This window comes from methanotrophic endosymbiont of Bathymodiolus puteoserpentis (Logatchev) (assembly GCF_900128525.1).
Lineage (GTDB): Bacteria > Pseudomonadota > Gammaproteobacteria > Methylococcales > Methylomonadaceae > Methyloprofundus.
Map to the genome: position 1 here is coordinate 1 of NZ_FQTQ01000021.1, position 46,199 is coordinate 46,199.

General features: G+C 39.1%; 38 protein-coding genes and 1 pseudogene. 25 read left to right on the plus strand and 14 right to left on the minus strand.

All coding sequences use genetic code 11. The features are described from left to right. Nucleotides 1–263: 263 nt before the first annotated feature. The 8 genes and pseudogenes from BQ7314_RS01325 to BQ7314_RS01360 all read left to right on the plus strand — a co-directional run. Nucleotides 264–1,199: pseudogene (locus tag BQ7314_RS01325) on the plus strand (BREX-1 system adenine-specific DNA-methyltransferase PglX); the annotation flags it as partial. A 47-nt stretch (nt 1,200–1,246) separates the two neighbouring features. Continuing rightward, nucleotides 1,247–2,401: an AAA family ATPase gene (locus BQ7314_RS01330; RefSeq protein ID WP_174481908.1), complete on the plus strand. Its 1,155-nt coding sequence runs from the start codon at nt 1,247–1,249 to the stop codon at nt 2,399–2,401. Beyond that, nucleotides 2,401–3,060, plus strand: a complete 660-nt coding sequence (locus BQ7314_RS01335) for a DUF3226 domain-containing protein (protein WP_174481909.1) — start codon at nt 2,401–2,403, stop codon at nt 3,058–3,060. Before BQ7314_RS01330 ends, BQ7314_RS01335 begins: the two co-directional genes overlap by 1 nt. 2 nt (nt 3,061–3,062) lie before the next feature. Further along, nucleotides 3,063–4,592 (plus strand): RNA-binding domain-containing protein, encoded by a 1,530-nt coding sequence (locus BQ7314_RS01340; protein WP_174481910.1) that lies wholly within the window; start codon nt 3,063–3,065, stop codon nt 4,590–4,592. Between the two features lie 9 nt (nt 4,593–4,601). Further along, nucleotides 4,602–7,196, plus strand: a complete 2,595-nt coding sequence (pglZ, locus tag BQ7314_RS01345) for a BREX-1 system phosphatase PglZ type A (RefSeq protein ID WP_174481911.1) — start codon at nt 4,602–4,604, stop codon at nt 7,194–7,196. Then, a complete protein-coding gene (gene brxL / locus BQ7314_RS01350) occupies nt 7,196–9,256 on the plus strand; it encodes a protease Lon-related BREX system protein BrxL (RefSeq protein ID WP_174481912.1) in 2,061 nt (686 codons plus the stop codon). The genes pglZ and brxL overlap by 1 nt, the downstream gene beginning before the upstream one ends. 114 nt (nt 9,257–9,370) lie before the next feature. Continuing rightward, nucleotides 9,371–10,519, plus strand: a complete 1,149-nt coding sequence (locus BQ7314_RS01355; RefSeq protein WP_174481913.1) for an exonuclease SbcCD subunit D — start codon at nt 9,371–9,373, stop codon at nt 10,517–10,519. After that, complete coding sequence (locus tag BQ7314_RS01360) at nt 10,516–13,578, plus strand: AAA family ATPase (protein WP_174481914.1); 3,063 nt, start codon at nt 10,516–10,518, stop codon at nt 13,576–13,578. Before BQ7314_RS01355 ends, BQ7314_RS01360 begins: the two co-directional genes overlap by 4 nt. 184 nt (nt 13,579–13,762) lie before the next feature. Here BQ7314_RS01360 and BQ7314_RS01365 read toward each other — a convergent pair whose 3' ends face one another. The 6 genes from BQ7314_RS01365 to BQ7314_RS01390 form a co-directional block, all read right to left on the minus strand. Further along, entirely contained in the window at nt 13,763–14,875 is a 1,113-nt protein-coding gene (locus BQ7314_RS01365; RefSeq protein ID WP_174481915.1) for an ABC transporter permease, read from the minus strand. A gap of 5 nt (nt 14,876–14,880) precedes the next feature. Beyond that, a complete protein-coding gene (locus tag BQ7314_RS01370) occupies nt 14,881–16,014 on the minus strand; it encodes an ABC transporter permease (RefSeq protein WP_174481916.1) in 1,134 nt (377 codons plus the stop codon). Then, nucleotides 16,011–17,765, minus strand: a complete 1,755-nt coding sequence (locus BQ7314_RS01375; RefSeq protein WP_245394871.1) for an ATP-binding cassette domain-containing protein — start codon at nt 17,763–17,765, stop codon at nt 16,011–16,013. Before BQ7314_RS01375 ends, BQ7314_RS01370 begins: the two co-directional genes overlap by 4 nt. Next, nucleotides 17,762–18,799: an HlyD family secretion protein gene (locus BQ7314_RS01380; protein ID WP_174481917.1), complete on the minus strand. Its 1,038-nt coding sequence runs from the start codon at nt 18,797–18,799 to the stop codon at nt 17,762–17,764. Before BQ7314_RS01380 ends, BQ7314_RS01375 begins: the two co-directional genes overlap by 4 nt. A 563-nt stretch (nt 18,800–19,362) precedes the next feature. Beyond that, the gene (locus BQ7314_RS01385; RefSeq protein WP_174481918.1) at nt 19,363–19,902 is read right to left on the minus strand and encodes a hypothetical protein; all 540 of its coding nucleotides are present in this window, start codon (nt 19,900–19,902) and stop codon (nt 19,363–19,365) included. Nucleotides 19,903–20,089: 187 nt separating this feature from the next. Then, complete coding sequence (locus BQ7314_RS01390; RefSeq protein ID WP_174481919.1) at nt 20,090–20,962, minus strand: ion transporter; 873 nt, start codon at nt 20,960–20,962, stop codon at nt 20,090–20,092. 158 nt (nt 20,963–21,120) lie between these two features. Between BQ7314_RS01390 and BQ7314_RS01395 the strand changes: the two genes are divergently transcribed. Together BQ7314_RS01395 and BQ7314_RS01400 are read left to right on the plus strand one after the other, a co-directional pair. Continuing rightward, a complete protein-coding gene (locus BQ7314_RS01395; protein WP_174481920.1) occupies nt 21,121–22,776 on the plus strand; it encodes a glutamine--tRNA ligase/YqeY domain fusion protein in 1,656 nt (551 codons plus the stop codon). A 33-nt stretch (nt 22,777–22,809) separates the two neighbouring features. Further along, nucleotides 22,810–23,334 (plus strand): globin family protein, encoded by a 525-nt coding sequence (locus BQ7314_RS01400; RefSeq protein WP_245394872.1) that lies wholly within the window; start codon nt 22,810–22,812, stop codon nt 23,332–23,334. A 109-nt stretch (nt 23,335–23,443) separates the two neighbouring features. Here BQ7314_RS01400 and BQ7314_RS01405 read toward each other — a convergent pair whose 3' ends face one another. Both BQ7314_RS01405 and BQ7314_RS01410 read right to left on the minus strand, forming a co-directional pair. Continuing rightward, the gene (locus BQ7314_RS01405) at nt 23,444–23,869 is read right to left on the minus strand and encodes a calcium-binding protein (RefSeq protein ID WP_174481921.1); all 426 of its coding nucleotides are present in this window, start codon (nt 23,867–23,869) and stop codon (nt 23,444–23,446) included. 119 nt (nt 23,870–23,988) lie between these two features. Continuing rightward, nucleotides 23,989–26,244, minus strand: coding sequence for a TonB-dependent receptor family protein (locus BQ7314_RS01410; RefSeq protein ID WP_174481922.1), 2,256 nt, complete (start codon nt 26,242–26,244; stop codon nt 23,989–23,991). Between the two features lie 606 nt (nt 26,245–26,850). Between BQ7314_RS01410 and BQ7314_RS01415 the strand changes: the two genes are divergently transcribed. Further along, the gene (locus BQ7314_RS01415; protein ID WP_174481923.1) at nt 26,851–28,929 is read left to right on the plus strand and encodes an intermembrane phospholipid transport YdbH family protein; all 2,079 of its coding nucleotides are present in this window, start codon (nt 26,851–26,853) and stop codon (nt 28,927–28,929) included. A 15-nt stretch (nt 28,930–28,944) separates the two neighbouring features. Then, nucleotides 28,945–29,538: a YdbL family probable chaperone protein gene (locus tag BQ7314_RS01420; RefSeq protein WP_342590384.1), complete on the plus strand. Its 594-nt coding sequence runs from the start codon at nt 28,945–28,947 to the stop codon at nt 29,536–29,538. Between the two features lie 230 nt (nt 29,539–29,768). On the opposite strand, the gene BQ7314_RS01425 is transcribed toward BQ7314_RS01420, so the two are convergent. Continuing rightward, entirely contained in the window at nt 29,769–30,428 is a 660-nt protein-coding gene (locus tag BQ7314_RS01425) for a histidinol-phosphatase (protein WP_174481924.1), read from the minus strand. A 189-nt stretch (nt 30,429–30,617) separates the two neighbouring features. Between BQ7314_RS01425 and BQ7314_RS01430 the strand changes: the two genes are divergently transcribed. The 10 genes from BQ7314_RS01430 to BQ7314_RS01475 all read left to right on the plus strand — a co-directional run bounded on the left by BQ7314_RS01430 (nt 30,618) and on the right by BQ7314_RS01475 (nt 38,349). After that, entirely contained in the window at nt 30,618–31,151 is a 534-nt protein-coding gene (locus BQ7314_RS01430; protein WP_174481925.1) for an RNA pyrophosphohydrolase, read from the plus strand. Then, complete coding sequence (gene tusC / locus BQ7314_RS01435) at nt 31,148–31,507, plus strand: sulfurtransferase complex subunit TusC (RefSeq protein ID WP_174481926.1); 360 nt, start codon at nt 31,148–31,150, stop codon at nt 31,505–31,507. The genes BQ7314_RS01430 and tusC overlap by 4 nt, the downstream gene beginning before the upstream one ends. A gap of 120 nt (nt 31,508–31,627) precedes the next feature. After that, nucleotides 31,628–33,430 carry a translation elongation factor 4 gene (lepA, locus tag BQ7314_RS01440; RefSeq protein WP_174481927.1) on the plus strand — a complete coding sequence of 601 codons (1,803 nt, stop codon included), beginning with the start codon at nt 31,628–31,630 and terminating at the stop codon, nt 33,428–33,430. A gap of 14 nt (nt 33,431–33,444) precedes the next feature. After that, nucleotides 33,445–34,221 (plus strand): signal peptidase I, encoded by a 777-nt coding sequence (lepB, locus tag BQ7314_RS01445; RefSeq protein ID WP_174481928.1) that lies wholly within the window; start codon nt 33,445–33,447, stop codon nt 34,219–34,221. 14 nt (nt 34,222–34,235) lie between these two features. Next, on the plus strand, nt 34,236–34,613 hold the full coding sequence (locus tag BQ7314_RS01450; protein ID WP_174481929.1) for a DUF4845 domain-containing protein: 378 nt from the start codon (nt 34,236–34,238) through the stop codon (nt 34,611–34,613). Further along, on the plus strand, nt 34,610–35,293 hold the full coding sequence (rnc, locus tag BQ7314_RS01455; protein WP_174481930.1) for a ribonuclease III: 684 nt from the start codon (nt 34,610–34,612) through the stop codon (nt 35,291–35,293). The genes BQ7314_RS01450 and rnc overlap by 4 nt, the downstream gene beginning before the upstream one ends. Continuing rightward, nucleotides 35,290–36,171 carry a GTPase Era gene (gene era, locus BQ7314_RS01460; protein ID WP_174481931.1) on the plus strand — a complete coding sequence of 294 codons (882 nt, stop codon included), beginning with the start codon at nt 35,290–35,292 and terminating at the stop codon, nt 36,169–36,171. Before rnc ends, era begins: the two co-directional genes overlap by 4 nt. Before the next feature lie 5 nt (nt 36,172–36,176). After that, the gene (gene recO, locus BQ7314_RS01465; protein WP_174481932.1) at nt 36,177–36,890 is read left to right on the plus strand and encodes a DNA repair protein RecO; all 714 of its coding nucleotides are present in this window, start codon (nt 36,177–36,179) and stop codon (nt 36,888–36,890) included. Further along, nucleotides 36,875–37,612, plus strand: a complete 738-nt coding sequence (pdxJ, locus tag BQ7314_RS01470; protein ID WP_174481933.1) for a pyridoxine 5'-phosphate synthase — start codon at nt 36,875–36,877, stop codon at nt 37,610–37,612. Before recO ends, pdxJ begins: the two co-directional genes overlap by 16 nt. Next, entirely contained in the window at nt 37,612–38,349 is a 738-nt protein-coding gene (locus BQ7314_RS01475) for a PP2C family protein-serine/threonine phosphatase (protein WP_174481934.1), read from the plus strand. The genes pdxJ and BQ7314_RS01475 overlap by 1 nt, the downstream gene beginning before the upstream one ends. Here the strand turns inward: BQ7314_RS01475 and BQ7314_RS01480 are convergent. From BQ7314_RS01480 to BQ7314_RS01490, 3 genes are all read right to left on the minus strand, one after another. Then, a complete protein-coding gene (locus BQ7314_RS01480; protein ID WP_174481935.1) occupies nt 38,321–38,983 on the minus strand; it encodes a TMEM165/GDT1 family protein in 663 nt (220 codons plus the stop codon). The genes BQ7314_RS01475 and BQ7314_RS01480 overlap by 29 nt on opposite strands. A 113-nt stretch (nt 38,984–39,096) precedes the next feature. Beyond that, nucleotides 39,097–39,474, minus strand: a complete 378-nt coding sequence (locus BQ7314_RS01485) for a VOC family protein (protein ID WP_174481936.1) — start codon at nt 39,472–39,474, stop codon at nt 39,097–39,099. A gap of 267 nt (nt 39,475–39,741) precedes the next feature. Continuing rightward, a complete protein-coding gene (locus BQ7314_RS01490; protein ID WP_174481937.1) occupies nt 39,742–40,470 on the minus strand; it encodes a metallophosphoesterase in 729 nt (242 codons plus the stop codon). An 88-nt stretch (nt 40,471–40,558) separates the two neighbouring features. Here BQ7314_RS01490 and ispG point away from each other — a divergent pair, with 88 nt between their 5' ends. From ispG to BQ7314_RS01505, 3 genes are all read left to right on the plus strand, one after another. Next, nucleotides 40,559–41,776, plus strand: coding sequence for a flavodoxin-dependent (E)-4-hydroxy-3-methylbut-2-enyl-diphosphate synthase (gene ispG, locus BQ7314_RS01495; protein ID WP_174481938.1), 1,218 nt, complete (start codon nt 40,559–40,561; stop codon nt 41,774–41,776). A gap of 193 nt (nt 41,777–41,969) precedes the next feature. After that, on the plus strand, nt 41,970–43,343 hold the full coding sequence (locus BQ7314_RS01500) for a dynamin family protein (RefSeq protein ID WP_174481939.1): 1,374 nt from the start codon (nt 41,970–41,972) through the stop codon (nt 43,341–43,343). 286 nt (nt 43,344–43,629) lie between these two features. Continuing rightward, the gene (locus BQ7314_RS01505) at nt 43,630–44,013 is read left to right on the plus strand and encodes a hypothetical protein (RefSeq protein WP_174481940.1); all 384 of its coding nucleotides are present in this window, start codon (nt 43,630–43,632) and stop codon (nt 44,011–44,013) included. Nucleotides 44,014–44,149: 136 nt separating this feature from the next. On the opposite strand, the gene BQ7314_RS01510 is transcribed toward BQ7314_RS01505, so the two are convergent. Continuing rightward, nucleotides 44,150–45,841 carry a flagellar hook-length control protein FliK gene (locus tag BQ7314_RS01510; RefSeq protein WP_174481941.1) on the minus strand — a complete coding sequence of 564 codons (1,692 nt, stop codon included), beginning with the start codon at nt 45,839–45,841 and terminating at the stop codon, nt 44,150–44,152. Between the two features lie 59 nt (nt 45,842–45,900). Beyond that, the gene (locus BQ7314_RS01515; protein WP_174481942.1) at nt 45,901–46,116 is read right to left on the minus strand and encodes a flagellar FliJ family protein; all 216 of its coding nucleotides are present in this window, start codon (nt 46,114–46,116) and stop codon (nt 45,901–45,903) included. Nucleotides 46,117–46,199 lie beyond the last annotated feature (83 nt).

Consider the following 46,199-nt stretch of genomic DNA (forward strand, 5'->3'; position numbering starts at 1 on the left):
TTAAGAATATAGTGCATGGGTTTTATCTACGTCACAGACTTTCATCTAAGGATGGGTACAAACTCTGATCATGCACTTTGATATAATGCTAGCTAAGCAATATATCATGGTTTGGAAAGATACAAGGTTGGGTTAGCGATAGCGTAACCCGACACATCGAAGCCGAAAATGTCGGGTTACGCGATAAAGCCGCTAACCCAACCTACCTGTTGTCAGAGATTTACGCGGCATGGCAAAGCCACAACCGCGAAACCATCGCCGAAATACTACGCCTAGAGCAAGAAAACAATCGCCTGTTTATTGATGCTTACGGTTTGCAAGACGAACTCAGCCCCGATGTACCGCTAGAACAAATCACTTTAACGGTGAATCCTAAATACCGTTATGGGGGTAATTTATCTGATGAAGCCCTAGAAAACCGCTTTCAATCCGATACCCTCGCCGAACTTATCAGCTATGCCATCGGTTGCATGATGGGACGATACTCCCTAGACCAACAAGGCTTAGTTTATGCCCATGCAGGCAATCAAGGCTTTAGCGAATTAGTGCAACAAGGCACATATAAAACCTTCCCAGCCGATAAAGATGGCATTATCCCACTTACCGATCAAGCATGGTTTGCAGACGATGCTACGCACCGCTTGCGTGAATTTGTGCGTGTGGTTTGGGGTGAAGAAAATCACCAACAGAATTTAGACTTTATCGCCGCAAGCCTATGCCTGTATGCCATTAAAGCTAAAAACAGTGAATCTAACCTAGACACCATTCGCCGTTATCTCGCCACTAAATTCTATAAAGACCATCTAAAAACCTACAAAAAACGCCCAATTTATTGGTTGTTTAGCTCAGGTAAAAACAAAGCTTTTGAATGTTTGGTGTATCTACACCGCTACAACGAAAGCACTTTAGCCCGAATGCGTACTGAGTATGTCACACCGTTATTAGGTAAATACGAGGCTTCCGCGATGGTATTACAAAAACAAATGCAAGATGCTGACAGCACCAGTGATGCCAACCGTTTTAAAAAATCCCTCACTGCCTTAGAGAAAAAACAAACCGAACTCAGCGAGTTTGACGATAAACTCAAACACTACGCCGATAGGCGCATCAGCTTAGATTTAGATGATGGTGTTAAAGTGAATTACGGCAAGTTTGGTGATTTATTAGCAGAGGTTAAAGCAGTGACGGGGAAGAAGTAAGTACTATAATGTATTAAAAATAGTTTATGTATTGTTTGGGAAGTGTGATGCTTAATTCATTAGAAATAAAGAACTTTCGTTCTCTGGAAGATTTTCAGGTTAAAAAGTTAGGTCGTATTAATTTAATTGTCGGTAAGAACAATTCGGGTAAAAGCTCTGTGCTTGAGGCATTAAGGATTTATGCGGGTAATGCTAATAAAGGCTTATTAGAAAAAATTGCACAAGGACATGATGAGAAATGCTTTGTAGAGAGCAGTGATCAAGAGAGTTTTAATGGCGTATTACCTTTTGAGGATTTATTTACGGGAAGAAAGTTTCCTGTAGGCGAAGTGCCTATCGTTATTGGCGAGCTTGGCAATGAGGAGGAGGCGTTAAAAATTTATCATGTTTATCGTGTTGAAAGAGAGGTTTCAGTTAATGATGAAGATGGCAAGTTTATTGAAAAATCGGTTCGACAAGTTTCTGTAACAGAGTTAGCTAAGGTTAATAAGAGTCAGATCGTAGGAGAAGGACTGCTGATATTAAAAAAAGGTAATACAGTATTGATTGATTTTAAACATAGTCATCCTTCTTTTACACGATTTGTATTAGATGGCATTACAGTGCCTAGCAGTTTTATTCCTACCCAGTTAATTGCTATGAATGATTTGGCAAAAGATTGGGATGCTATTGCGCTTACTGAGGCAGAAGAGATGGTTAAGGCGGCGATGCAAATTATTCTGCCTGAGTTTGAGAGTTTAATCTTTGTTAATGATTCTGTTTATGCTGATACAACAGGTAAAGAAACGCGGCGTGTTGCTAAAGTGAAAATTAAAGGTTTGTCGCGTCCCGTACCTTTGAATAGCTTAGGTGACGGCATGTTGCGCATATTGCAGATGGTGTTAAAGGTTTTTCCCGCGAAAGGCGAATTTTTGCTGATTGATGAGTTTGAAAATGGCTTACATTACAGTGTGCAGGAAAAAGTATGGACATTGTTATTTGAGTTGGCTGAAAAATTAGATATTCAGGTTTTTGCCACCACGCATAGCTGGGATTGTATCGAAAGTTTTTCTAAAGTGGCAATGGATAAAAAATCCATTGAGGGCGTTTTGTTTAGAGTTGGGCAAAGTGTGCGTAACAGTGATAAAGGTCGTGTTATTGCTACCGTATTTGATGAACAGCAGCTTTATAATATTACCCAAGCTGATGTTGAGGTGCGTTGATGGAAGCGACTAAGCAGATATTACTGGTTGAAGGGGGGGCTGATAAGTCTTTTTTTGAGAAAATTTGTAACAGGTTATCACTTGATACCGTTGTTCAAGTCGCATCGCCAAAGGATTTAGGTGGCAGGCGAAACTCGAAAGAAGGCGTATTTCAACGCTTACAGGTGCTATTGCCGCAATTGAATGATGGTCAAATCACTCATCTTGCACTGGTGGTTGATGCTGATTATCTTGAACGGCATGGCTTAGGATGCCAAAAAACAATAGCTCGTGTTTCTGAGATTGTCGAGCCGTTTGGGTTTGAGTTAAATCAAGATTCAGAAAATGGCTTATGTTTTAGGCATAATGATGGATTAGCTGATTTGGGGCTGTGGGTGATGCCTGATAACCAACAGGAAGGAATGTTGGAAGACTGGATTAAAGCTTGTGTTAAAGATGATGAACAAGCTCTGTTTAATCAGGCGATAGTTGCGGTGCAAGCAGTTGAAGGTCAAAAATTTAGTTCTCACTTAAAGTCTAAAGCGGATGTAGCCACTTGGTTGGCATGGCAAAAACAGCCTGGACATGGTTTATATGTGGCGATTAATGATGACCTTTTGGATGGCGATAGCCTGTTATTTAAAGCAATTGAACAGTGGTTGCTTGGGATATTTAAATAACAATGTCTTTACCAATCAACATTGAAGCTTTAATCACGCAAAATATCATCGAAAGCGAGCGTATCGAATTTAAGCAAGGCTGGAATCCGCAAGTGATTTTACATTCGGTCTGTGCTTTTGCGAATGACTTTAATAATTTGGGTGGTGGTTATTTGGTGGTCGGTATTGCTGAACAGGATGGGCAGGCGATCATACCGCCTATCGGGCTGGAAGTCAGCAAATTGGACGCGATACAAAAAGAGCTACTGCAAATCTGCCATTTTATTTCGCCGCATTATTTCCCTGTGGTTGAGGTGGCTGTTATACAGGGGCGGCATGTTTTGGTGATCTGGTGTCCACCTGGTGATACGCGACCGTATAAGTCGGCTAAAAGCATCAGCGGCAAAGAGGCGCAAACAAAGCTTTATTATATTCGCCGCTTGTCTTCGACCGTGATAGCGAGTGATGCTGACTTGCAGCGTTTGCTGGAATTAACCGCGAAAGTGCCATTTGATAACCGTATCAACCATCATGCAAGTATTGATGATTTTAATCTAACGCATATTGCCAGTTTTTTACAGCAGGTTAAAAGTGCTTTGTATGAGGAATTGCCAAAATTAAGTTTAGCGGAATTAACTCGCAATATGGGCGTTGCCAGAGGTGCAGACGAGGATATTAAGCCGCTGAATGTTGGCTTATTGATGTTTAGTGATGAGCCTTATCAGCATTTTCGCGGCGCACGCATTGAGCTAATTGAGTATCAGGATGAGATTGGCGATCAATTCAGGGAGACGTACTTTACTGGCCCGATTTGGAAGCAATTGATTGACGTTATGCAGTATATTAAGCATCAGGTCATCAAAGAGCAGGTTATCAAGGTACAAGGGCAGGCGGAAGCCTTACGTTTCTATAATTTCCCCTTTGAAGCCGTTGAAGAAGCGGTGGCGAATGCGGTGTTTCATAAAGGCTACGACAAACAAAACCCGGTTGAGATTAATGTGCGCCATGATTGTATCGAGGTGCTGTCATTTCCTGGCCCTTTGCCGCCCGTTGATCAGCAGATGTTACAACGAGAAAAGGTAATCGCGAGAGATTGCCGTAACAGTCGTTTAGGTGATTTCTTGAAAGAGTTACGCCTAACGGAAGGGCGAGGCACAGGTTTACCTAAGATTCGTCGCTTTATGGCAAGAAATGGTTCGCCAGCGCCTATTTTTGAAACCAATCCAGATAATGTGTATTTCCTGACGATATTGCCGATTCATGGGCGTTTTACGCGGGAAGATAATAAATTACAGCTAGAGTCACGGCCAGAGTCACGGCCAGAGTCAGAGCTAGCAAGAAAAGTACTTTCCTTCTTAGTGGATGCTGAATTGAGTAAATCAGAGTTATCAGAAAAGTTAGGGCATAAAGCCATTTCAGGTGAGCTTAATAAGCAAATTAAACGCTTACTGAAGCAGGGATTCATTGAAAGAACCATTCCAGATAAGCCGAGTAGTCGATTGCAGAAGTATCGATTGACAGCTTTAGCGACTGAATTAAACAAGACTATTTAAAAAACAGTTATGCAAATAGAGCAATTACAGCAAGGCATTAGCGCTAAATTTGAACAAAGCCGCTTGGTGTTTTGGTATGACCCTGAGCAGAGCTTTAAAGAAGCGATTGAGACCTTAACTATTGATGGCGTTACTGTGTTGGATATGTCGGAGCAATCTTTATTTGCAACCAAAAAACGCTTGGAATTAGATGAACCTGAGCAGCTGTTTTTATTGTATTTTCCTTATGCAGAGCCTGAAGCTGATCTGGATTGGCTGTTAGATATTCGCTTATACAGTGAGCAGTTCTTTGCTGATGTGAGTTCGATATTATTAAATGAACTGGGTATTCCTAAAATGGCGTTGCGCGGCCATATACGTCAACGGCAGGCATTTTTTACGAACAAGCAGCGAATGACAGGTCTAAAACGCTTTGTTACTGAGAATGAAGATGAGGCCTCTTTAGACCGTAAGATGATTGCGGTATTAACTAAAGCGGAATCAGCGTCGTTAACGGATATTTTATTCCAACTGGTCAAAGCTTATGCAGAGGGTTTAGCACCAGAGAATGATGCTATCAGCTTAATCGACCAGCTAGATAAATTTGAGCTAACAGGTTCATTATGGGCTGAGTTAGCCGCACACTTTAGTTATGCGAGTCGTCAGCCTTCTCTGGCGGATTTTATCTTAAAATTATTTTGTACGGAATTATGGAGCCAAATCGAAGCAACAGATCGGGATTGGTTGTTGAATAATGTGCTAAAAACAGGAGCAGGAAAGGCGACTGCATTAGCTTTTATGACCGGCTGGCGTGATAGCCGCAGTTTTGCAAAGGCACATGATATGATTGCCAAGCAAATCAGTGGTCAATTAGAGGTGGAATCACGCTGTCGGGATTACCACCCATTTCAATTAATGGAATGTGAAACTTTTGAAGTGATTGAACAAGCGATTATTCGCGGCCTGGTAAATAATTTATTAGATGTGAGTACGCGCTTAGATCGCGTGCAATTTGACCGTATCTTATCGCGGCGACTCGTGAGTCATTGGTGTGTGTCGCGCCAAGAATACGCGGCGATTTATGAGGCCTTACGCCAAGCTGAGCGCTTATTATATTTGCGTCAGCAATATGTGGATGGTTTTCATTATGATTCCGCTAAAGCGATGTATAGCGCTTATGTGAGTGAGCTTTATCTATTTGATCAAGCTTATCGTTTGTTTAATGAAAATGTGGCTACGGTTTTAAGCAAAGGTTCCGATGTATTACGTCAGCTGGATGAGGCAATAGAGAATCTTTATACCCATTGGTATTTATATGAAATAGGCTTGGCCTGGGATAGGCAACTGGAGAGTGAAAATTGTTTAGCACAGTGGAAAATAGCGGGGATTCCACAGCAACATCAGTTTTATAAGCATCAAGTGGCGATGCATCTTAAAGGTAAGCAGTTCAAGCGTGTATTCGTCATTATTTCTGATGCGTTACGCTATGAAGTCGCGCATGAATTAGTCTTTAGTATTAACCGTGAGAAGCGTTTCAAAGCCGAATTAAACACGCAGTTAGGTGTATTACCTAGTTATACGCAATTAGGCATGGCGGCATTATTACCCCATAAAACCTTGTCTTATGGTGAAGATCAAAGCGCCATCGTCTTTGCTGATGGCATGTCCACACAAGGCTTGGATAATCGAAACACGATTTTAGCCAAAGCTAAAGGGATGGCGGTGAGTGCAAAGGTCTTGACTGCTTGGAGTAATGAGGAAGGACGCGAGAAGATTCGTGATGCCGAAGTGGTGTATATCTATCACGATACCATTGATGCTATCGGTGATAAGCTGCCTACGGAAGAGAAAACCTTTGCGGCTTGCCGTGATGCCATTAATGAATTAAAAGACTTAGTGGGTCGAGTGATTAATCGTTTGAATGGTAATCGCGTCTTAGTAACAGCGGATCATGGTTTTCTATTTCAACAAAAAGCCTTGTCTGAAGCGGATAAAACAGTTTTAGACATCAAGCCTAGCGGTACCATTGAAGCTAAAAAACGTTATATTATTGGCGGTCATTTGAATGCTGACCCCGCTTGTTGGAAAGGGAGGATTGCTGATACCGCTAATGGGAGTGGTGACACAGAATTTTTAATTCCTAAAGGCGTACAACGCTTTCATTTTGTCGGTGGCTCGCGTTTTGTGCATGGCGGGGCTATGTTGCAAGAGATTTGTGTGCCGGTGATTTCGATTGTCGCTTTACGCGGTGAGAAAATGGTGCAGAATGAGAAACAGCCTGTGGGTATTGTGGTAAAAAACCAGCCGATTAAGATGGCCAATCATATTGATAAAATCAGTTTTATTCAGACTGATGCCGTTGACGAGTTGCATATTGCGCGGCAAGTGGAGGTTTTTATTGTTGATAGCGAAGGTAAAGAAGTTTCCAGCCGTGAAACCTTAAATTTCGACAGTCAAAGCGCGTCTATGAATGAGCGTACCCGAGATGCACGTTTAAAGCTGATCGGAGCGCAATTTGATCGTCATGCGGCGTATACATTGGTATTAGAAAATACCGCTACCCAAACTCGCTATAATCAGTATGCCGTCACCATTGATTTAGCCTTTCAGGATGATTTTTTCTAATGAGTGAATTAACAGTAAGTAAAAAAGCAGTGCAAGAAGATTTAGATACTTTATTAAATCGTCACTTTAAAGGGCGTGTGGTGAGAAAGGATCTGACCAAGCAGCTTAAAGAAGGGGTGAATGTTCCTGTTTATGTGCTGGAATATTTATTGGGGATGTACTGCGCTTCTGATGATGCTGAAGTGGTGGCTGAAGGCTTAGAGAATGTTAAAAAAATATTGGCCGAAAACTATGTGCGCCCTGATGAGGCGGAAAAAGTAAAATCACTGATCCGTGAGCATGGCAGCTATAAAGTGATAGATAAAGTCAGTGTGAAGCTCAACCAAAATAAAGATATTTATGAGGCGAGTCTTTCTAATTTAGGTCTTAAAGATGCTTTTGTACCAGTGGGAATCGTTAAGGAAAATGAAAAGCTATTTATGGGTGGCATTTGGTGCATTATCACCGTGCAGTATTTTTTTGAAGAAGGACAGAAAGCCTCGCCCTTTTCTATTGTGACGCTAAAGCCGATCCAGATGCCCAATATGGATATGGAGGAGCTATTTACTGCAAGAGCACAATTTACTAGCACTGAATGGGGCGATGTGTTGTTACGCTCAATTGGTATGGAGCCTGTTAATTTAGAGGAGCGCGCTAAATTACATTTACTTGCCCGTATGATCCCCTTTGTAGAAAATAATTATAATGTTTGTGAATTAGGGCCGCGAGGGACGGGGAAGAGTCATGTCTATAAAGAATGTTCACCCAATAGCTTATTAGTCTCTGGCGGGCAAACGACGGTGGCGAACCTGTTTTATAACATGGCGAGTCGCAGAGTGGGTTTAGTCGGACTATGGGATGTCGTTGCGTTTGATGAAGTGGCGGGGATTAACTTTCATGATAACGATGGCATTCAAATCATGAAAGATTATATGGCATCGGGTTCCTTTTCCAGAGGACGTGATTCCATTGAAGCCAGTGCTTCGATGGTCTTTATCGGTAATATCAATCAAAGCGTGGAAACTTTAGTGAAAACCAGCCATCTATTAGCGCCGTTTCCACAACAGATGATTGATACCGCTTTCTTTGATCGTTTTCATGCGTATATTCCAGGATGGGAAATCCCTAAAATGCGTCCTGAATTTTTCACTAATAATTTTGGTCTTATTACCGATTACATGGCCGAATATATGCGTGAAATGCGTAAGCGTAATTTTGCCAATGCGATTGATCAGTATTTTAAATTAGGCAATAACCTAAATCAGCGTGATGTGATTGCTGTTCGGCGTACCGTATCGGGATTACTTAAGCTCTTACACCCAAATAATCAATTTGATAAAGAGGATGTGCGTTATTGTTTGGTGTACGCTTTAGAAGTTCGTCGGCGCATTAAAGAACAACTCAAAAAGCTCGGAGGGATGGAATTCTTTGATGTCCATTTCAGCTATCTTGATAATGAATCCTTAGAAGAATTTTTCGTTAATGTACCGGAGCAGGGCGGTAGTAAGCTAATTCCAGAAGGCATGTCACATCCGGGGGTCGTGCATTTGGTTACTAAGGGGGATTCGACAGGCCAATTAGGGCTGTATCGCTTTGAAACGCAAATGATGGCAGGGCATGGAAAACATACGGTTTCAGGTTTCGGTTCTCATGTCGCGGCTAAAGAAGCGATACGGGTCGGTTTTGATTATTTTAAAGGTAATCTGAGTCGTATCAGCCAGATCGCTAAATTTTCTGAATACGAGTTCCATTTACATATCGTCGAACTTTATAACTCCGGTGCCAGTACGCAAACCAGCCTTGCTGCCTTTATTGCTTTCTGTTCCATATTAATGAAAAAGCCGGTACAAGAGCAGATGGTGGTATTAGGCAATATGACGCTAGGTGGGGTAGTGAACCCAGTAGAAGATCTTGCCGATACTCTGCAAATGGCCATGGATAGTGGCGGCACTAAAGTTTTACTACCGATGGCTTCCGCTTCCGATATACCGACTGTTCCAGCGGAGCTGTTCTCCAAATTCCAGATAAGCTTTTACTCCGATCCTGTGGATGCGGTATATAAAGCATTAGGGGTTCAGTAGAGTAATATAGAATTAGCTGTAACTAGCTATTGATGCGAGCTAGAGTAGAATAGAGCGTGCATTGTATAAAAAAATAAAACAAACGGGGAAATCCTTTAACAAGGGACGTTAGCAATGAAATTTATCCATACTTCAGATTGGCATATAGGCCGTTTATTCCAAAACATATCGTTACTGGAAGACCAGTTACATGTGCTACAGCAATTAAAAGCTTATGCTAGTGAATATAATGTTGATGCATTAATTATTTCAGGTGACGTATTTGATCGTTCTGTACCACCTGCTGAAGCAGTCGATGCATTAGATCAGTTTTTAGATGAAATTATTGGTGAACTTGAAATTCCTGTGATTATGATTTCTGGGAATCATGATTCAGCCAAGCGCTTACGCTTTGGTGCAAAGCATATGCAGCAATCGGGTCTGCATATTTTAAGCCAGCTTTCTGATGTAACTGTCCCCGTTATTATTGAAACTGCAACAGGCCCTGTGCATTTTTATGGACTTCCTTATCATGACCCGGTTGAAGTACGGGAAGCTTTTGCTTGTGAAGTAAAAACCTATGATGAGGCGCATACTTATTTAGTTGATTTGGTTAAAGACGCACGTATTGCAAATACTCCAGCCGTGTTATTAAGTCATTGCTTTATTGATGGTGCTGAGGAATCAGATTCTGAACGACCTTTATCGATTGGTGGTGCTGATCGAGTGTCTTATCAAGCTTTAGAAGATTTTGATTATGTGGCTTTAGGGCATTTGCATGGCCCACAATACAAAGGTAAAGAGCATATCCGTTATTCTGGTTCTTTATTAAAATATTCTTTTTCTGAGTATAAACAAAACAAAGGCATTACTTTAGTTGAATTGAATGAGCAAGGTTTGGTATCAACAGAACATCTCCAATTAACACCAGAAAAGGATTTAAGGGTGATTGAAGGCTTATTAGACGAGTTAATCGAACAGGGTAAAAAAGATCCACGTAACTATGATTATATATTGGCTAAATTAACGGATAAACAAGATATTCTTGATCCGATGGGGCAGTTAAGAAAGGTGTATCCAAATGTATTGCAATTAGAACGTACACAATTTTCTTTATCTAAAGGCAGCCGGTTGGTTGCAGATGTAAGCCTAAAAAGGACTGAACAACAGGTGTTTAAAGATTTTTTCGAGCAAGTTATTGGCAATGCTTTAACTGAAGAGCAAAATACTTTATTACGGGACATTATTGCTGAAGCGAAAGATGTTATCGAGGCAGCGGAATGAAATTACAGTCTTTAGAAATTCAAGCTTTTGGTCCCTTTGCTAAAAAAGAAGTGATTAACTTTTCAGCCTTAGGTGAAAACCCTTTGTTTTTAATTGATGGGCCTACGGGAGCAGGGAAGTCATCAATTCTTCATGCCATTTGTTATGCGCTTTATGGTGAAACCACTGATTCAGACCGCAAAGAGCTGGGTCTCAGGTGTGATCATGCCGAAGCGGATTTACTGACTGAATTATCCTTAGCGTTTAGTATTAGAGGCGATCATTATCGTATTACACGTGTGCCAACACAAATGCGACCCTCTAAACGAGGTGGGGGAGAAACTGAACAAAAATCTACAGCACATTTAAGACGTATGCTTGAAAGTGGCAAAGAAGAAACCTTAGTAGCCAAAAAAACCACAGAAGCAAAAGCTAAGATTGAAGAAATTATTGGCTTAAGCTCAGAGCAGTTTTTGCAAGTGATGGTATTGCCACAGGGTAAATTTCGCGCATTATTGCTGGCCAAATCAGATGACCGACAGGCTATCTTATCGACCTTATTTCAAACTGAAATATATAAGCGAATTGAGCAACTGCTTAAAGATAAAGCAGGGGCGATAGAAAAACAAAATCAGGCATTTGAAGATAGAAAGGCTGAGGCGCTTTCTGATGTGCATGTTGTGGATAGTGAAGCATTAGAAATGGCTATTGGAGAAGTCGTTGGATTGCTAGAGGCTAAGCAAAAAGAAAAAGACTTGGCTGCTGAAAAAAAACAACAAGCCGCAACAGCAATTGAAACCGCTGTTGCTTTAGGTAAAACGTTTGATAGCCGAGATACTAAACAAAAGGAACTGCAAAGCTTTAAATTAAAGGAGGATGAAATAAGCGCTGACAAAAGCCGTATTACACGGGCAGCAAAAGCAGCGTCTATAGCGCCGAAATGGTTGGCTTTGCAAGGTCTTCTACAGGACATTAAGGCAAAGAAAGCCGAGATTGTGACTGCAAACCAAGCTAAAGAAAAGGCTGATTTACGTGTAAAGACTGCCAAGGAGGGTGTGAATCAAGCAACCGAGAATTACCAGCAGCGAGACTCTCTTAAAGCAAAAGAGGGGATATTTAAAGGGTACCAGGAACAACTGACGAGTTATAAAGAATTAAACAATGCTTTATTAGCTGCTATTGCAAATCATAAATCTGCATTAGATCAAAAGTCTGAATTAGAAGAACAAGACAAAACGATTGGACAAGCCTTAATAACATTAGTTGCTGAGATTGAATCTTTAGAACAGGCGAGCGCTAATAAATCCGTTATTGTTGAGCAAAAGCTGTGGGCAAAAGGGGTTTTTGATAAACGTAAAGAGCTAGATGTTGCGCGTGTTGATTTACTTTCACTTAATCAAGTTTATCAAAAACAAAAAGATAAATTTGAGGCAGCTGAAAAAGTGTATAAAAAAATTGCAGAGGACGCTAATCGAACTGAAATGCGCTGGTTTTCTAATCAAGCCGCTGTGTTAGCTGAAAAGTTAGAACAAGATATGCCCTGTGCTGTGTGTGGCAGTCTTAAACACCCTAATCCCGCGGTATTCTCAGAGAATGAATTAGTCATTAATCAAGCTGTGGTTGATCAAGCGAGAGCATCGCAAGCAAAACAATTTAAGGTAATGAATGCTATTAAAGAAGCGATGCAAGCTTGTTTGCATTCGGTGACAGGTAAAGAACAGGATGTTAAGCAATTAGAATTAGAGTTAGCCGATCATGCGACTAAGTCTTTGTTAGAAGTAGAGCAGGTTTATAGAAGTTTGGAATCGGATTTAAAGCTAATAGAAAGCAACGAAAAGAAATTACTTAGAGCTAAGAAACAAAAATCTGATAAAGAACAAGAACGGGAACCTATTGCGAGTGATATTAAAGCCATTGACGATAATATCCCCGAATTAACGGCGCTTAAAGCAACGGCTAAAAGTGAGCTGGACGCTGCAAATAAATCACTGCCCGAAGCCTATAGGAACACTGTGGCAATTGAATCGGTATTGACCCAGGTACGTCAGGAAATTAAAAGCTTAGAAACTAGGTATGAAGTCGCCAATCAAGAACTGACTGATTCCTCAAACAATCAATCTTCACTCGTATCTACCTTGATAGCACTTAATAAAAGTCTGGATGATTTACAAGTCCGTAATAAAGAGCAATCTCACCTATGGCAACAAGCCTTGGCAGACAGTGAATTTGCCACTCAAGAGGCGTTTGCTAGTGCGCAAATGAAAAAAGGGGCGCTTAATGTTCTGGTTGAGCATGTAAGAGCGCATGATGACGCAGTCAAAACATTGCAGGCAGAATTAGGGTTACTAGAACGGCAGTTAAAAGACAAGCAACCGCCAGATTTAGAAAAACTACAACAGAACAGTAATAAATTAAATGATGAGTTTACCTTAGCAGAAAGTATATGGGCAACAGCCAACCAGAAACATAAAGAGTTGATTAATACACGAGGCAAAATCCAAAAAATTGAAAAGCAACAAGTGGATATTAAAAAACAGTATGAGGTGGTTGGTACTTTATCAAAAGCAGCATCAGGTCGAGGTAATGTGAGAGTTACTTTGGAACGTTTTGTTTTAGGCAATATATTAGATTCTGTTTTGAGTATTGCTAGCCAGCGGTTACATTTGATGAGTAAAGGCCAGTATCGATTAATCCGTCAAAATGAAGAAGAGCAGCTGAAAAATACGACCGCTGGATTAGATTTAGCTATTGATGATGCCTATACGGGAAAAACTAGACCTGTAGCGACTTTATCGGGTGGCGAATCCTTTATGGCATCACTTGCATTAGCGTTGGGGCTATCAGATGTAGTACAAGAACGTTCAGGTGGAATACAGCTTGATACTTTATTTATTGATGAGGGATTTGGAAGTTTAGATCAAGATTCATTGCAACTGGCGATTAATACTTTAATTGATCTGCAATCGGCAGGCCGTGCTATAGGGATTATTTCTCATGTTTCAGAGCTAAAAGAACAAATGGCCCAACGGATTGAAGTGACAGGATCGAGAAGTGGTAGCACAATTAAAATGCTTGCTTAGAAACGTGCATGAAATAACATCCTAAAATGATAGAGCAGGATTTTGCTTCAGATGGAATGATCTCATGAGGGCACACGCAAGTTCGACCTAAAAGCCGTCCGCTGAAATAAAATCAAGTTGCTCTCAATGTTTCAGTGATTATTTATTACCCTGGAACTTGACATACTTTCAGAGTAAACAAGAATTAATACATTCTGCGTCGAAATAACCAACCTGCCATGCCTAAGTTAAGTATACCGATTAATAACATCGGCCAGTATTGGTCAAGTAATTGACTGACACTTAACCCTTCCAGAAAGACACCGCGTAAAATAATCAAAAAATAACGCAAAGGATTAATCAAGGTTAAATCCTGCACCAAAGGCGGCATATTCGCTATTGGCGTTGCATAACCTGACAGTATTACGGCAGGCACAATAAATAGGAAAGCCCCTAAAAGCCCTTGTTGTTGAGTTACTGCTAATGATGAAATCATCAGGCCAATGCCAATAACGGCAAAGACAAATAATATAATGCCGATATATAAAGGCACAAGACTACCGACTAAGGGCACTTTAAACCAGAGAACAGCCATTAAAATAATAAACGAGGATTCAATAACACCAATCACTAAGCCTGGAATCGCTTTACCAATCAATATTTCTAATGGGCTTAAAGGCGTGACTAATAGCTGATCAAAAGTTCCTTGCTCACGCTCTCTGGCCACAGAAAGCGCAGTGACGATCACGGTAACGACCAGCGTTAACAAGCCAACAATACCAGGGACAATAAACCAGCGGCTTTCTAAATTTGGATTAAACCAAGCCCGCACTTCCAGTTTTGCAGGCGGTAAAGATAGCTTATGTTGTTTTGCCCACTGTATATTAAAGTCGCTTAATACTGTCTGAGCATAGCCTAAGGCAATCTGGGCAGTATTAGAGTTGCGTCCATCCAGAAGAATTTGCACTTTAGCAGGATGCTGAGCTAATAATAAATCACGGCTAAAATGTTGCCCAATATGTACAACCATTAAGACATCTTTATTATCCAGTGCGGGTGCAATCTGCTCATGATAGCTAATACGTAAGACTTCTTTAAAGGTAGGCGTACCATTAAATTTAGCAATCAGGTCACGTGAGGCAATACTGGTGTCTTCATTATAAATAGCGATAGGCACTTGATTTAGATCATAGGTTGCTGCATAGCCAAATACAAATAACTGAAATATAGGGGGGCCAATCAGTACAAAACGACTTTTTTTATCTTTGAGTAGATTTAAAAATTCTTTAATCAGCAATGCATAAATACGGCTCCACATAATAGTTACTCCAACCGTCTCGGCATGCGACGCAAAGCTAAGGCAAAAAAGAATAGTGCCATGAAGAGTAGGGCTAGTGCATTAGGAATAATAATCCCCCAGACATTGCCTGCCAAAAACACAGTTTGCAGAATTGCAACAAAATAACGTGCGGCAATTAAATAGGTAATACTTTGTATGGCGGGTGGCATACTGTCGATATCAAAAATAAATCCTGACATAATAAAGGCGGGAAGAAAGGTGATGATAATGGCGATTTGCCCTGCGACAAACTGATTTTTTGCGGCAATTGAAATAACTAGCCCCATACCTAAAGCAACTAACATAAAGAGCGTTCCCGTTATCAGTAAAACCCATAATGACCCGAGTAAAGGCACTTGAAATAAAAAAACCGCCATTGCAATAGAGAGCAGCATCCCTCCCATGCCCAACAAATAATAAGGAATCAACTTACCGAGCAAAATCTCGGTGACACTGACGGGTGTTGCAATTAAGGCTTCTAGAGTTCCGCGTTCCCACTCTCTAGCCATCACTAAAGCGGTTAATAAGGCACCAATTAAAGTCATAATGACCGCAATTAAACCGGGTACTAGAAAATTTCGACTACGCACGGCGCTGTTATACCAGATGCGTTGTTCTAGCATAATCGGTTGCGTTAGGCTTATTCCGCGTTGTGCGGCAAACTGAATTAACCACTGATTCCATGTGCCTTGAATATAACCAGAAATTAAACGGGCAGTATTTGCATCTACGCCATCAACGATTACCTGAATGGGGGCAGATTCATGGCTGTATAATTGCCGATTAAAATTGCTACGTAGGCGGATAATGGCACTAATTTTTCGTGCTTCTAGTGCTTGTTGTGCCAATTTCATATTGGCAAAATGAATACTAACAAAATATTCTGAATGCTCAAAGGCAGCACTGAAACTACGGGCCTCTGGAGATATTTTTTCTAGCACGATGCCGACGGGAACATGTTTGGCATCGAGAGATACGCCATAGCCGAACAATAATAATAAAAAGACGGGCATGGCAAAAGCAATACCTAAACTACTAGGGTCGCGCCGTATTTGTAGAAATTCTTTAATAATTAGCCCTTGCAGGCGCATGTATTTTTCTTTGTTTGGGTGATTCATGATATTTTAGCCTCGACTAATTGAATAAAAGCGTCTTCCATTGTCGGTTCAGGCAAGTCCACCGAACGTACTTGTTGTTTGATTTCAGCAGGTGTACCTGAAGTTAAAATATCACCTTCACGCATAATCAGTAGGCGGTCACAATATTCTGCTTCCTCCATAAAATGTGTGGTAACCAAAACAGTGACCCCGCTTGCTGCTAGTTGGTTAGTTCGATTCCAGAATTCTCGCCTGGCAAGTGGGTCTACGCCTGAGGTTGGCTCGTCGAGAAACAAAATTTCTGGCTCGTGCATTAATGCGCAAGCCATCGCTAGACGTTGCTTATAGCCCAGCGGTAAATCACCACTATTGGTATTTTTCTCTGCTTCTAATTCAAATTGCTGTAAAGCCCACTGTATTCGATTTTTTCGCTGAGCATTACGTAAGCCGTAGGCGCTACTGAAAAAATTAAGATTCTGTAAAACGCTTAGGTGTTCATACAAAGAGAACTTTTGCGACATATAGCCAATGCGCGCGCGGGCTTTAGCGGCAGCCTTACTTAAATCGACCCCAGCCACACTGAGCTGGCCATTGCTCACGGGTAATAAGCCACAAAGCATCCGAAAGGTCGTGGTTTTACCCGCACCATTTGCGCCTAATAAACCAAATATTTCACCGCGGTTAACAGAAAAATTTAACTTTTTAACGGCTTGAAAATTACCAAACCAACGATCAACCCCTTCGACTTTAATAACTGTTGCATCATTAATAACGGTTGTTGTTTTAACGTTAGGGGATATCGCTTGAGTGGCGGTAAGGGGGTGTTGCGCTCTTAACAGGGCAATAAAGGCATCTTCTAGCCGAGGCGCAGTCGCTTCTATACGAATGCCTTCAAACTCGGCATTAAAGAGTGGTAACGTAGCTAAGTCTTTGTTAGCGCTAATAACACGAACTTTATCGCCTTGAATAACCGCATCAATGACGTCTGACTGACCGCTAAGCTTATTTTGTAAGTTTCGATTAGACAGAGAGGGGCTGCTTAATCGGTAACTTTGCCCTTGCATTGACTGCTTAAAAGCAGCAGGGCTGTTATGCGCAAGAATGTGGCCTTCATCTAGTAAAATAACATCGCTGCAACGCTCAGCCTCATCCAGATATGCGGTACTTAATAAGACCGTCATATCGTTAGCTTTAACTTGATGTTCGATAATACTCCATAATTCTCTGCGTGATACAGGGTCAACGCCAACACTGGGTTCATCTAATAATAACAGCGCGGGTTGACTGAGTAACGTGCATGCTAACCCCAGTTTCTGTTTCATTCCGCCTGATAATTGTCCTGCCAAACGCTCGGTAAAGGCGGCGAGTCCAGTCATGCTCATGAGCGCCTGAAAGCGCTGTTCGCGTACTGAGTGACTGACACCATGCAAATCGGCATAAAGCTTAAGATTCTCCGCCACACTCAAATCTTCGTATAAACCAAAACGCTGTGGCATATAGCCAATGAGGCGATGAACATCTGCTAGTTGATCAGTACAATTATGCCCAAAGACGGTGATAGTGCCGGTATCAGGCAGTAATAACCCTGCCGTTAAACGCAGCAAGGTCGTTTTACCCGCACCATCTGGCCCAACTAAACCGACAACGGCACCTTTATCTATTGTTAATGAAACAGATCGCAATGCATTAACACTGCGTGAGCCACTACTGAACTGCTTATTTACCGCTTGCAATTCAAGCGCGAAAATAGCCTCAGCAGATGAATGGCTCACAATGAACCTGTACAGCTAGTCGCTTTAGTTTTAATATCTTCAGTTGCAGTAAGGTCAATACTGACCGTAATTGGCATACCTAGGCGCAATTCATTTTGTGCATTACAAGCAAATACTCGTACTTGATAAACTAGGCTGGTTCTCAGTTCTACGGTTTCTACTGCTTTAGGGGTGAATTCAGCGGTGGGTGAAATATAACCGACCCAGCCAGAATAGCTTTTATCTGGATAGCTATCAGAATAAATTTGCGCACGCATCCCTTGATGGATTTTACCCAGATCCTGTTCTGACACATAAACTCTGGCCCAAACAGGATTCACCAGTGCTAGCGTATAAATGGGTGACTGACTATTTGCCATATCACCAGGCTCTAAAATTCTATCCTGAATAATTCCATCAGAAGGAGCATAAAGATGACCGTCTTGCCAAACTTTTTTTGCCAATTTTAGTGAGCTTTCATTCGCTTTTAGTATTGCTTGTGCTGCGGCAATATCTTCTTTACGTGGGCCTATCACGGCTAAATCTAATTGTTCTTGTAAGGCGTGCATTTTTTCACGAGCTGCGATATATTCAGAGCGAGCACGATCCACCGACTCTTTAGAGGTTAGCTTTTTTTTCACCAGACTTTGCAAGCGTTGTAGTTCTTTTTTAGTGTACGCCACCTCCGCTTGCGCTGATTTAACATCTGCTTTTGCCCTACGAATATCTTCTGGGCGTGTACCATTCAGCAAGCGATTAACGACCTGTTGTTGCGCATCCATTTTAGCTTGTGCACTGTCCAGCGTATACTGAAAACGAGCTAAATCCTGTATAGCGAGTAATTGACCTTTGGTCACTTGGTCACCTTCTTTCACATACATTTGTGCGATGTGTTCGGGGTCATGAAAAGTAAGCTGTACTTGGCGAATATCAATATTACCAAATAAGGTTAAGCGTGATTGATCCGTTTCCGAATAGGATTTGATATACCAAATAACTGAAATAGCAGCGATCAGTACGCATAGAGTCAGTATGACTTTAAAGGGTTTTCTCATGATTTTCTGTCCTTAAGTCTTTTTCAATTAACAAATAAGTCCAAATAGACCGTTTAGTTTATCCCTAATATTAGATTTTCTATATAGATTATACATAAATAAAATTTTGGCTCTTATTCATGTTTTTCATCATTATTTTTTTTAAAATCAGAGACCCTTTGTCGTATCCTGAATTCGTATAATAAGGTGCAATAACAAAATAACGCTTACTGAAAAGCAGGGCAATGAAGTGGTAGCGAAGTTATGATTTTAGTCCACAGTAGGTGCTAGGAAGGCTAGTGGTTATCTCGACAGCTGCAAGCCATTTGAGGTACTTTACTGTGGCAGTTTTGTGTTGTGAAGCGGGAGCAGGGCGTACTGGAGCTTGTCCAGTTCGCCCTGTATGTGAATGAATCTTTGACGACAGGAGTCCCAAGCATTTCATAAGGTAGGATAATGCGCCCGAGCTCTGAAAAGAAATATGGCACTACATTTTAATTGCAAATAGAAATTCTTGTAATCCTTACGTTTTCATTTTTTGATGCTACTAAAATTGGCAATTTAGTGACTTGGGGACTAAAAATTTAATGCCAACCACCGTATTGTTTGGTTGGATCACCACGAAAGCCTGTTGAAGTTTTATTCGCATCAGGCACACCCACAGTACTATCGGCTGCCATCACCATGTTAGCATAAGTATAGCCGCCTAAAGCTTTAGCTCGATTGGCAATCTTAGTTGTCAATGGACTAATATCATAACTAGAAACTGCAGGAGAAATAACGACTGCAACCAACTTTTCTTGCGAACCTTTAGGGCTAACCGTCAAAACAACAGGCAAAGTTGTTCCTTGAGGAATTTCAACTGAATAATGCTTACTATTTTCTAATTTCGTACGAGCAACAATCTTGCCTGAGCTATCCGCTACTTTAATTTCAGCATTAAGTACAGAGCCATTTTCATCAGTCACAATTCCTTTTAGTACTTTCAGTTCTTTATATGTTTGTACAGGCACTGTTAAACCATTTTTGTTTGATTTTTTATCATCACAAGCTACCAAAATGGTACTGGCTATCGATAAGGCAAATAAGCGTGCGATCATTTTATTTTTATTATAAGTATGCATTTTGACCTTCCTAAAAATATCTACAAAGCTGCATCATAACACATAGATATACTGATACTATAAGGAGCCTTCTCCCACAGGGAAAACGCATTAAAATTATTAGTCTAACAATAACTTATGACTCTAAAATAATCATTCCTTTAACTTTATTCGTCTTTTTATCTTTTTATCTTTTTATTTTGTAACTTCAGTTTTCTGGCTGCTCTAAAGAATTACCACAATATTTGCAAAAACTAGCATCTTGGTCGTGGCCAATCTGACCGCAGCTAGGGCAGGCATGATTAGTCAATTTGTCGGGTTGATACTGTTTGATGAGTTCTGCACTATAAATTCCTGTCGGTACAGCTAGAATGCCATAACCCATAATCATAATACTAGAGGCAATAATTTGACCTAGAGGAGTTTGTGGCGCAATATCGCCATAACCAACGGTGGTTAAAGTAACGATAGCCCAATAAACAGATTTAGGAATACTCGTAAAACCTGCAGCACTGCCTTCGACGACATAAAGTAATGAGCCAAAAATAACGGCTAAGGTTAAAACGGTATACAGAAAGACTAGAATTTTATGCCAGCTACTTTTAAGTGCTGTGATTAAAACTTCTGCTTCTTCCATATATTCTGCCAATTTAAAAATACGGAAAATGCGCAATAAACGTAAGATACGAATAATCAGCAAATATTTGGCACTGGGTAGTAATAAGCCGAGATAGCTAGGTAAAATAGATAGTAAGTCGATAACACCAAAAAAGCTACGCGCATAAAGCTTGGGCTGACGTACGGCAATCAGGCGGAAAATGTATTCTATAGTAAACAGTAAGGTAAACCCCCACTCAAGATAAAAAAATAATGGGCTATATTGTTGGTAAAATGCTTCTACGCTGCTTAGCATAACGACCAATATACTGATAAAAATACTGATAATTAAAATAATATCAAACAGCTTACCTGTATTTGTTTCTGCACCAAAAATAATTGTATTAAGAGTTTCCCGCCAAGGAGATAAATGCTTTCCAGAATTATAATATAGCCTATCTCGTGTGTTTTTTTGAGGTTGCATAGGTAAAATTGAGTTTGTTTGTAGGACTGATTTTGCTAGTTACTATCGCATTATATTATGCTATTGTAACGCTCCTGATCTATAGGTGATTTTACCACCTCTCGTGCACATCTCAATTTTGTATGTGCTTTGTTTAATACTTGTTTCTAAATAGCTAAATGTCAACCATAGAAAATTTACCTGCCACAAATTTTATTCGCCAAATAGTTGCTAAAGATTTAGCTGAAAACAAACATAATAAAGTCATTACTCGCTTTCCCCCTGAGCCTAATGGTTTTTTACATATTGGACATGCAAAATCAATTTGCTTAAATTTCGGTATTGCTTCGGAGTTTAGTGGACTGTGTAATTTGCGTTTTGACGATACTAACCCTGAGAAAGAAAGTATTGAATATGTCCATGCGATAGAAAAAGATGTGCATTGGCTGGGTTTTAAATGGGCTGAATTAAGACACTCTTCTGATTATTTTGAACAGCTTTATGATTTTGCTGTCGAATTGATAGAGAAGGGCTTAGCTTATGTGGATAGCCTTAATGCGGAGCAGATGCGTGAATACCGTGGTTCATTAACAAAGCCAGGTAAAGAAAGCCCAGACCGTCATCGTAGTATTGCCGAAAATCTAGATTTATTTACGCGTATGCGTGCGGGTGAATTCTCCGATGGACAATATTTGCTGCGTGCCAAAATTGATATGGCTGCATCTAATATAAATATGCGTGACCCTGCTTTATACCGTATTCGTCGAGTGCATCATCAACGTACTGGCGATGCTTGGTGTATTTACCCTATGTATGATTATACACACTGTATTTCTGATGCATTAGAAGGTATTACACACTCACTTTGCACGCTTGAATTTGCCGACCACCGCCCTTTGTACGATTGGATCTTAGATAATATTAGTATCGATTGTCATCCACTGCAAATTGAATTTTCGCGCTTAGAATTGGAATATACCATTGTTAGTAAACGTAAATTAAATCAACTCGTGGTTGAAGGACATGTGAGTGGTTGGGATGATCCACGCATGCCAACGATTGCCGGCTTGCGTCGTGCGGGTTTTACGCCAGCTGCAATTCGTGATTTTTGTGAGCGCATTGGTGTGACAAAAAAAGATGCATGGATTGAAATGTCTGTATTAGAAAGTTGCATTCGAGAAGATTTGAATAATACGGCTTTCCGTGCCATGGCTGTTTTAGAGCCTCTTAAAGTTGTACTGGAAAATTATCCAGAAGCTCAAGTTGAGCAGTTAGAAATGAGCAACCACCCCCAAGATGAAACTCAAGGCAAACGAATAGTTCCCTTTGCTAAAGTCGTGTATATAGAGCAAGATGATTTTGCCGATATTCCGCCACCTAAATATAAGCGGCTCATTGAGGGCGGTGAAGTTCGTTTGCGCGGTGCTTATGTGATTAAATGCAACGAAATTATTAAAGATGCTGAGGGTAAAGTCATTGAATTGCGCTGTACTTACGATGAGAACACTCTGGGAAAAAAACCTGAAGGACGTAAGGTAAAAGGGGTAATTCATTGGGTTGCAGCTGAGCATGCTTTAGATGCAGAAGTCCGCTTGTATGATCGTTTATTTAATGTTGCTAATCCCAGTGCCGAAGAAAATTTTTGTGATGCATTAAACCCTAACTCTTTAGAAGTTGTAACGGATGCTAAAGTTGAATCTAGTCTTGCAAAGGCTGAACTAGGTAGCCGCTTTCAATTTGAGCGTGTGGGTTATTTTTGTTTAGATACTAAAGACAGTTCGGCTAGTAAATTAGTTTTTAACCGTACTGTTACCTTGCGAGATACTTGGGTGTAACAAGAACACAAAATTAATGATGAAGGAATCTTTATGATGTATGGTATTTTATTTGTTGTTATAGGACTCGCCTGTTTGCTTTTAGTGCAAAATATAAAAAAGCAGCGACAAAATCAGCTGCAATATATACAAGAGGCTCCTTCACCGCTTAGTGCTGACCAAATACGCCTAATTCAAGAGTCATGGCAGCGTATTTTACCTATCAAAGAACAGGCAGCAGAATTATTTTATGCGCGCCTATTTGAATTAGATCCTAGTGTTAAAAAACTTTTTAAGGGGAAATTAGATTATCAAGGTGATAAATTAATGACTACTTTAGATGTTGTTGTTAATTCATTAGATAATTTAGGTGAAGTAGAGGCTATGTTACAGGCAATGGGTAAGCGGCATATAATTTATGGTGTTGAAGTAGCCCATTTTGAAACCGTTGGTGCTGCTTTATTATCGGCCTTAGAGCAAGGTTTAGGCGAGTATTTTACTGAAGAAGTAAAAGAAGCTTGGGCTATTGCTTACGGTTTAATTGCTGACACCATGAAACAAGCTGCTTATAGTTCTTAGTTGTGAAAACTGAAAGATAATGCAACGTGTGCTGCTAGCGCACTACTTCGGGTTGGCAACAGCCCTATCGCCGCTTATTTTTTTGTTAGGCTATTTTGTTTGTTGAAATTTAATAATTTACATACCATACAGAATAATCATCAAGAGCCTGATAGTTCTTAGACGTTACTTCAATTGCTTTAAGGCAATCTAGTTCAATAATAAATTTCTTTTTATCTGATTGCCTTTTTACTTTAACTAATATTTGTTCATCTACATCATTTTCAAATGCAACAAGCTCAAATATATCTTTATAAGATGGATTGTCTTTTTTTAGTTTTTCATACTCTTTTTTACTTCCATACCCAAATACATAACTTTCCTCCCATGGAAAATATTCTATTCCTGTCATAATACAAGGAGAGTCTAAATTATTTTTCAGGTATTTAAAATATTTATTAAGAGTTTTTGAGGTTTTCCATAGATTGTCTTCATTAATTACTCCATCAGAAAGAATTTGTGCGATTCTTTTTTCTTGTTCATCTAGTTTTGACATAATTCACAATATTTCTTTATTTTCCAAATTAAAATTACTGATAGCCTAACAGCCTGCCTAGGGCTGATAGGGATTGCTAGGTAGATTTATATAAAGGCTGAAAACGATTATAAGCTTGCTTACAGCTCTATTTCAAACCCGCCATAAGCAGATATGGGCATGCCGGGGCGTGGGCCTTCAGGTTGTCTGGAGACTAGATATTTATTATTAAACATATTTTGCACGCCAGCAAATAGTTTAACATTATCCATGACACGATAAAAAGCAGACATATCCATAACAAAATAGGCATCGGTTGTACCAAATCGTGCATCAGGCTTGCCTTCGCCATTTAGCTGGTATTCGGTATTATTAGCGCTGGTGAAGGTTTTGCCAATATAACTACCGCTGATATTAATGCCCCAGTTATCTGCTTCAAGTCCTGTTCCTACGCTAAAGACCCACTCAGGAATATAGGGGACTTTATTACCTGCTTGCCCATAACTAAAGATAGACTCTGCATCGGTGGAGCTTGAGCTATTTTGTTGAATAGCACTAGTATAAGTCGTCGTAAAATACCAAGGGTTACGATATTTCCACGCATTGGCAACGCCTGGGTCATATTGAGCTGAAAACTCTAACCCTGCGCTGTCAACACGGCCAAAATTTTCCGTTTCACCCGTGCCGGTGCCTCCAATATTGTCAATGACAATGAGATCGTGAAATTGGGTATAAAATCCGACGGCTTCAATGGATAATGCTTGCTGTGGGTTAGTGTACCGTGCGCCCACTTCATAGGCGTAACTGCTTTCTTCTGTGATGCCGGATAGGGCGCTTTTGGGGCTAGGGGGCGAGATGCCACGGTTAAAACTAGCAAAACCCAGCCAAGAATCATTAAATTGATAGGTAACGCCTAAGCTACCCGCAATCATATTGAGGATATTTTTACCGGATTGACTGGGTTTATTGTAATCCTCATAGGTTTGTTCCAGTCTTTCGTAGCGAATACCGGGGGAAAATGTCCAGTTGCCCACGCTGATAGTATCTTGCAAAAATAAAGCTAATGCGCCTGTACTTTGCAAACGATTGCCTGCGCCTCCGGGGGTACCAGGAGTCATGCCGTCAATGGTGCCATTAGCCAGTTGGCTGTAATCATCGTCCCACTGGAAACGGCGGACTTTATCTTTATTAAAACGAATTCCTGCACTGATATCGTGTTGCATACTACCGAAACCGATATTGTAATAACTAACAAAATCAACGCCTTTGGAGTTGTAATCACGATTATTGGCACGTACCCGCAAAGTACAGGATAAATCACCTTTTAGACAGGCCAGCCCTTCTCCATCTTGCACACCCGCTAAAGCAGAGGAGAGTTTTAGGGTATTGCCGTTTACATTGCGTATATCTTTAAGCTTATACCAGTTTCGTGAGAAATCATTGTTATATAAGGTAATAATGAAATCTAAGTTATCGGTTGGTGCAACTGCGTAACGCAGATAGGTACGTTTTTGTAAGCTTTGAATATTATCAAATCGAGTGGATGCATAACGGCGGAAAGGGTCGCTTGCAAAGTCTGCTTCACTGAGTCCTAAATAGGTTTCATCGGCATCTAAATCTGAGGCACCATATTTAAATTCAAAGCGTTGATAAATATTGGTGTTGGGTTCCCAAGATAACTTAACCATAGGGTCTATTTTGGTAAAACCTGTATTATTGCCATCTCTGAAATCGGGGGTAGTATCAATCGTTTTATATCCTTGGTTTTGTCGAAAATAGGTTTCGACCAAAATACCTAATTGACCTATATCGGTATCAAAGGTATTGCCGGCATAAGCATGGGTACGAACATCTCCAAAACTGCCATAAGAAAACTTTAGATAGGCATTAGCTTCTAATGGAATGGGTGTGGATAAGTAATTAATTACGCCACCTGTCGTCTGTGGGCCATATTTTACTTGGCTGGAGCCTTTTAAGACTTCAATGCCACTCATGCGCCCAACGGTCGGAGAGTAGTAGGCGGCCGGTGCAGAATACGGTGCCGGTGCCGTGAGTATGCCATCTTCCATCATGGTAATTTTGGCACTGCGTGAGGTATCGACACCTCGTAGGCTGATATTGGGGAATAAGCCGAAACCATCCTCTTGGCGTACATAAACGCCTGGTATTTTGCGTAATGCTTGGCTTATATCGTCATAATTTTGTGTGCGAATATCGGCTTGTGTGACTAAGTGGGCAGAGCCGGGCGTGGTTTCAATATTGGCTTGATTGCCAATGACCATCATCTTATCTAGTACATTTGCACTTGTTTGCGTTTCATCCTTTGCCGCACTGAGGCTCGGCAGGGAGAGGCCCAGGCACAGAGGTACTGCGAAGAAATTGATTTGTTTTTTCATTTTCAGAACCATTTTTGTCTATTTTCAACCGGCAATATAAACTCAGCTTCGGTTGTATTTTGAATGAAGCAAAAGTATAAAGTATTTAAAATATGATGTAAATGATAATGGTTGTTATTTGTATTAATATGCTTGAATTACACTAAAACTTGTATCATAAAAATAGGCTCGTTTGAAAAATGAGCGGGTAACTTATTGACTATAAATAAGTTACCCAAACAGGTATTAAATGCCATGTTAATGCTTTGTGAGTAAGTCTGATTGTTATAGTAGGCACTTGATGGTTCCACTTTTTTGCAATCAAAGATTTTTGGCTTCCAGTTGGAAGTCGTAAGGTTTTATGATAATGTCCGCAATTGTAAGTAAAAATTCACACCCTAAAAAGGCAGGTTTAGTTGCACCCTAGAAAGGTGTCATGACCAGCCCTCTTAGATGGCTAGCCTATTTGACCTAACATTACTTTACGTCTTAGGACTCTAAGTCCTTTTCTATTTTCTCTTGAAACTTTACATATTTGCGTATCATTTTTGCATCTTATTGGGAAACTTCAGCTCATTTATAAAGAGTCCATATTCATAAATCATTGATACTGAAAATATATTTTTAATGCGATTGTCCAGCTTAAGGAAAGTTAAAGCCTTACATTATCTAATACTTTATACCTGCCTATTACTCATCGCACTCGGTTACTGCTCCGTTGTTTCTGCTTTGGATTCCGTCACCTTTAGTGTTGATAAAATAAAAGCGAATGATTGGTCATTACACAATGCAAAGCTAAAAATAATTCAGCTTGACCAAGCTACGCCGAAAATATCACTTATTTCTGCTCGCTTAAAACTCCCAGCTCCCTTTAATAATTTTAGTAAGCTTAATATTCGTTGCCAAAAATTTATTTGGCGTAAGAATTATATGGATTGCCAACAAGGGCATGGGCGCTTCAATTCCAGTGATTTTAAAGCACACGCTTTTGACTTCTCACTTCAAGTTAAAGGCAAAAAAAGTAAATTAGTCATTGATAATTTGACGGGGTTTAGTGGCAAAATTTCTCTTAATGCACAAGATCAATCTGGAAAATGGCAACTACGCTTTAAAGCACAAAGATTAAATTTAGTGCAGTTTAAGGAATTTTTAGCTTTAGACCTTTTCGATATTAGCCAAGGACTAGCTGATATTGATATAGAACTGATAGGAGAGCAGGGGGCTGTGCAGACAATATTAGCAACTGCTCTACTAGATCAGCTATCAATGCAAGATCAACAGGGGCGTATTGCTAGTGATGCGCTCACATTAAAAACTGAACTTAGCATGAAAAAAGGAGCAAAAGCATGGCAATGGCAAAACCTGATTGATATTTCCTCTGGTGATTTATATGTAGAGCCAATTTATTTGTCTATTAATAGTGCTCATGCTGTAACGTTGATAAATAATGGTTCGTGGTGGCCTGATCAGAAACAGGTTGAGTTGAAGAGCATTGAATTTAAACATACTCAACTTCTCAGCCTTCAAGCAAGTGCAGCTATAAATTATCAATCGGATTTACTGATTGAATCGGCAGAGCTAGAGCTGTATGTTCCTCAGCTAAAGCCAGTGACGCCAGTCTATCTAGCCCCTTTTTTAGCGACAGAGGGTATTGAATTACAAGGAGAGTTAGAGGTTAAGCTGAAATTACAGCAAAATATTTTGTCAGAAATTAATCTCGATATGCAGCAATTTACTTTGCGTGATAATGAGCAGCGGTTTTATTTAGGTCAAGCGAATGCTGAGGTTAATTGGACTAAACAAAATAAGGATCAAGCCTCTTTTATAAATTGGCAAACACTCAATCTTAGAGCCATTCCATTTGCACCTGGGCAGCTAGACTTTACTTTATTTGATAGGCAATTTAGATTATTGCAAGCAGCTAAATTAGGCGTATTAGAGGGTGAATTATTTATTCAGAAATTTAGCTTTTCTACAACTGAAAATAATGATGATCCAATCGTGCATTTTAAAGGATGGGTGGATAATTTATCCTTGGAGCAATTATCAAGAGCATTAAACTGGGAGCCACTGACGGGCTCAATAAGTGGCTATATTCCCTCAGTACGCTATCAAAATAAAACTTTGTCACTCGATGGTGAACTAAAGATGCGCGTATTTGGTGGGCAAGTAAGGATTAATAACTTGGCTTCATCCGGTATGTTTACAAATTTTGCTCAGTTTTATATGGATCTGGAATTTGATGATTTGGATTTATCTATGATTACACGTAAGTTTCATATAGGAAATATTGAAGGTAAATTATCGGGGGTAGTGCAAAATTTGTATTTAGAAAATTGGCAGCCAGTTTCATTTTATGCTTGGATGGGGACACCTGAAGGCGATGATTCTACCCATAAAATTAGTCAGAAAGCGGTAGAAAATATTGCTAGTATTGGTGGCAACAGTGCGGCTGATGTTTTATCTAAAGGCTTTCTCAGCTTGTTTAGTAGCTTTAGATATGACAAGCTGGGGTTTGGTTGCTATTTGCATCAAGGTGTTTGTCAGTTAATGGGGGTTGAAGCGGTAGGTAATGGCTTTTACCTTGTTAAAGGTGGAGGATTACCGAGAATTAATATTATTGGTTATAACCCACGATTAAATTGGAGCGTTTTGCTAGAACGATTGCGCAGAATTACAAAGTCAGATGAGTTTATTATTGAGTAAAGGAAAAACTGTATTATGAGCATTAAAAATCTATCTATGTTTGGTGCATTGCTGTTAACAGCTTGCGTAACGATTAATATTTACTTCCCTGCTGCTGCGGCAGAAAAAGCAGCCGATGAAATTATTCAAGACATACAAACGCTTGAACCAAGCCAGCCGCAATCTGAAATGAGCCCACAAAGTGCTTTGCCTAAATGGCAGGTAAGTGTTTACCAGCTAGTTGATCAGACGATTTCAGTCTTTATTTCATCTGCACATGCGGAAGCGAATTTATCCGTTAATAGCCCTGAAATTAGACGTATAACGGCAGATATGCGCGCTCGATTTGGGGCGTTAATTCCTTTTTATGAGCAGGGTGTTTTAGCTATTCGAGCGGATGGTTTATTAACAACTAAAGGCAGTGTGCCACTCAAAGATCGTAATAAATTAAGTAAATTAATTGCTGCGGAAAATGCAGATCGATATAAATTATATCAAGCTATTGCTAATGCAAATGGGCACCCTGAATGGGCTGCACAGATTAAATCTACTTTTGCTCAGCGTTGGATAAGTCATGCTCAGTCTGGCTGGTGGTATCAAACCGCTAATGGTAGTTGGAAGCAGAAATAAGTAGGCTATATGATTTGATAGGGCAAATTAAAATTGATCATAATATCCGCGTCTTGGTCGTATGCCAGGTTTCACCACGTTGTACCATGATTTTACATGCCGCGCTGCTATCGCTATGCTCTGTGTAAAACCATCAAGTTATTTCAATCGATAGGGGTAAATAATGACCATGACTTATTTATCCCCGCTTTCGAATTTCAATTTGTTACGAGGAATATCTGGTTTGGGCATTATTTATCACGTAAGCTAATAATTGGCCAGTTTGACTTTTCTGCATACTGTTTTAATTTTTCATCAGGATTAACGGCAACAGGGTGCTCTACTAGCTGTAATAAGGGTAAGTCATTATGCGAATCACTATAAAACCAACTATCATCTAAAGAGTAGCCTGTGACTTGTAGCCATTCATTTAATCGTGTGATTTTTCCTTCTTGGAAACAAGGCGTACCAGCTACATTCCCGGTATATCTTTCGCCTAGAAATTCAGGTGTCGTAGCCAGTAAATGATTTATGCCGTATAGCTCGACAATAGGTTCTGTGACAAATTTATTGGTTGCAGTAATGACCAATAAAATATCACCTTGCTGCTGATGTTTATTAATAAGCTCTTGAGCTGGCTTTAAAAGAATTGGACGAATAACCTCTTCTATAAATTGACTGCGCCATTTAAGTAAATCTTGTAATGGATTGTCAGCCAGTGGCTTCAAAGAAAATTTCAGAAATTCATAAATGTCTAAATTACCTTCTTTGTATTCTTTATAAAAACGGTCATTTTCTTGTTCGTAATAGCTTGAATCAACAATACCTTGGTCAACTAAAAATTGTCCCCATAGATAGTCACTGTCATCAGCAAGTAAGGTATTATCTAAATCGAAAATTGCTAAACTCATTATTAGTTCACTTTAGGTTAAGAATTTAAAAAATGGGGATGGTATCACTTAGCTATTTATGGAACAATGGTGTGATAAGTAATGCAAAGGAACGCGAGTCACACATTAATGGTCGCGTTCTTTATGTTCAATACAAGGATTCTATCATTTAGGACCTTATTGCGAACAGTAAAAATATAGGTTTTAAAGATGATTGACTCTAAAGGATACCGAGCAAATGTCGGCATCATCCTTTGTAACGCCCGAGGTCAAGTATTTTGGGCTAAACGAGCGCGCATGAATTCTTGGCAATTCCCTCAAGGTGGCATAGAAAATAATGAAAACCCTGAACAAGCTATGTATCGCGAACTATGCGAAGAAACAGGACTTAAGCCTGAGCATGTACAAATTTTAGGGCGTACTCGCTATTGGCTAAAATATAAATTACCGGAAAAATATATTAGACGTAATTCACACCCTTTATGTATAGGTCAGAAACAAGTTTGGTATTTATTGAAATTAGTGGGTCAAGAAGCTGATGTTATTTTAGATCAACACAAGAAACCGGAATTTGATGATTGGCAGTGGGTTGAGTACTGGGAGCCATTAAAATCTGTCGTTTATTTTAAGCGTAAAGTTTACCGTAAAGCGATGATGGAGTTAGGCGCTTTTTTAATGCTACCTTCGGTTGATGTTGATGCAGAGAGTTACCTATCCAATGACAATATGAGCGAACATCAGTGAACAAATCATTTTTATTTGTGATGCAGACGCCTGCTTATAGTGGCACTAAAGTACAGGAAGTATTAGATGTCGTGTTAATAACAGCTGCCTTTGATCAAAAAGTAAGTTTATTATTATTAGATGATGCGGTTTTTCACTTAAAAAATAAGCAACAAAATATGGCGCTGATAAGTAAAGATATAGGCGCTATATACCGATCATTGGAGCTTTATGATATAGAAAGCATCTATGTCGAACAAGAATCGCTAAATTACACAGGTTTGTCGGTAAGTGACCTACTTATCCCTATAAAACTTATAGCACGCCGAAAATTACCCGCACTTTTGCACAGTTTTGACTTTGTTTTAGAAGGCTAAGCGCCAATACTAACGCTAGAGCAGCATGCTTCTGATAAAATACGCTTATTAGGTATACAACCAGTAGTAAACGCTTGTAGCTTCATTTTTTCACCCTTTTATTTTTGTAATTAAGACACGATGGATTTAAAAAATATACGAAATTTCTCGATTATTGCGCATATCGATCACGGGAAATCTACTTTAGCTGACCGCTTTATCCAGCTATGTGAAGGCTTATCTGATCGTGAAATGTCTGCTCAAGTTCTCGACTCAATGGATATTGAGCGTGAAAGAGGCATTACTATTAAGGCGCAGAGTGTAACACTTAATTACACCGCTAAAGATGGTGAAGTTTACCAATTAAATTTTATTGATACCCCCGGACATGTCGATTTTTCTTATGAGGTATCTCGCTCACTAGCTGCTTGTGAAGGGGCATTATTAGTGGTTGATGCCGCTCAAGGCGTTGAAGCACAAAGCGTGGCTAATTGTTATACGGCTATTGAACTTGGCCTCGAAGTAATGCCCGTATTAAATAAAATAGATTTACCTTCTGCTGACCCTGAAAAAGTTATTGCTGAAATTGAGGATATTATCGGCATTCCAGCTGAAAATGCCCTACATGTCAGTGCTAAAACAGGACTCGGGGTCGCAGATGTCTTAGAAGAACTCGTGCACACCATTCCACCACCTAGCGGTGATGAAAATGCACCTTTACAAGCTTTAATTATTGACTCATGGTTTGATAATTATTTAGGCGTTGTATCTTTGGTAAAGATTGTTAGTGGCTCTTTACGTAAAAAACAAAAAATTACTATTATGTCGACGGGAAAAAGTTTTATCGCGGAGCGTATTGGTATTTTTACACCTAAACGTGTTGATACACTCGAATTAAAAACGGGACAAGTTGGCTTTGTTGTCGGCGCTATTAAAGATATTTATGGCGCTCCAGTAGGTGATACGATTACCAGTACTGCCACCCCTTGTACCCATGCATTAGCTGGCTTTAAAAAAGTTCAGCCACGTGTTTTTGCCGGCTTGTACCCGGTGAGTTCAGATGACTATGAAGATTTACGCGAATCATTAAATAAATTACGCTTAAATGATGCCGCGCTACAGTTTGAACCTGAATCCTCACAGGCTTTAGGCTTTGGGTTTCGCTGTGGCTTTTTGGGTATGCTACATATGGAAATCATACAAGAACGCTTAGAGCGAGAATATGATGTTAATTTAATTACTACTGCGCCAACCGTTGTTTACGAGGTTGAAACTCATAAGGGCGACTTATTATATGTTGATAACCCAGCTAATTTACCTGATATTGGTTCTATAAAAATGATTAGAGAGCCTATTATTCAAGCGAATATCTTAGTTCCGCAAGACTATCTAGGTAATGTGATTAGCCTATGTATTGAAAAACGCGGTGTGCAAATGAATATGCAGTATATGGGCAGTCAAGTGTCTTTGCATTATGAGCTTCCTTTAAGTGAAGTTGTATTGGACTTCTTTGATCGTCTTAAATCCGTGAGTCGTGGTTATGCATCTTTTGAGTATGAGTTTAAGCGCTTTCAAGAGGCGGCACTGGTTAAATTAGATATTTTGATTAATGGCGATAGAGTTGATGCACTATCAATTATTGTACATAGAGATTTAAGCCAGTCACGAGGTCGTGATTTAGTTGAAAAAATGAAAGAGTTAATTCCACGGCAAATGTTTGAGGTTGCTATTCAAGCGGCTATTGGTGGCAAGATTATTGCACGCTCTACCGTTAAATCTATGGGTAAAAATGTGACTGCAAAATGTTATGGTGGTGATATTTCTCGTAAAAAGAAACTACTTGAGAAACAGAAAGCAGGTAAGAAGCGCATGAAACAGGTAGGGAATATTGAAATTCCACAGGAAGCATTTTTGGCCGTTTTACAAGTTAATAAAGACGCTTAAGGAGTACTACAGTAATGGATTTTGATTTTTCATTTTTTCTATTTTCAGCATCACTTGTGACCGGTATTATCTGGGGTGGCTATTATTATCATCTCAAACGTACCAATACTCCGTATATTGAAGAAAATGAACCGTTAATCGTTGAGTATGCGCGATCATTTTTCCCTGTTGTTTTTGTGGTATTCTTACTGCGTTCATTTATTGCCGAGCCATTTAGAATTCCATCGGGGTCAATGATGCCAACGTTACTAATAGGTGATTTTATTTTAGTGAATAAATTTACCTATGGTATTCGTATACCAGTGATTAATAAAAAAATTATTGATATTTCAGAGCCACAGCGAGGCGATGCAGTCGTATTTAGATACCCAAAGAATCCATCAGTTGACTATATAAAGCGACTTATTGGCTTACCAGGTGATCATATTCGTTATATTGATAAGCAACTGTATGTTAACGATCAACCCATTAAGTATGTATCATTGGGGCGCTACGAGGGAATGGGTCAAGGAAAGAGTATGACGGGTGCAGAGCTTCTACAAGAAGATTTATTAGGGGTAAAGCATAAGATTTTAATCAACCATCGCGCACCCAATATTAAAGGCACTTTTATCGTGCCTCAAGGGCATTATTTTATGATGGGTGATAATCGCGATAACAGTAATGATAGTCGCTACTGGGGTACTGTTCCTGAAGAAAACTTAGTAGGTAAGGCATTTTTTATCTGGATGAATTGGGACTGGGAAAATACTGGCATTGGTTTTAACCGTATTGGAACTGTTATTAAATAGTTAGGAGAAGGGAGATGCAAAAGCTGCATAAAAAGCAACAAGGCTTAACTTTAATTTCTTTGATTTTTGTTTTAGGTTTGATTGGTTTTTTTACTTTATTAGCCTTAAAGGTGGGTCCGATTTATATGGATCATAGTAAAGTGGTTCAGGCATTAGAAAGTATAAAAAATCGCCCTGGCATTGAGCATGAGAGTAAAAACGGTGTCTGGAGTGCATTAAGCAAGCAGTTTGGGATGAACTATGTTTATGACATTAAAAGGAAAAATGTCAAAATTACTTCACGCCCAGGGTATTTAAAAGTAAAAATTGTTTATCATACTAAACAACTTCTTTTTGCTAATCTAAGTGTTTGGGTTGATTTTGATAATGAGATAGAAGTAGGCAAGCAGTGATAAAATCTCCTAAAATTCTTTGTAAAAAGTTAGGCTTAAGTTTTTCTCAACTTGAGTTATTTACTTTAGCACTAACACATCGCAGTATAGGTTCAAAAAATAATGAACGCTTAGAATTTCTAGGGGATTCTATTTTAGGTTTTGTTATTGCTGAAGCACTTTACAATAAATTTCCGCATGCAGATGAGGGGATTTTAAGTCGCTTAAGAGCCAGCTTAGTCAATCAAACCTCTTTAGCTGAACTCGCCCGAAAACATAAGATTGGTGATTATTTAATTTTAGGCTCAGGCGAACTAAAAAGTGGAGGGTATAGGCGTGACTCTATTTTATCGGATGCCTTAGAAGCTATTATGGGTGCCATTATTAAAGATCAAGGTATTGAGGCATGCAAAGCTTGGATTTTAACGTTGTTTGCGGAACGTTTGGATGGACTTAGTTTAGATAATTGGCAAAAAGACCCTAAAACTCGCTTACAAGAGCATATGCAGGCTAGACAAATCGATATACCTAAATATAAACTAATCAGTGAATCAGGATTAGCTCATGAAAAAACGTTTCAAGTTGAATGCTCAGTTGATTTACTTAAAATTAAATTTATTGGTGTAGGCGCTTCAAGAAAAAAAGCTGAACAACATGCTGCCGAATTAATGTTACAAGAAATAGCTAAGGAACCTAAATGAATTGTGGATATGTCGCCTTTATTGGCCAGCCAAATGTGGGTAAATCAACCTTAATGAACCACCTGTTAGGGCAGAAAGTCAGCATTACTTCCCGCAAACCACAGACCACTCGACATCAAATTTTAGGTATTAATACCAATGAAAAAGGGCAAGCAATTTACATGGATACCCCAGGTATGCATGAAAGCAATAAAAAAGCCTTTAATCGCTATTTGAATAAAACGGCTGATACAACTTTATTAGGGGTTGATTTAGTGGTTTGGCTAATTGATGGTTTAGCTTGGCAAGCGTATGATGAAGTTATTTTTGAAAAGTTAAAAAAAGCTAATTTGCCAGTTATTTTAGCCGTTAATAAAATCGACCGCGTTAAAGATAAAGAAAAGATTTTTGCTTTTTTTGCTGATGCACAAAAAAAATTTCCCTTTAAAGAAATCGTGCCAATTTCTGCATTAAAGCAAACTAACTTAGATCTACTTGATAACTTGATTATGGACTTATTGCCTGAAGGCAATACCATTTATCCGGAAGACCAAATTACTGATCGTCCCGTGCGATTTTTAGTCGCAGAAATTATTAGAGAAAAATTAACACGTAGACTTGGCGATGAACTGCCTTATGCCTTAACCGTAGAAATCGAAAAATATGAAGAGTTACCTCATATCACTAAAATTTATGCATTGATTTGGGTAGAGCGTGAAACCCAAAAAAATATTGTTATTGGTAAAAACGGTGAGTTGTTGAAAAGCATTGGTATGGAAGCTAGAAAAGATATTGAAACTTTAATCGGGCATAAAGTTTATTTGCAATTATGGGTTAAAGTAAAGTCTGGCTGGTCAGATAATGAACGCGCATTACAAAGCTTAGGGTTCAAAAGTTAACGCGTATGTCTTCAGGCTTACAGGCTTGTTTTTTATTACATCATAAACCTTATCAAGAAAGCAGTGTTTTAATTGATGTATTAACTCAAAACTCTGGGAAAATATCGCTGATAGCCAAAGGTGTTAGGCAACAAAAGGCAAAATATTTAGGCTTATTACGGCCTTTTTTACCTTTAAATATTAGCTACTCAGGGGCAGGTGAGCTTAAATTATTAAATCATGCCGAAGCAGGTAATGCAGAGATGATTTTACCGGGAATTAATACCTACTGCGGCTTTTATCTAAATGAATTAATACGCTACTTTCTTCAGCCGGGTGAGCCTTATCCAGATATATTTCTAGCTTATTTTACTTGTTTACAGCAGCTTAAAACTAAACAGCCTATTGAAGCGGCGCTACGTAATTTTGAAGTACAATTAATGCAAGCGCTTGGCTATGAACTACAATTGCAATATGATTGCCTCAGCCATAAGCCAATTAAGCCTGATTTAAATTATCATTTTGACCTTGAGCAGGGACCTAGATTTTTTCAGCAGGGGAAAATAAGCGGAGCAACTTTAATTGCCATGCACCAAGGTCATTACACTAATCAGCGCCAATTAAATGAAGCAAAATGGTTAATGCGGCAAGTCATTGATTTTCATTTACAAGGCAAAATTTTGCAAAGTCGCCGCTTAATTTCAAAACTACAACAAAGACCAGTATGCAAGAGCAATTAATTTTATTGGGAGTTAATATTGACCATATAGCGACCTTAAGACAAGCACGAGGTACGCTCTATCCTGAGCCAGTTCAGGCAGCATTATTAGCTGAACAAGCAGGTGCTGATGGTATTACTGCGCATTTACGCGAAGACCGTCGGCATATGCAAGACCGTGATATGTTTTTACTAAAAGAAATGATTCACACCCGCCTTAATTTTGAAATGGCAGTAACGGATGAAATGCTGACCATTGCCACTGAAGTTAGGCCTTATGCCTGCTGCTTAGTTCCAGAAAAAAGAGAGGAACTAACAACAGAAGGTGGCTTAGATGTTTTCTCTAGTCTAGATAAAATACGCTATGCTTGTCAGCACTTAGCTGAAGCTGATATAGAAGTTTCCCTTTTTATTGACCCTGATGAACAACAAATTGATGCTAGCGTAAGTGCCGGTGCTTCTGTTATTGAACTGCATACAGGGCGCTATGCGGATGCTAAAAATCGACAACAACAAGTAACCGAACTTGAGCGCATTCAAAAAGCGGCTCGTTATGCCCACAGTGCCGGTTTACAAGTCAATGCTGGACATGGCTTGAATTTATATAATGTGGAAGCAATTTGCCAAATACCTGAAATAGTTGAATTGAATATTGGTCATGCACTGATTGCACAGGCGGTTTTTTGCGGTTTAGCAAAGGCTGTCAGCGATATGAAAAATTCCATGAGAAATGCACGCCGGTAATGCCTAAAATCAACTTTCACCAACTCACATCAGCAGGAGATCGAGCCTATAATCAAGATTATATGCTGAATAAGATAGCCTCTAATTATTCTGTATTCGTCCTGGCTGATGGTTTAGGTGGTCATCAGGCTGGTGAAAAAGCTGCACGTTTTTTTTGTCATAGTTTTATTCAGTATGCGACTAAATACGGTATTTTAATAAATAATGCACCCATACAAACTGTAAAAAAATGGTTTAATGATGCCGTTGCTATGATGGCTGATGCTTTTCAAGGTGACCCTGTTGCTTATGATGCCTATACAACGTGTGTGATTTTAATTATTACCGATGCATACGTTATTAGTGCTCACTGTGGTGATTCACGTATTTATCGTATCAACCCACAAGGCATTGTCTGGCGTACTAAAGACCACTCTATCCCGCAAAAGCTTCTTGATGTAGGTGAGTTAGATGAACATAAAATGGGCACACACCCCGAACAAAACCAGCTAACAAAAAGCATTAATATTACTAATCAATTTCTACCAGATATTCATGTGTACCCACCGGCACAGCAAGGTGAAACTTTTATTCTTTGCAGTGATGGTTTTTGGGAGTTCACTAAAGAGCGCGAGTTTATCGCTTTAGCCACGGTAGAAATGGATAAGGTAAATTTACTTAAACAGGCAAAACTAGCAATGTTTCGTGCTAGCGGTAAGAGTGACAACCTTACTGTACAGTGGTTAAGAATTGAGTGAAAGAATCAAACGATGCATAAAAGCTATGATACGCCTCCACAGCTGCAAACCCTGCCAAAATTACAAAAATTACGCCGCTCAGTCTATGTAATAAGCTGAGTGGTATTTTTTGCAATAAAGTTCGGCCTGCCAGCACGCCTAGAATTGACGTTGTTATTAAGGCCAAGGTAGAACCGATCCAGATGGCAGCCGGCAATGCCGTACTACTTAAAGCAACGACTGCTAACTGGGTTTTATCACCAAATTCAGCAACAGTAATCAGAATAAAGGTAGTAAAGAAGAGGCTATGAGTACTTTTCTCTGGTAAGGCTTCATCTTCGTCTTCATCTTCGGTAAAAAACAAGGCTAGTATGCCAAATACTGCAAATAGTACACTGACTATTGCTGCAACTAAGTAAGCCGGCACCCAATTAGCAAGTGCAACACCAAAGATAACTGCCAAGGTATTAAGTAAAGCAAAAGCAACAATAGCACCAAAAATAACAGGTGTAGCTCGATATCTTGCAGCTAAAGTCATGCAAACTAATTGGCTTTTATCACCAATTTCAGCCGCAATAATTAATATATAGCTAGTCGTAATTGGGGTGGACCAAGCAAAAAAAGAGGTGGGTAAGGCAAAAGAATTAAAGTCCATTAAAATAAGCTATAAAAATAAATTTTAAATAAAGGTGGTATTTTTACCATAGAAAACCTGATAATGTTTTGTTCGATATACTTAGCTCTATATAGAAAAATTAAGTTATGAAATCAATCATGACCAATAATTTCTATAGCATTGGCATCTAAGTCACGCACAAATAGAGCTTTACGTCCTGATTTACTCATTGAATACACTATATTATTTTTATCTAAAGTCTCACGCACCCGATCAAAATCATCAACGGTTAAAGCAACATGTCGATCTCGGCCACCATGCTCGGGCCGCCCAGTAGTAGGATCCATATTAGGTAGCTTAATAATATGTAGCTGTTGGTTTTTACCCAGCTGAAACCAGGCACCAGGAAAACCTAAATCAGGGCGCTCCATTTGTTGTAAGCCAAGAATTTGAGTATAAAAATATAGTGAGGCTTCAACATCAGAAACCATAAGGCTGGAATGGTGCAATAAAAAATTAAGTTTTGCCATTAAAGTAATTTAAGGAAGTTAAAGAGAAAAATTGTACAGTAGCTTATCTACTTATAGCAATTAGTAATGGTCTTGCCAATAGTGTGGCGATGATACTTAAGGAAAGGGTAAGGAGCTTCTTTCATCCTAAATTTAACATAATATACATTATGCGAACTGTTATAGTTTATGGTTTTCAGCTTTTAGACGTTAAAATTATGCTAAACAACATGATAAATATCTACAGCATTTTTTATAATTTCATAAAATGAAATCCTTTAATCTTGCTTAAATAACCACAATTTTATTCATATCAAAGTTATCAACTACTCTTCGTCCTACATAACCTCGCGTATTGGACAAAATACGTGCACCGGCTATCCGGTAATCACCGATACTGTGTGTATGGCCATGAAACCAAATGGTAATATCATGTTCATGAAATAGTGATTTCAAATCATTACAATACGCTAGTTTTTTAATGGTATTGGGAGAATCATACCAACTCCATTGAGTTGGTGCGTGATGTGTTACGACCACGGTTTGACCATCAAAAGGCTTAGTCAATTCTTTTTCAAGCCATATTTTTGAGTAATTATATAAGGCGGTAAATTGCTTTGGGTTATACATGCCGTCAGCATAACGTATTTTTCTAAAATCATTTAAACTCAAGCATAAAGCATCAGCAGTTGCCTCGCCTTCAATAAATAAATCCGCCCACAATGAACACCCAATAAACCGTACACCTTTGAACTTAACAGTATTATTTTCTAAAAAAGTGATATTAGTATTGGCACATTTATCCCGTAACATACGCAGTGTGTTATGATATTCACGCGTATAAAATTCATGATTTCCCGCTATATAAATCACGGGTTTATTTGTGGCCAGTAGCCATTCTATCCCTTGATCATAAATGCCTATATCGCCCGCTGCAACAATAATATCTGCATCGTTACTAGGTAACTCGGCGGGGCCAAATTCTAAATGTATATCTGAGAAATAATTGATTCTCATATTAAGCTAACCTACAGCAATCTGTTTTTTTTATCGATGTTCATATATACTTTAGTGTAATTGTAATTAAGATAAAAAACCACTCACTATGTCAATTAGCCCTAGAAAAATCACAGAAGCAGTTCTTATTGGAAGCGTTAAAGTCGGCGGTGGCGCTCCCATTGTAGTTCAATCCATGACTAATACTGACACAGCTAATATTGAAGCTACAGTAAAACAGGTGATGGAACTTGCTAATGCAGGTTCTGAATTAGTACGAATTACCGTGAATAATGAAGAAGCAGCTAAAGCTGTCCCAGAAATTCGCAGACAACTAGATGCTAATGGTTTCACTGTGCCCTTAGTGGGAGATTTTCACTTTAATGGTCATAAATTATTGGAAATGTACCCTGAGTGTGCTGAAGCTTTAGGTAAATTCAGAATTAACCCTGGTAACGTTGGTAAGGGTTCTAAAAGAGATGCCCAGTTCCAGCAAATGATAGAATGTGCGGTTAAATACGATAAACCAGTCCGTATCGGTGTTAACGGTGGAAGTTTAGATCAAGCCGTATTAACACGCTTATTAGATGAAAACAGAGCAAAAGCTGAACCGCAAGAATTAGCCGCTATTACTCGTGAAGCAATCATTATTTCTGCCTTAGAAAGTGCAGCCGCTGCAGAATCGTATGGTTTAGCAAGAAATAAAATCATTCTGTCTTGTAAAATTAGTAACGTACAAGAACTCATTAGTATATATCAAGACCTATCAAATCGCTGTAATTACACGCTACATTTAGGCTTAACTGAAGCCGGTATCGGCTCTAAAGGTATTGTCGCTTCCTCAGCTGCACTTTCTGTTTTAATGCAACAAGGTATCGGTGATACGATTCGTATTTCTTTAACGCCTGAGCCTGGCACAGCAAGAACTAAAGAAGTCGTCGTTGCACAAGAAATATTACAAACTATGGGGTTTCGTGCTTTTACACCCATGGTTATTGCCTGCCCTGGTTGTGGCCGTACAACCAGTGATTATTTCCAAAAATTAGCCATGGATATTCAAGGCTACTTACGTGAGCAAATGCCAGCTTGGCGCAAGCAATATAAGGGCGTAGAAGAAATGGAAGTCGCTGTAATGGGCTGTGTTGTTAATGGTCCAGGAGAAAGTAAAAATGCGAATATTGGTATTAGTTTACCCGGCACAGGCGAAATACCTGTTGCCCCAGTTTACGAAGATGGTGAAAAAACAGTAACACTTAAAGGTGATAGAATTGCTGAAGAATTCCAAGTCATCGTAGAGAACTATATTAAGCGCACATACAGTGCATAATTAAGTATTAATTAGTATGAATTTAAAAATATCCTATAATCTAAATGCAGCTAGACATGGATAGTACATGTTCGCGCACTATTTACTTGCTGCCATAACCTAGGATCAATTACTAACTAATACCCTCCCCCCCCTTTTTTTGAGGGGCACATTTTATTCAATTATTGAACATAACGGTTTAAAGCTAATGAGTATGTCTGAAAAATCTGTAAGCTCCTCACTACAACAATTAGAACAACAACTTGCTGATAAAAATCCCGCTTTGCTACAAGCCTTCAGGCTGTACCATGAATTGGATCAAGTGGCCTATGACTTAGGACTTATTGGCATGGATGATTCCTTAGCTAATAAAAATTCATGGTCGCCAGTCATCACTGTTATTGGTGATGACTCGTCTGGGAAAAATGAATTTATTAATCATTATTTAAACACAACAACACCTGCCATTGATCCACACGGAATTCATGCCCAATTTACAGTATTGGTATATCGTGATGATGCGTCTTCAATGACTTTACCAGGAACAGCAGTTGATGGTGATCCGCGTTTTCCTTTTTTCCATATTAGTGAGCGCTTAGAGCAGCTAGAGAAAGGAGCAAGCCGCAATATAAACAGCTACTTAGAATTAAAAACTAATAATAGTAAGCAGCTCAAAGATAAAACAATTATTCTTGCTCCCGGCTTTACTGCTAACCAAAAACAAGCTGAAATTGAATTATTACGTGAACATGCAAGTGCTCTTTCGGATTTAGTTCTTGTTTTCTTTGATGCGCGACATTCTACACTAGAAGATTTTCGTAGCTCACTAAGCCCCTTCCTTAAGCAGGCAGCAAGAAGTAATAACCCAAGCAAATTTATCTACATAATTAATGAATCACTTAATACAGAGCCGGTTGACCTTAATGACTGGAAACAACAATTAATTCACCTAGGCTTAGAAGCGGGACAATTTTTTGTCTTATCACAAAGTTCAGAATCTACAACACAACAAGCAATTGAGCAAAAATTAACGAATATTGATGTAGAAAGTGCTTATCGCATTCTTAGTAATCTACAACAGCATATTACTGAATTTGATACAGTTGTTATACATGAAGTTAAAAAAGGAATTGACCTCTGGAAAGACCGCTCACACTTTACCTTAACTATCGTACTTAGCTTTATTGCCCTAACGCTTGTTGCTGGTGAGATACAAATGGGCTTAGTAGCCGTCTTACTCGATCCTTTTATTGCCTCAGTTGCTTTATTTTTACTGATTGTTTTCCTGATTCCCGTACATATATACAGTAGTAAGGTGCATGCCAAATTTATCGCCAAAAAGTTGGCAGAACGCCAAGTTGAACTCGGTCTAATAGAAAACCTCCCTGCTCTATTTAATAAAGGCATCACCTTATGGCGCATACTTCTTCCTATCAGACAACCTGTAGGCTGGACTAAAGAAGTTCAGGAAACATTAGACATGCTGATGACGCGTGCAAAAGGCTTAGTACAATCACTGAATAATACTTTTAATACTAATAGCTCGACTCCATCAGCCTCTAAAGAAGAAACGTTTTTAAATTTATAAATATTCAGCCTTTGAAAGTAGAAATTAAACCTGATATTTGTTCGTAACAAATTGAAAAGTTAGGCAGATTGCCATTCTAGTGTGTTGTTAGTAGTAGAATCCTATTGTAAAGCACAGGTAGATTTTAGGAATAACGTGATATAGGTCTTCCCTACTGACTATTAACCAAAGAAAATCTCTAGCTTTAAATTTTATAAATCATCCGCACGAATTAGCATATAAAAATACTCTTCTTAAGCTAAGAGAGTACAATAATTCTTCAATATGGATTAAATGAAGAAATAAAATGAAAATAATAAATGTAGCGGCAATTTTATCAAGTATCTTAATATTCAGTAGTAATGCATATACTGAACCACTGACGAATCAAAATATTCAAGGAACTTGGGCGCTGGAATACACTAAAAAATCCGAGAAATCGGAGGAGCTCATACCGCGGGAAGATACTTGGGTATTTACTGATCGTACTGTGACTATTAAAAATATTCCACGTGAAGGAAGTTATTATGATCAATTACCCGTAAATTATGAAGTTGAAAATGATAAATTAAAGGTTGCTATTTTAGGCAGATCAGGAAAATTTGATAATTTCTCTGTGCTTAATAAAGATGAAAAAAATATGACGTTGAAAGCTAGATTTGGCGATATTTATCAATTTATAAAGAAATAAATAGTCTTATAAATTCAAGGGGGGTGGGTTTCGCTTTAGGCTTTACCCATTCTGACAATTTTGCAGTGACTAAAAGATGCACAAGGCCGATTTCACTTTTTATACTTCAGATTTAAAAACCAATAAAATCAAAGTATTAAGCATAAATACTTAATAAGCCTTTACTGGAAAGTGCGCGTCCTTGATTAATTTCTTCTGCTATATCATTCACTTCAGGTTCTATTTCTGTAGAGTCCATAGAGTTTCCTGTATTATTTCTATTATTTTCTGCCATTGCATCTTGCATTGCTTGTCTTGCACTTCCTTGACCTTGCTGTTGCTGCTGAGAAACATTTACCTCTGCTAAGTTAATTTGCTGCATATTTAACATTTCGCGTAATTTTGGAATGGATGCTTCAATCGCTTCACGTACACCTGCATTTTGAGCATTAAATACGATATTCGCTTGCTGATCTTTATCGATGTTAATTTGAATAGAAATAGGGCCTAAGCTTTGCGGGTTTAAGCGTAATTGTGCAGAAGGAATTGATTTTTTATGCATCCAAATAATGCGTTCATTAAACTCTTGCTTCCACTCTGGCTGGTTAAATGACTTTGTCATCGGTGGTAATTCTTGTTTAGTGACGCTACTTTCTACTTGACGATTTAATGCGATTAGATCAGTTGTAGAGAATTTATTTGCTTGTTCACTAACAGGTTGGCTAGTAGATAATAAAGCTGAATCAACTATTTTCTCTGCTCCTTTAGCACTGACAAGTGGTGCGAAATCAGTGTCATTATTAATTATTTTTTCACGTGTTAATAACTGGTTGAGGTTAATTTCAGGCTGCTTACTTTTAGTACTTTGTTCTCCTGAGAGCTGAGTTTGTGCGTAGCTTTTTTCTTGTTTTAATAGTTGTGTCGTTACTTGAACGTTTTGCGCTATCGTCTGATCATCCGTTTCGCTCATAAGCTGCGCTTGTTGCATTATGATATTAATTGTCTCGGGTTGCACATCTACAATGTCTCCCTGAACCACTTGTTCATGAGCTTCTTCAATACCAGAAGAAGAACGAGGCTCATAGTTTTTCAATACGGTCGGCTCATTAGTTTGAGTTAATGAACTGGAGAGATTAAAAGCTAAATCAAGTGTATTATCATCAATCAAATCCCCTTGATTATTATTAACGACTACCTTAGTTTCACTTAAAGGTGCTGATACACTCGGATCGTTAGTTTGAGTTAATGGGCTAGAGAGCTTAGAAACTAAATCAAGTGTATTATCGTCAATCAAATCCCCTTGATTATTATTAACGACTACCTTAGTTTCACTTAAAGGTGCTGATACACTCGGATCGTTAGTTTGAGTTAATGGGCTAGAGAGTTTAGAAGCTAAATCACCAGAATTTTTTATACCTTGTGCTACGACTTTAGTATCAGTGATAGTACTAGGCTCTAATTTTGCCGCTAAATCTTGCAGCGTATCTGTAGGCAATGTGTTATCAGTACTTAAAGAATCTAACTGCGCCAACACCTCTTTTAACGCAGTCATTGTTTCATCTAAGTTAATATCTTGGGCTTGTATTTGCTGTTTAATTTGCGGTAATGAATCACCCAGTAAAGCGGAAAAATCTTGCCCTCCCTGCCCTTTAATTGAATCTGCTATTTTTTCTAATACACTGCTAGGTTGTGCAGCTTCAGAAGCTTGAGCTTGCAGACCTTTTATTTGCTGCAAAAAAGAAGCAGAAAATTCTTCTCCAGCCGCTATTTTAGGAGCACTATTTACCCCACCTAACGCGTCACTCACTGTTGCTACCGGTGATAATGTATTTAATACACTTGCAGTCATGCCCCTCTCCTTTGTTTTTCTGGCTATTCACATATTGAATAGCACTATTTATGCCATATCTAGCGTTTTTTCCGGGAAGCTCTATCATCCATTTCTAATTGTTCTTTTTTTTCTTCTTGCTTTTGCTCACTTACCCGCGCTTTACCTTGTATTTTCTGCATGCCTTGCGTGTACATATGCGCTTCTTCCCAATTATTTCTCAAGCTTTCCAACTCGCTATCCAGCATTTTTAGTGCTAGCTCTTCCCCTTCTATGGCTTTATTCATTTTTTCCATAAAAGCTCTAAGGAATGTGCATGAAATAACTTAGGCAACTTATAAAGTTGTTGCGTCAGGAATGGCAGTATAATTCCATTGCC

Bases quoted from the DNA above. Each gene is read 5' to 3' on its own strand.
- BQ7314_RS01330 (WP_174481908.1), top strand. From the start codon at position 1,247: ATGCTTAATTCATTAGAAATAAAGAACTTTCGTTCTCTGGAAGATTTT.
- BQ7314_RS01335 (WP_174481909.1), top strand. From the start codon at position 2,401: ATGGAAGCGACTAAGCAGATATTACTGGTTGAAGGGGGGGCTGATAAG.
- BQ7314_RS01340 (WP_174481910.1), top strand. From the start codon at position 3,063: ATGTCTTTACCAATCAACATTGAAGCTTTAATCACGCAAAATATCATC.
- pglZ (WP_174481911.1), top strand. From the start codon at position 4,602: ATGCAAATAGAGCAATTACAGCAAGGCATTAGCGCTAAATTTGAACAA.
- brxL (WP_174481912.1), top strand. From the start codon at position 7,196: ATGAGTGAATTAACAGTAAGTAAAAAAGCAGTGCAAGAAGATTTAGAT.
- BQ7314_RS01355 (WP_174481913.1), top strand. From the start codon at position 9,371: ATGAAATTTATCCATACTTCAGATTGGCATATAGGCCGTTTATTCCAA.
- BQ7314_RS01360 (WP_174481914.1), top strand. From the start codon at position 10,516: ATGAAATTACAGTCTTTAGAAATTCAAGCTTTTGGTCCCTTTGCTAAA.
- BQ7314_RS01365 (WP_174481915.1), bottom strand. From the start codon at position 14,875: ATGTGGAGCCGTATTTATGCATTGCTGATTAAAGAATTTTTAAATCTA.
- BQ7314_RS01370 (WP_174481916.1), bottom strand. From the start codon at position 16,014: ATGAATCACCCAAACAAAGAAAAATACATGCGCCTGCAAGGGCTAATT.
- BQ7314_RS01380 (WP_174481917.1), bottom strand. From the start codon at position 18,799: ATGAGAAAACCCTTTAAAGTCATACTGACTCTATGCGTACTGATCGCT.
- BQ7314_RS01385 (WP_174481918.1), bottom strand. From the start codon at position 19,902: ATGCATACTTATAATAAAAATAAAATGATCGCACGCTTATTTGCCTTA.
- BQ7314_RS01390 (WP_174481919.1), bottom strand. From the start codon at position 20,962: ATGCAACCTCAAAAAAACACACGAGATAGGCTATATTATAATTCTGGA.
- BQ7314_RS01395 (WP_174481920.1), top strand. From the start codon at position 21,121: ATGTCAACCATAGAAAATTTACCTGCCACAAATTTTATTCGCCAAATA.
- BQ7314_RS01400 (WP_245394872.1), top strand. From the start codon at position 22,810: ATGATGTATGGTATTTTATTTGTTGTTATAGGACTCGCCTGTTTGCTT.
- BQ7314_RS01405 (WP_174481921.1), bottom strand. From the start codon at position 23,869: ATGTCAAAACTAGATGAACAAGAAAAAAGAATCGCACAAATTCTTTCT.
- BQ7314_RS01410 (WP_174481922.1), bottom strand. From the start codon at position 26,244: ATGAAAAAACAAATCAATTTCTTCGCAGTACCTCTGTGCCTGGGCCTC.
- BQ7314_RS01415 (WP_174481923.1), top strand. From the start codon at position 26,851: ATGCGATTGTCCAGCTTAAGGAAAGTTAAAGCCTTACATTATCTAATA.
- BQ7314_RS01420 (WP_342590384.1), top strand. From the start codon at position 28,945: ATGAGCATTAAAAATCTATCTATGTTTGGTGCATTGCTGTTAACAGCT.
- BQ7314_RS01425 (WP_174481924.1), bottom strand. From the start codon at position 30,428: ATGAGTTTAGCAATTTTCGATTTAGATAATACCTTACTTGCTGATGAC.
- BQ7314_RS01430 (WP_174481925.1), top strand. From the start codon at position 30,618: ATGATTGACTCTAAAGGATACCGAGCAAATGTCGGCATCATCCTTTGT.
- lepA (WP_174481927.1), top strand. From the start codon at position 31,628: ATGGATTTAAAAAATATACGAAATTTCTCGATTATTGCGCATATCGAT.
- lepB (WP_174481928.1), top strand. From the start codon at position 33,445: ATGGATTTTGATTTTTCATTTTTTCTATTTTCAGCATCACTTGTGACC.
- BQ7314_RS01450 (WP_174481929.1), top strand. From the start codon at position 34,236: ATGCAAAAGCTGCATAAAAAGCAACAAGGCTTAACTTTAATTTCTTTG.
- era (WP_174481931.1), top strand. From the start codon at position 35,290: ATGAATTGTGGATATGTCGCCTTTATTGGCCAGCCAAATGTGGGTAAA.
- recO (WP_174481932.1), top strand. From the start codon at position 36,177: ATGTCTTCAGGCTTACAGGCTTGTTTTTTATTACATCATAAACCTTAT.
- pdxJ (WP_174481933.1), top strand. From the start codon at position 36,875: ATGCAAGAGCAATTAATTTTATTGGGAGTTAATATTGACCATATAGCG.
- BQ7314_RS01475 (WP_174481934.1), top strand. From the start codon at position 37,612: ATGCCTAAAATCAACTTTCACCAACTCACATCAGCAGGAGATCGAGCC.
- BQ7314_RS01480 (WP_174481935.1), bottom strand. From the start codon at position 38,983: ATGGACTTTAATTCTTTTGCCTTACCCACCTCTTTTTTTGCTTGGTCC.
- BQ7314_RS01485 (WP_174481936.1), bottom strand. From the start codon at position 39,474: ATGGCAAAACTTAATTTTTTATTGCACCATTCCAGCCTTATGGTTTCT.
- BQ7314_RS01490 (WP_174481937.1), bottom strand. From the start codon at position 40,470: ATGAGAATCAATTATTTCTCAGATATACATTTAGAATTTGGCCCCGCC.
- ispG (WP_174481938.1), top strand. From the start codon at position 40,559: ATGTCAATTAGCCCTAGAAAAATCACAGAAGCAGTTCTTATTGGAAGC.
- BQ7314_RS01500 (WP_174481939.1), top strand. From the start codon at position 41,970: ATGTCTGAAAAATCTGTAAGCTCCTCACTACAACAATTAGAACAACAA.
- BQ7314_RS01505 (WP_174481940.1), top strand. From the start codon at position 43,630: ATGAAAATAATAAATGTAGCGGCAATTTTATCAAGTATCTTAATATTC.
- BQ7314_RS01510 (WP_174481941.1), bottom strand. From the start codon at position 45,841: ATGACTGCAAGTGTATTAAATACATTATCACCGGTAGCAACAGTGAGT.
- BQ7314_RS01515 (WP_174481942.1), bottom strand. From the start codon at position 46,116: ATGGAAAAAATGAATAAAGCCATAGAAGGGGAAGAGCTAGCACTAAAA.